Origin of the sequence: Acinetobacter calcoaceticus DSM 30006 = CIP 81.8 (assembly GCF_000368965.1) — a bacterium.
GTDB lineage: Bacteria > Pseudomonadota > Gammaproteobacteria > Pseudomonadales > Moraxellaceae > Acinetobacter > Acinetobacter calcoaceticus.
In genome coordinates, this window is sequence record NZ_KB849780.1 from 2,253,788 (window position 1) to 2,302,783 (window position 48,996).

Here is a 48,996-nt window from a genome sequence, read left to right on the forward strand (position 1 = left end):
CAATGGGAATGGGACCTGACCAATTTGTGCCACTCTATGTTGTGATATTCATAGGAATTTTAAGCGGGACACTTTTTAGTGCGCTTACTTTTTCGCGCGAACGAATTATCTTCCACTTACTTTTTGCAGAGTTTTTGATTCTGGTCGCCTGTGGACTAGATTATCACCTAACCAGTGATGTCCGACCTGTGAACTTCTTTGCAAGTCAATTTTTAGTCGGCTTTGCAGGTGGTTTATTCATTGGTCCATTACTTCTCATTGGCTTCGCACAAACACTTGCTAAGGGTCCATCTTACGTAGTGACCTTTATCGTACTATTTTCTGCCACCCAAACTTTCGGTGGTCTTGTAGGGTCTTCTTTCTTCTCGACCTATCAACAACATCGTACGCAGAACTATCAGGCAGAGATCATTAAAGATTTAGAACAAGCAGACCCTCTAGTCGCTCAAAGACTCTCTACCTATCAACGCAGTGCATCAATCACCACTACTGACCCAGCATTACAAACAGCTCAATCCATGCGCTCACTTAATCAAGTGGTCACTCGTGAAGCCCAAGTGCGAGCCTACAATGACGTTATTGCTTTAAACGGTATTTTTGCCGTCGCCCTACTCTTATGGGGTGGATTTAATATTGCACGTAGTAAATATCTACAACGCAGAGGAATTAGCCGTCCTTAACGGCTTTCGTATTTGATAAAATAGAAATTGAGATTGATATATGTCAGATGATCAAAACAAACCAGAACAAACGCCTTCTCAGGCACCTACCAACGAGCCAACACCTGCACCTGCGAGTAAACTCATTCCGACAAAGCGCTCAACTTTATTATGGATGCTGGTTGTTCTTATTGTCGGTATTTTAGTGATTTTATGGGCATGGAGAATTGGACCTTTTGCAACGAGTGTTCAGCAAACTGACAATAGTTATGTCAAAGGTAACACCACAATTTTATCTTCACAAATTAATGGCTACGTTAAAGATGTATTAGTGAAAGACTTTGACCATGTTAAAAAGGGTCAAGTATTAATGCATATCGATGCAACCACTTACGATCAAAAAGTAACACAAGCAGCTTCTGGGGTTGAACAAGCTAAAAATACCTTAGCTAATCAAACTCAATCGATTGCCCAAAAACAAGCTGACATTGTGGCTGCACAAGCCAAAGTGGATCAAGCAAAAGCTCAATACGAACTCTCTTTAGCACAGCTCAGACGCTATCAACAGTTAGGAAATAGTGGCGCGGCCTCTAAATCTGAACAAGATAAAGCCGCAGCAGATGCCGAAAATAACCTTGCGGCACTCAAACAGGCAGAAGCCAATGTGTTAGTTGCAAATGAAGCACTTAAAACAGCACAAGTCGCAGAAGCTGGCTTAGAAGCACAAGTTTCAAGTGCTAAAGCGCAGTTAGACCAAGCACAAACCACTAAAGACTATAGCGTTATTGTTGCCCCGATGGATGGTCAACTTGGCGAAGTAAACCCTCGTGTTGGGCAATATGTCGCAGCAGGGTCGCAGTTACTCTATTTAATTCCACAACAAACTTGGGTGATTGCCAATTTCAAAGAAACTCAAATTGCCAATATGAGGATTGGTCAAAAGGCATGGTTCACAGTCGATGCCATGAAACACAAAAAATTTACAGGACATGTTGAGCAAATCTCACCTGCAGCGGGTTCCGAGTTCAGTGTATTAAAGCCAGACAATGCGACAGGAAACTTTACTAAAGTTGTTCAACGGATTGCTGTACGTATAACCATCGACCCAAATCAGGAAGGAATGGAACATTTACGCCCTGGTATGTCAGTGGTTACTTCTGTCGATACAAATTCGTAAACAGCTTTTTAAAGTTCTATTTAAAAAGTTACAATGTGATCAATCATTATTTTCTCAATTTCTAATGTTTGATCACATTACTCAATCGGTTCCTTATCAACATATTCAACTTCCCTATCCCCTGCATCTCGACATTAAGCGGTTAGACTTAATTCATCCTCAAATCTCAGGTAATAAGTTTTTCAAACTAAAATACAATCTACTTGCAGCGCAGCAACGAGAATTTTCACGCGTTTTGACTTTTGGTGGGGCTTATTCAAATCACATTGCTGCAACTGCGTATGCAGCTCATCTTTTTGGCTTAAAAAGTATAGGAATTATTCGTGGGGAAGAATTAGCTGAAAAGCCTCTTAACCCTACTTTAGCAAAAGCTCAAAGTTTAGGAATGCATTTACATTTTGTCTCGCGCACTGAATATCGTTTGAGAGGTGATGCAAACTATCTTCAACAATTACACAATCAATTTCCTGAAACTTTCATTATTCCTGAAGGCGGTTCTAATCAGCTAGCCGTGCAAGGTTGTCAGGAAATTCTCAGTCAAAGCGATTTGCAAAACTATGATGTGATTTGTTGTGCAGTCGGAACTGGTGGGACTATTTCAGGGCTCATTCAACGAAGTGCACCACATCAAAAGGTTCTAGGGTTTTCAGCATTAAAAGGTGACTTTCTAAAACAAGAGATTCAGCAGTGGACTAAAAAACAGAATTGGTCACTGACAGATGCCTACTGCTGTGGTGGTTACGCTAAAACTTCACCTGAGCTATTCACATTTATCCAAAACTTTGAAGAGCAATACACTGTCCCTCTTGAACCGATCTATACGGGAAAAATGATGTTCGGCCTGTTTGACCTTATAAAAAACAATTACTTCCCTGAAGGAACTCGTATTCTGGCAATTCATTCTGGCGGTTTACAGGCTGATATAAGAAACAAGCTAAGCTACTGATTCATTAATTTTTAGGAGATATTGCTCCTCATACCAATAAATGTCTTTAGCATGAGTAAGTGTCGGCATGATAGTATATGCCCCTTTTTAATTTTCAAGATTAATCGAGAATCTCTTATGTCTAACAGTCATGTCGATGTCATTGTCTTAGGTGCAGGTGCTTCTGGACTCATGTTGGCTGCACATGCTGCTAAACGCGGGCGCTCGGTTTTAATTTTAGAAAAAGCCAATAAAATTGGTAAAAAGATTTTAATGTCGGGTGGTGGTAAGTGTAACTTTACTAACCTATATGTAGAGCCTGATAACTATATTTCTCATAATCCGCACTTTGTTATTTCTGCCCTGTCACGTTATAGCAACTGGGACTTTATCGGTTTGGTATGTGATTATAAAATTGCCTATGAAGAACGTAAACACGGGCAATTATTTACGCTAAACGGCGCTAAAGAAATTTTAGAAATGCTGGTGAGTGAGTGTAATAAAACTAAAAATGTAGATATTCAAACTCATTGCGAAGTTGGACAAATTACACCCTTGGAAAAAAGTGGGTTTTCACTAAACACCAATCAAGGACATTACACTTGTGATTCTTTAGTGATTGCGACTGGGGGCTTATCGATTCCCACATTAGGTGGTTCCGGTTTTGGCTATGAACTGGCACAAAAATTTGGACATCAGGTTTTTCCAACTCGTGCAGGTTTAGTTCCATTTACTTTTTCAGATCATATTAAAGAAGTCACTACACGCTTAAGTGGCAATGCTTTGGATGTAACGTTAAGCAACTCAAAAAATAGCTTTACTGAAGCATTATTATTTACCCACCGTGGTTTGAGTGGACCAAGTTCTTTACAGCTTTCGAACTATTGGAATTCAGGAGAAAGTTTTAAAATTGACTTTTTCCCAAGCCAAGATTTAGCGACTTATTTAAAAGATAAAAAGAAAACACAGCCTAAAGTTTTATTACGTACTCTTCTTAATGAGTTTACTGCCAAAAGTATTATCCAAGAGTTACAACAACTCATATGGTCAGAGCAGAGCGAAACAGCGATTGGTAATATCAGTGATGCACAGCTAGATCATATTGCCGAGCAGTTACATGGCTTCGCAGTTAAACCGTCTGGAACAGAAGGATATCGTACCGCTGAAGTTACTTTAGGCGGAATAGATACAACAGAAGTATCTTCCAAGACTATGGAAAGTAAAAAGCAGAAAGGACTGTTTTTTGTTGGCGAAGTACTTGATGTGACCGGACATTTAGGTGGCTACAACTTCCAGTGGGCGTGGTCTTCTGCCTATGCTGCTGCCCAATACGTATAAACTAATTTGAGTTTTTCGAACTATTTGATGCGGTCTGTGAATCTTGTGGCTGAGAAGTAGTCTGTTTCAAGTTTTCTGACTTACTAAATACAAATTTATAAGCACTTGCTAAAAAACCTACCGTAATTCCGGCAATGACAATTGGTGCTAAAAAACGACCTGGTTTCTTCATCGTATTTTCCTCACTTATTTGTTTTTATAACGGCCAAAAAAGAACGACCACTCAATATAGAGTGGTCGAACTTATCACAAAAATCAAAGATTTTTTGTACTGTTTATCTGAAATTCAGTTTAATTCCCTTAAATTTCATCATTTTCACCTGTAGAACCAAACGGTTTATTCACTGGGGGTTGTGTTGGGTTCACCTGTACAGAATCTGCTGGTTTTGCATCAGATGAAACTGTAGATGGTGGAGTCGTTGGCGCAGATGTAGTTGTGGCTGGAGCTGCACTACTCGTGCTAGAAGGTGGCTGATAAAGAGGATTTGGTTGATTCGCTTCTTTTTTAGCTTTATCTAACAAATCAGTTAAAAGTCGTTCTGCTGGTTGGCGACCACCTAAGCCAAATGCAAGAGCGAAAGCAACTGCAACTGCGCCTAGAGTCAAACCGAATGCAAGATTAACAATTGAATCTGCAATACCCATGGCTCTTAAACCAAGCGCAAGTACTAGACCAATAATTAAGACACGAACTAAGTTAGCTAACCAACGCGAGCTATTATATTCACCACGTTGCACCACATTCGCCACAACATTTGCGAGCCAGAAGCCAATAACCAAAATAACAGCACCTAACAGAATGTTTGCACCGAAATGGATAAACATTGCGATTAGACCACTGATTTGATCGAAACCAAGACGATCTGCCGCTTCAGATACTGCAAAAAGCATGGTGAAGAATACGATTAGGCAACCGACAGCGCTAGAAACTTTAGTTTGACCTAAAAAGCGTTGTATATCTAATTTGGCAGGAATTTCATCAACACCAGTTCCAGCAATTAACTCTGCAACCAAACGCCCAACAAAACGAGAAACGATATAAGCGACAAGTAAAATCAGACCCGCAGCAATAATATTTGGAATTGCGCGTAAGATTTCATTCAGCATTGCTGTTGCAGGTTGAGAAATTGTTTCAATTCCTAAAGCTTCAAATGCAACGATTAATGTCGTAATAATAATGATGGCAAAAACAAATGAACCTAAGAATTTGCCTACATTAGAGCTTTTGAAAAGACCAATTTTTTCCGCTTGAGCCTGAACACCTAAGCTATTTATTAAACCTTCAACAATACCGCGTACAATTTTTGCCAAGATATACCCAACAAAAACGATAACGCCCGCAATAAAGATATTTGGTAAGAACGCTACGGCTTCATTTACCATATTTTGAACTGGAATCAGTAAGCCTGTTAGTCCTAATATTGAAAGAACAATCGGAAGGAAAAGTAACAATACAAGCCAGTGAAGAATTTCACCGATATTTTGGCTAATTCCACCTACACCCACTTCAGTACTTAATTTATCGTCAAGTTGGGTTCTGGATAAAACATTGGTAACCCCTGCTCGCACCAGTCGAGCAACGATCCAACCAATAAAACCCACCACCACAGCAGCAATGATATTTGGAATATAGACAAGTACCTGATTAATCATATTGCTGAACGGGCCGCTTACTCCACTAATGTTTAGTACATTTAGAGCTGCGACAACAGCTAAAATTAGAATAAACCAAAATACGACCTTGGAAATCAGGCCTTCGATATTTGGGGCTCGGCCAGTTGCTGATGATAATTTTGCATTTGTATTTACTTTTTGCAGTAGCTTTTTCACACCTGCTGCTACTAATAAAGCAATTATCCAACCCACTAATAAGATCACTATTGCAGCCAGAATTGGATGAAACTGATCCCAGTAATACATTGCATCAAATTGAGCGCCGCGAGGCCCATCAAAAAATTCATTCATATTGTTATGTCCTCAATTGTTCTGTTCTTTTCAGTGTTATCTCTAGGAAACACCATTCGTTGTAAAAAAATGACGATGAATGCGGTCTATCTCACCTTATGTTTTGAATATTTTGTAATCAACACACTTCTGCATAAATACAACAAATTGATGCAAAAGGTTGCAAAAAAGCCTTCAGGTCTTCACCTAAAGGCTTGATATCAAGATATACTGGTTAAATTATTACCTCGTTTTAACCTATATAGGTCTTTAAATTAGAGGCATTTGAAATGACATGTGGCACGGGCTCATGTTGCATAGCTCCTTCTTCTTTAGGCACGTTGCTATGATCAGCTATCATATAAACTACAAGGGCAAGAAGAAAAAGCCCAACAATAATTAAAATATAAACTGGTAATCTTCTTTTTTTCGCAGTTTCTTCAGGACTCGTCACATGAGGTGGTTTTGAAAAATCATGCATCTTCTTTCCCCTCTTCTATTATCATTAACTTTATATTCATCTTAGCAATTTGCTTTGTTGCATTGTGTGAAAAAGCATTATGCGAAGGTGTCTGTGATTGCAAAACTCTACTTTTAAAATAATAAAAATAGTATAAAATTTGCACACATTAATTTAAGCTATTAAAAATAATTTCTAATTATTTACGAACTTCGTCCATGTCCCATTTGTAATACAATATGTTTTAGCGCTTACTTTTTAGAAAATAGGCTATAATAAGCCCCCATGTTTTAAAGCTACTCTATTTTATGATGTATCGTCAGCAAAATGTAACTCTTGATCTCGACACTGACGTCACACATCAATGTTATATCCACCAGACAAGAGACGAACATCTCATTGGTATTATTGAATTTAATAAACCAAGTTATGAACTCAAATGGGGTGATCTGGAATATTTTCGTCGTCGTACTGAAGAGTTTTCAGTTATGCCATTTCCTGACTGCATTAACGCCATGATTGTTGATATTCGTAATATCAATATTTTTCTGGACAATGAAGTTCCGATTTTACCTTGGCGTTTACTTGAAGAAGACTGTCCTGTTCGCTTAGTTGTTCCCCAAGACCGTTTAGAACATTATGCAGGCCTTTTTGAACCTACTTGGCTTTCAAGCGATGTAGACAGTGCGATTTCCGAAATTCGTGAATTTATGGATATGTTTGTCCATTAATAAACATATCCATAAAAATAATTTTAAAGTTCTTTTAATTGTCGTTTGTTACCAGTAATTTTCTACTGCAATATTTCCCTCACCTCGACGATTCATCGTCAAACCACGGCACTTTAAAGCTTCTTTCGTGTCATCCACCATTTGTGGGTTTCCACAAAGCATGACATGGCTTGTTGCAGGGCTCAATTCTATACCAGCAACTTTTTCTAATTCACCATTTTCGATCAAAACTGGTAAACGATCGTGTAACTGTGCTGATGGATCACGAGTAATAATTGAAATAAATTTAAAACCGACGTGCCCTTCCCCAAAAGTTTCAGCAATCTCTTGAATACGATCGGCATAAGCTAATTCAGCAGCTGTACGTACACTGTAAACCAAATTGATCTTTTGATATTTCGACCATGTATCGAAGTCTTGTAGCATCGATAAAAATGGAGCTAAGCCAGTACCTGTTGCTAATAACCATAAATCATGCGGTAAAGGCTGTTGATAACGAGCTAAAGTAAGATAACCATAAGGTATTTTTTCTAAATAAAGCTCATCTCCTACCTTCAAATGTTGAAGATTTGAAGTAAATGCGCCATCAGGTACCACAATCGAGAAAAATTCTAGCGTTTCATCAAATGGAGAAGACACTACCGAATAGGCACGAACAACAAGTTCTTCTCCAACTTTCAGTCCAATACGTGCAAATTGCCCAGCAGTAAATTTAAAATGTGCAGGGCGAGTCATGGTGAAACTAAAAAGAGTTGGAGTCCAGCGGTGTACAGATAAAACTTTTTCTACGCTAAATTTTTCAATTGACATGATTTCAACGTGGCATGAAATAGTGCGCTCATGTTAGCATGACAGTCGAAATAATGAATACTTTTAAACGTTAAGGCTTTTTAAACATGCGCATGACATTACGCCAGTTGGCTGTTTTTGTAGCAGTCGCTCAAGAAGGAACTGTCACCAAAGCCAGTGATGCGGTCAGACTGACGCAAAGTGCAGCAAGTATGGCTTTAGCCGATTTAGAGGATGGTCTTGGTGCCCCTCTATTTGATCGTTTAGGTAAACGACTACAACTTAATGATCTTGGCCGCTTTTTATTGCCACAAGCGCTAGAAATATTAGGTCGCTGTGAGGCTTTTGAGCAAGCTGCAAAAGGTGAGTTGCAAAGCATTGACTTACGTATTGGGGCAACTCTAACGATCAGTGATTACCTCATGCCAGATTTAATGGCGAACTTTTTACAGTCTCATCCTAAGGCACACTTGCAATTACAGGTGGGCAATACACGCCAAATGATTGAAGCGGTCAATCAGTTTCAGCTTGATTTGGCATTAATTGAAGGCTCGTGTCACCTGCCTCAACTTCAATGTATTCACTGGCGAGATGATGAGCTAGCAGTATGCTGCTCCCCTGATCACCCTCTAGCACGTTTAAATCGACCTTTAACAGCACATGATTTTTATCAGGTTGAATGGATTTTACGTGAAGAAGGTTCGGGAACTCGTGAAGTGTTTGATAATGCTATTTTGCAAGATCTACCAGACGCTAATATTCGCCTAACCCTAGGTCACAATGAAGCAATCTTGAAAATCGTTGCTGGTGGTTTAGGAATGTCTTGTATCTCTAAACTCGCTATTGAACCTTTAATTGAAAAAGAACAATTAGTTATTTTAGAAACGCCATTCTGGCAACTTACTCGCCCACTTTACATGTTGGTACACCGTCAAAAATACCAAGGTCCTGGCCTCAAAGCATTTTTACAATTCTGTGAAGAGCAGGTTTAAGACCTTATCTTCTAGTGCCATCTTGAGTCATTTTCACATGGCTCACCACTTTATTATTTAAGAAAATTAAGGGAAGCTTACACCTCCCTTAATTTATATTACTTACTCATTCCACACACCATCAAAAATCTTCTTTGCTGGTCTTAGCTAAACTCTGCCCTAAGATAGCCTTGAAGATTAAGAACACTGTTAGCGTCGAAAATGTGATAACAACTCTGTTGTAATCGCTTTATTATGATCAGTGATTTGAGTTTTTTTGGTTTTAGATGGATTAGGATCGATACGCTCAATCTTTATAGCCTTAAATTTCCCTTGATTATCTACAGCGAGAAATTTCACTTTTTCATTTCTTTTCGGCTCCCCTTCTGATGCAGGAAAATCCGAAATATGGAAGAAAATATCTCCTTCAGCCGTTCCAATAAAACCAAATCCTTTTTCAGGATCATATTGTTTAACTTTTCCGGTATAAAACTCTTGCTTCATGATCTTTACCCTACTTTTTCAATACTGTTATTACAGCAGAAAATTAAAAAGAGACTTTCAATCCGCCCTCAAAACTTTACGGTTTGATTAAGTCTCTTTTTATCGTTATTTCAAAAATTAGTCTTTTTGGACACTACCAAAAATTTTATCGCCCGCATCACCTAAACCAGGAACAATATAGCCCTGTTCATTTAAGCCATTATCAATAGATGCTGTATAAATCTGTACATCTGGATGAGCTGCTTCAACTTTAGCAACACCTTCTGGGGCAGCAACTAATACCATAACACGTATATCTTTACAGCCACTCGCCTTTAACACATCAATGGCAGCAACTAATGAGTTACCTGTTGCCAACATTGGATCGATAATCATTGCAAGACGATTAGCAACATCTGGAACTAGTTTTTTATAATAAGTACGAACTTCTAATGTTTCTTCATTACGTTCAAGACCTAAAACACTAACTTTTGCACTTGGAATCAGATTAAGTACGCCATCCAGCATACCAATTCCTGCACGTAAAATCGGTACAATCGTTATTTTTTTACCAGCAATACGCTGAGTAGTAACAGTTCCGGCCCATCCATTAATTTCACAATCCACAACTGGTAAATCTTTTGTTGCTTCATACGTCAATAACATAGTCACTTCCAGAGCAAGCTCACGGAAATTCTTAGTACTGATGTCAGAACGACGTAACAAACCTAATTTATGACGAATAAGTGGGTGACGAATTTCTTGAATGGCCACAGATGTTACCTAAAAATATAAAAACGTATTTATTATAATCTTTTTTTAATGCCCAATAAAAAAAAGCCTCCAGATTTGGAGGCTTTTTTGTACACTAAGATTATTGTTGTTGTGAAAGCATGAAATGTAATGGAGATAAAATTTCTGCTTTTAATGCCAAATTAATCATTGGATCTGGGTAAACACCCAAAATAATAACTAATGCAGCAGCAGCCAATACCATTAAACCACCTACTTTTTGACCCCAATGAGCATCTGCATCAATACGAGGGGTTTCTGGTGGTGTCATATACATTACAACCATCACACGTAAGTAATAGTACAAACCAATACCACTACCCACAATAATCATTGCAGCCAAGAACCAGTGTTGAGTTGTTACAGCAGCCATTACCACTAAGAACTTACCAATGAAGCCCGCTGTTAATGGAATACCAGCCAAAGATAACATCATGACTGTTAACGTTGCTGTAAGTACTGGACGACGCCAGAACAAACCACGGTAGTCTGCAAGGCTTTGTGCTTCATCTACGTTGTTATATGGGCTAGACATTAACGCTACCGCACCAAAAGCACCGATAGTTGTTAATACATAAGACACCACATATACAGTTACGCTACCCAAGCTCGCATAAGTCATGCTAATTAAAGCAATTAACAAATAACCAAAATGAGCAATAGATGAATAACCAAGAATACGTTTTAAGTTAACTTGACGAACAGCGAGTAAGTTACCCACTAAAATCGACAATACTGCAATGATTGTCAAAATAGTAACTAACGAGTCCACCATAATTGCGCCTGAAGCAAGCATATAGCGCACGAACAAACCAATGGTTGCAACTTTAGCAGCGGTCGCCAAGAAAGTTGCCATTGGCGCTGGTGCACCTGCATATACATCTGGTGTCCATTTATGGAACGGCGCAAGCGATAATTTAAATGCAACAGCAAAGATAATAAGTGCTAAACCTAATAACACCATTGGCTGTTTGATTGCACCAAATAACGCCTGTACAGAATCATAGAATGAAAGCGAACCAGTATATGCATAGATATATGCCATACCCATCAACAACATTGCAGAAGCTGTCGCTGAAAGTACAAGATATTTAATACCAGCTTCAAGTGAACTACTACGTTGATAGGTATAAGCAAGTAAGCCATATACAGGAATCGACATTAACTCAAGGCTAATGAAGAACGATGCATAGTGAGAACTTGCAACCATCAACATTGCACCTGCTACTGAAGCAAGTAACAAAAGATATAGTTCTTCACGGTTATCTTTATAAGTTTCGATGTAAGCATGAGACAAAGTACAACAAGCCAATGCCGCAATCAAAATCATAAATTGATAGAACATGGTAAATGGATCAACCATAAACATGCCCATCACATTTGCCGGTACAAACTTACCGCCAAATACTGCAAATAAAATATAAAGTGCAGCGAGGTTTAAACCAACTACAGAGGTTGTTGCGATCAAATTATGATTACGCTTAATAGAAATTAACAGCATGACGACGATTGTTGTCAAAGCAACAATCATCACCGGAGCTAAAGGCATAAGCGTAGAGAGTGATACTGTGAAGTTCATGATTATTGGATCTCCACATGGTCAAGTTGAGTAGCTGTTTGCTGAACAGTTTCAACGACTTCTTGAACTGGCATATAACTATTGACCAACCACTGCATGCTTGAATGAGACATATCCAAGAATGTTTGTGGGTAGATACCAAGCCAAACGAGACCAATCGCACAAATCATCAAAATACCAACTTCACGAGCAGATAAGTCTTTTAGTGGACTAGTGTAGTGTTGCTTTTGTTCAGGGTTTGGTTCACCAAATAAAGCACGGTGAATCAAGATCAAGCCATATAAGCCTGCAAATACAAGGCTGATAGAAGCAAGAATCGTGAAGACAGGATATTTATTAAATGAACCCATCAAAATCAGGAATTCACCAATAAAGTTACCCAAACCTGGCACGCCTACAAGAGCAGCTACGAAGAACATCAAGAAAAATGGCAAGTACTGAAGCTGACCACGAAGACCACCCATTAAACGTAAATCACGTGTATGTAAACGTTCGTAGATCTGACCAGACATAATGAACAATGCAGCTGATGATAAACCATGTGCCAACATCATGATCATTAGACCTTGGAAGGTCAAAATATTACCTGCGTAGATTGCAAGCAAAATAAAGCCCATGTGTGAAATCGACGTATACGCAAGTAAACGTTTCATGTCAGTTTGCTGGTAAGCACACCATGCGCCGTAGAAAATACCAATCAAACCGAAAATAATCGCAATATCTGCAAACTGAGCAGAAGCTGTCGGGAAGAATGGAATAACAAAACGAAGCAAGCCATACGCAGCTGTCTTAATCAAGATACCTGCTAAGTCCACAGAACCTGCTGTAGGAGCTTGAGCATGCGCATCCGGCAACCAACCATGTAATGGAAACACTGGTAACTTCACGGCAAAACCGATGAAGAAACAGATCATGAAACCATAAGCTAGGTTCGCAGGTAAGTGGTTGGCTACAGCTAATAAATAGTTGTAATCGAAACCGATCATGCCTGTCATCATGTAGCCATAAACTACAAGACCAAGGATACCGATTAACATCACTAAACCAGCGATCTGCGTGTAAAGGAAGAACTTGGTAGCTGCGTAAACACGTGAACGACCGTTTGAACCTTTATGACCCCATAACGCAATCAAGAAGTAGATTGGTACAAGCATCATCTCCCAGAAGAAGAAGAACAAGAATAGGTCAATCGCTAAGAATACACCGATAACGCCACCTAAACTCCATAAAAGGTTTAAGTGGAAGAAACCAACGTTCTTTTGAATTTCGCCCCATGAACAACCAACAGCAAGTACACCAAGTAACGCTGTTAATAACACCATGAGTAAAGATAAGCCATCCACAGCTAAGTGAATGCCAATACCGAGTGATTGAATCCACGGTAAATAGAACTCAGCAGTCCAAGTTGGGATTTTTGAACCCAACTCATAGCTATAAGTTCCACTTTGCCAAAGTGCAAGACCTAAGCCCAAAGTAATGAGCATACCAATTAAGGCAATCCAGCGTGGCAAAGTTTTGTCGAGCTTATCGACTAACCAACAAATAAAACCAGCAATGAACGGAACAAGAATCAGCGCGGGTAAAATTAAATTGTTTTCCATTTTATTTCCCCACTACCTGAATAACGATCAAGATCATCAATAACACCACTACACCGAGTGACATACTTGATGCGTATTCACGCAATGAACCGGTTTGACGTGAGCTTGTAAAACTATTTCCGCCTTTCACTAGTGCAGGAAGAACTAACCACAAACTGTCAATCGGATCACGGCCAAAGATTTTGGCGAAGAATAAATAAGGTTTAACAAAAACGATGTCATACAATGCATCAAAACCAAAAGCAGTACGGCAAATATGCGCCAGACCTGCACCCAAACTTGTTTGAGCAAATGATTTCACGGCACCATAAGCAAATGTAAATAATGCTATACCAACAACTAGACCAACTAGCGCAATGCCTACTGCTAAATGCTCTGCCCCATGCATGCCTTCTACAAATTGTTCAGCCACATGGAATTCAGGAATTTTTGCAGTATTAAGAATACCAGCTACAGGTGCTTTTAATACGGCACCAACAAAAGTAGACAGTACAGCTAAAATGCCCAATGGAGCCCAGTACGTTGCACCTTTAATTTCATGGTAAGGCGTGTTTTCTTGACCAAAGAATACAACCCAGATTAAACGGAATGTATAAATCGAAGTAAGGAATGCACCTGCTACACCCACCCAATATAAGGTGTGGTATAAAGCAACTGATTGGCCTTGTACCCAAACTTCACCAAGAATCGCATCTTTAGAGAAGAAGCCAATCGTCAAGAATGGAATCGCTGCTAATGCACCGCCACCGATCGCGAAACAAGCAAACAGGAATTTGTTACGTTTGAACAAGCCACCCATTTTGAAAATGTTTTGCTCGTGGTGGTAAGCCAGAATCACCGCACCAGAAGACAAGAATAATAATGCCTTAAAGAATGCGTGAGCCAACATGTGGAACAAGCCAGCTTGATAAGCTTCAGCACCTACAGCCATAAACATATAGCCAAGCTGACTCATTGTTGAGTAAGCCAAGATACGTTTGATGTCTGTTTGAACGAGTGCGGCAAAACCTGCAACTAGCAAAGTCACGGCACCTGTTACCGAAATGAATTGCATCACTTCAGGCGCAAGTTCAAATACGCTGAATAGACGGCAGCATAAATACACACCAGCCGTTACCATTGTTGCAGCGTGGATTAATGCAGAAACAGGTGTTGGACCTGCCATTGCATCTGCCAACCATGTTTGCAATGGAATTTGCGCAGATTTACCAGCAGCACCCAAGAACAACATTAATGCAGTCCAGATCGTAAGTGACGAACTCTTCGTCATTACTTCTGCTGCGTGTTCAACGATGTACTGAGTATTCAACGTACCAAATTGTTGGTAAAGCAAGAATAAAGCAATAAGTAAGAATACGTCACCTACGCGGGTAACTGTAAATGCTTTGATCGCAGCCCAACCATTTGCAGGGTTTGCATAATAGAAACCGATAAGCAAATAAGAGCAAAGACCTACGCCTTCCCACCCTAAGAATAACAACGCTAAGTTGTCGCCCAATACAAGCACAAGCATGCTGGCAACAAACAGGTTGAAATAAGAGAAGAAGCGCGCATAACCTTCTTCACCGCGCATGTACCATGATGCAAAGATGTGGATTAAGAAACCAACACCTGTAACCATGCCCATCATGAGTAAAGATAAGCCATCTAAATGTAAGCTAATGCCCGGCGCAAAACCGCCAACATTGAACCATGTCCACAGATTTTGAACAAAAACTTGCTGACCACTTGTGGTAAATGCCATTCCAGCAATCAATGCAAATAATGCAGATAAACCTACAGAACCCACACCAATAATTGCTGCAACATTTTCAGAGAGTTTGTCTCGTCCTGCCGCCAATAAAATAAAACCGATTAGCGGAAATAATACTGTTAGATATAAATAACTCATCCGCGCATCTCACTAGCAGCATCCACATCCAAATGATGGAAGCGATGATAGAACTGAAGGACAATCGCAAGACCGATACATGCCTCTGCTGCTGCAAGGGTCAAAATCAGAATGAACATAACTTGTCCATCTGGTTGTGCCCATACGCTACCCGCAAGAACAAATGCCAATGCAGCAGCATTCATCATGACCTCAAGGCTCATTAACATAAATAATAGGTTGCGTCGCACCATTACACCGTAAAAACCGAGTGCAAAAAGGATGGTTGCAACAATCAAACCATGTTCTAAAGGAATCTGGCCCATTATTCTTTTTCCTCTTCTGCACCTGGTTCACGTTTACCTAAGTGGTATGCTGCAACAAGGGCTGCTAGCAATAACATCGCGGCAACTTCAACCAATAGTAAATAGTGAGTAAAGAGTGCTTGACCAACTACTTTTGGTCCAATCACTTGTGCCCCAAGTGGTGCTGAAATTGTGGTGTATTCACCACCAAGCATCCAAACCAAAAGCAAGCCGAGTAAGAAACTCATGAGTGCTGGATATGCCCAAGCATCTGAAGAAAGCCATTTACGTTCTTGTTCTACAGTGTGTTGACCTAAATTCAACATCATCACCACGAAGACAAACAGAACCATAATTGCTCCGGCATAAACAATGATTTCAAGAGCACCTGCAAAAGGCGCCCCCACGATCATGAAAATACCAGCAACAGCAAGCAATGAAACAATTAGACTAAGTAAAGCGTGTACAGGGTTCGTGTTAGTCACTACACGAACCGTAGAAACGATGGCCACGAGTGCCATCAAATAAAACGGCCACATCATGGTAATAGACTCCGTACATCGATTGGTGCACTTTCTTTCTGCGCCTGACCTTTCTCTTTACCGTTAATTGCCATACCAGCTACACGGTAGAAGTTGTAGTCTGGGTATTTACCCGGACCTGAAATGAGTAAGTTTTCTTTCTCATAAACCAAGTCTTGACGTACATATTCACCAAGTTCGAAATCTGGTGTCATCTGAATCGCAGTTGTTGGACAAGCTTCTTCACACATACCGCAGAAAATACAGCGTGAAAAATTGATACGGAAAAATTCCGGATACCAACGTCCATCTTCTGTTTCTGCTTTTTGTAATGAGATACAGCCAACTGGACACGCAACCGCACATAGGTTACATGCCACACAACGCTCTTCCCCATCTGGGTCACGCGTCAACACAATACGACCACGAAAGCGTGGCGGCACAATCTGTTCAGCCGGTACTTCTGGATATAAAATCGTGTCACGTTTACGCGTTACATGGCTAAATACCATAAATAACGAACGTACAATCGATCCGAATCCAGCTAGAAATTTATACATTTTGTACTCCCTGCTGTCCTAGGCCTGATTCATCAGAATCACAGCACCAGTCACTAACAAGTTGACCAACGCCAATGGCAAACAAATTTTCCAACCAAAGTTCATGACTTGGTCATAACGTGGACGCATTAAAGAACCACGAGCCAAAACAAACATCATTACAAAGAATGCTGTTTTAATCACAAACCAGAATACTGGCGGAACAAATGGAATTTCTAAATTGAATGGTGCTAACCAGCCACCGAAGAATAAAGTTACGATCAATGCAGAAATAAGTACCACGTTGACATATTCAGCAACGAAGAACATACCCCATTTCATACCACCATATTCAACATGGTAACCTTCAGCCAATTCTTGTTCTGCTTCTGGTTGGTCAAATGGATGACGGTGAGTTACCGCAACACCAGCAACCACAAAAATCAAGAAACCTAAGAATTGTGGAATGACGAACCAAACATCGCGTTGTGCTTCAACAATTTCACGAAGGTTAAATGAGCCTGCAATTGCAACCACACCCATCAATGAGATACCCAAGAACACTTCATAAGAAATGGTTTGAGCAGCTGAACGTAAACCACCAAGCAATGAGTATTTGTTATTTGAAGCCCAGCCACCAAACAATACTGCATAGACTGCAATACCAGCCATTGCCATGAAGAACAACAAACCGATACTCATGTCGGCAACACCCAGTGAAGGACTCACCGGGATAACCATGAATGAAAGAACCGCTGTTGCCATTGCAACAGCTGGTGCTAAACGGAATGTAAGCTTGTCAGCAAATTTTGGTGTCCAGTCTTCTTTGAACATGATCTTGAGCATGTCGGCAACGATCTGGAACATACCACCAGGACCAACACGGTTTGGACCATAACGGTCTTGCCACAAAGCAAGCAAACGACGTTCAATAAAAGACATCAACGCTGCAACTAAAACAACCACAAGCAAAATCACAACTGCTTGAACTACAGCATAAGCAATTGGCCAGTTCTCAGCCCAAAGTGGCGTTTGACGTATAATTTCTTGATTCATGAATTACACTCCTAAAGCCACTGAAACAGGCTCAGCTAGTGACACCATTGGTGCTAAACCAACTGGGTAACCAATATAACCTGTAGGTAAATATTCAATTACTTGTACAGGCAAGCTCACACTGGTTTCGCCTGCTTTTACTGTAATGCGTTGACCTTCTTGAAGGTTCAAACGACTTGCATCTTGTTCGCCTACTGCAAACATAGCTTCTGGAATACGAGTTTCCATTGCAGGTGTTTTAGTAGTGAATTCACCAGAACCAAAAATATGATGCATTGGTACTAAGCGGAAACTTTCAGGGTTTGCAACTACCGCTACTGGAGCAACATAGCTACGTGCAGGGCGTTTTGCTAAGCGATCGAATAAACGCACACCTGAATCACCACCTTTTAAGTGACCACCCACCTCATCTTGGTATTTGTTCCAAGATTGTGGAGAGTTCCAGCCCGGAGCCCATGCAAATGGTACTAATGATGATGCTTTTTGCGGACCAACATAACCTTCCATTGAGAATGTTAATGCTGAATCTAGATCTGTAGGCTGTTTAGGTTCATGAACCGATAACGGCGCACGCATTGCTGTACGACCTGAATAACGACGTGGTTCACGTGCAATTTTCAAACCATGTACACGGTAACCTGCATCAGGTGCCACATCTTGAATAGCTTCAAGTACTGGTACATTTTTTACGATGCTTTCAATCACATCATCAAGCAATGTCCAGTCTACAGCTTTACCTTTAATGCCAGTTTCAATGGCATGTAACCAACGCCATGATTCTTTAATTGCATATTCAGGTTTGTAGTAACTTGGATCGTAAACTTGATAGAAACGCTGTGCACGACCTTCTTGGCTTACAACAGTACCGTCACCTTCGGCAAAGCTTGCTGCTGAAAGTACAATATCAGCCTGTTTCACAGTTTCAGTTTCACTGTGATCAAGCACAATTACTGTTTCAGCTTTATCAAGTGCAGCCTGCACTTGTACAGCAGGTAAGCGACGGAACAAGTCATTTTCAACAATAACAAGTGTGTCGTAGTCTTGAGCAAATGCTTGTTCGAGGCTTAAGCCACCAAACAATGCCAAGCCCATCGAGTTCACTTCAGGAACCACAAGACTTAAACCAGCTTTAGAACCTAAGTTCTGAGTCAACTCAGCCGCAGCTTCCATAATAGAAGCATCTTGCAAGCTAGTACCCGCAATGATTAATGGCTTGTTTGCTGCTTTTAACGTATCAGCAATGGTTTGAGCAAATGCTTTTGCATCGTCATCTAAACCATTCACTGTTTCGCCTTTCACTGCCGCAGCTACTGCAAAACCTAAACGAGCAATGTCATTTGGAGAAGCAACAACTTCACCAGTTGCAACATCGGCAAGACGAGTTTGAGTTGCAGCCAAGATATAGATCGGAGATTTTGCTTCTTGACCAATACGTTGTACAGGCTCAGCTAACCAGTCTGGCGTACGTGTTTTTGCAGCCATTTCACGAGCTTTGTTTTTCGCAGCTTGACGAACTGACAAGGCCATACGTGGTGCAGTTTGAGTCAGGTCTTCACCTAAAATCAAGACAGCATCATAGCTTTCGATTTCACGCATGTTCGGGTTGTAAATGCCCTCGGTTTGCATGATAGATGCAGCAAGTTCAACAAGTTTTTGCTCTTTTTGTGCAACACCAGTTGAGTAATTTGCCTGACCTACAAGCTCACGTAATGCATAGTTCGATTCCAAGCTTGCGCGCGGAGAACCAATACCCAAGACTTTTTTGCCTTGAAGCTTCGCAATCGTTTGATCTAAAGCTTGATCGACAGAGACAGTTGCAACAGTTTCACTGTTACGGAACTGAGGCTGACGTGGACGGTCTGCACGGTTTACATAACCTGTGCCAAAACGACCTTTGTCACAAAGGAAGTATTGGTTAACCGAACCATTGAAACGGTTTTCTACGCGACGGATTTCACCATAACGTTCACCCGGAGAAATGTTACAACCAGAAGAACAGCCTTGACACACGCTTGGTGCATACTGCATGTCCCATTTACGGTTATAACGCTCTGAATGTGTCTTATCAGTGAATACACCTGTTGGACATACTTCAGTCAAGTTACCCGAGAATTCAGACTCTAAAGTACCTGATTCAGGACGACCGAAATACACACGAGATGCATTGGCATACACACCAAAGTCCGTACCGCCCGCATAGTCGTTGTAGTAACGAACACAACGGTAACAAGCAATACAGCGGTTCATTTCATGTGCAATGAATGAGCCAAGTTCTTGGTTGTAATGCGTACGTTTTGTAAAACGGTAGCGACGACGGTCATGACCAGTCATCACAGTCATATCTTGTAAATGACAGTGACCACCCTCTTCACAGACTGGACAGTCGTGCGGGTGATTCGTCATCAAAAATTCAACAATAGATGCACGGAAATCTGTTGCTTCTTTGTCTTCAATCGAGATATAGGTATTGTCAGATGCTGGTGTCATGCATGACATGACCAAACGACCACGCGTATCTTCTGGATTCGCATATTGCGTAACAGCACATTGACGGCAAGAACCAACCGAACCTAAGGATGGATGCCAACAAAAATATGGGATGTCGATGCCCAGACTCAAACATGCTTGTAGCAAGTTTTCCGAGCCGTTGACTTCATACGATTTTCCATCGACATGAATTGTAGCCATAAGTCGAATTCCTTAAGCTTGTTCTACGTTGCTGGTTTGCACGACAGGACGAGTCGTCACTTTCGCTTCAAACTCACCACGGAAATGTTTGAGTGCGCCCATAAGCGGCTCCATCGCACCTGGTGCGTGGGCACAGAAAGTTTTACCAATCCATAATTTACGAGTCAATTCTTGTAAATGATCGATATCTTCTTTCTTACCTTCGCCTACTTCAAGTGCTTTAAGCGCTTTAACAGCCCATGGCAAACCATCACGACATGGCGTACAGAAACCACATGATTCGCGCGCAAAGAACTCTTCTAAGTTACGAGTGAGCGATACCATACATTGAGTTTCGTCAACCACCATCAATAAACATGTTCCCAAACGAGAACCTGCTTTCATAATCGTGTCTGCATCCATTGGTAAATCAATGGTATCAGCCGGTAAAAAGTCAGTTGAAGCACCACCTGGTAACCATGCTTTAAGCTTTAAGCCCTCACGCATACCACCAGCATGATCTTCAATCACTTCACGTGCAGTTGTACCAAATGGCAACTCCCAAAGACCTGGGAATTTTACTTTACCTGATGCACCATAAATTTTAGTACCTGGGTCTTTTGATTTACCTGCTGATAAACCGATATACCACTCTGGACCACGAAGCATAATTGCTGGCAAGTTGTTATAAGTTTCAACGTTGTTCACAATTGTTGGACGGCCCCATGCACCTGCAACTTGCGGGAACGGCGGCTTAGTACGTGGGTTTGCACGACGGCCTTCGAGCGAGTTAATCAATGCAGTTTCTTCACCGCAGATATAACGCCCTGCACCCGTATGTACATGCAAATCAAAATTCCAGCTAGAACCTAAAATGTTTTCGCCTAAATAACCTTTAGCACGAATCTGTTCTAATGCTTCATTTAAGTATTGAGCTGCCTCAATATATTCACCACGGATAAAGATATAACCTTGAGTTGCCTCTAAGGTATAACCCGCGATCAACATACCTTCGATCAATTGATGTGGAAGTTTTTCCATCAACAAACGGTCTTTAAAAGTACCCGGCTCCATTTCGTCGGCATTACAGATCAAATAACGTGGACCACCATCATTTGGTGCCATTAATGACCATTTAATACCCGCTGGGAAACCCGCACCACCACGACCTTTTACAGTTGCAGCTTTAATGACATCTAACACTTCAGCAGGTTTCATGCCTAATGCTTTTTTAAAGCCAGCATAACCTTCAAGTGCTTCGTAATCATCAGCACCACGAACTTCTTCACGTTTACTTAAACGCCAAGTGAGCGGATGAGTTTCTGGATTACCGTCGCCATAAATTGGTTTTGGTTCAGTATTCATACATACTTCTCCAATAACTGTTTAATTGATGTCACTTCGACTAAACCGTGAGTATCTTCATCAATCATTAAAGTTGGGCCTTTGTCGCAGTTGCCTAAGCAGCAAATTGGAAGCAGTGTAAAACGACCATCTGGTGTCGTTTGACCATACTGAATTCCTAATTCGCGCTGGAATGCTTCAGCAAGTGTTTCTGCACCCATTAAGAAGCAAGCAATTGAGTCACAAAGCAAAATCACGTGACGACCTACTGGGTGGCGATAGATACGGTTGTAAAATGTTGCAACACCTTCCAAATCAGCAACACTCATCGACAATAACTGTGCGATGGCATTCATTTGAGCGTCATCTACCCAACCATTACGGCGTTGTACACACTTCAATGCATCCAAAGAGGCTGCACGAGGGTATGGATAGTGACCAATGTGATGTTCGATGTCGTGAATTTCTTCCGCAGTCAAAATCCCTTCAACATTCACACGTGGCTTTTTATCAGTCAAAATCATCATTATGTGTTACCTCTTAGCGATCCACGTCAGCCATAACCACGTCAATGGTCGCCAGATAAATGATTAAGTCAGATACCAAACTGCCGTTAATCACTGCAGGCATTTGCTGTAAGTGAGTAAACGTCGGTGTACGAATACGAGTACGATAACTCATCGTCGATTTATCTGAAGTCAAGTAATACGTACTTGCACCTTTAACCACTTCAGTCATAAATGATGACTCGCCCGCTGGCATGACAGGACCCCATGAAACACTCAAGAAGTGCGTAATCAAGGTTTCAATATCTTGTAATGTCTTATCTTTCGGTGGTGGAACAGCCAATGGATGATCCGCTTTATATGGACCAGAAGGCATGTTATCCAAACACTGTTGAATAATTTTTAACGACTCAGTAATTTCACGGAAGTGAACGAGTACACGTGCATATGCATCACCTTCATACTCAACTGGCACATCAAAATCGAAGTTTTCATAGCCACTGTATGGACGATATTTACGAACGTCAAAATCGATACCTGTCGCACGTAAACCAGTACCAGTTACACCCCATGCGAGTGCAGACTTGGCATCGTATTGTGCAACGTTACGCGTACGACCAATAAACACAGAGTTTTTCAATGCTGCTGTGTAGTATTCGTTTAAGCGCTTAGGCATCCACTCTAGCAAGTCTTTAACAAGTTTTTGCCAGTTATTTGGAAGATCGTGTGCTGTACCACCAATACGGAACCATGCTGGATGCATACGGTAACCCGTGATTGCTTCAACAATGTCGTAAACTTTTTGACGGTCTGCGAACATATAGAATACTGGTGTCATACCACCGGCATCCTGAATTGCCGTACCACAGAACAACAAGTGGTTATTAATACGGAACAATTCGTTCAACATGACACGAATGACTTGAGCACGTTCAGGAACTTTGATTCCTGCCATTTGCTCTACAGCCATCACATAAGGCATGTTCTGAGCACAACCACCCAAGTAGTCAACACGGTCAGTATAAGGAATGAAAGAATGCCATGTTTGACGTTCAGCCATCTTTTCCACACCACGGTGGTGATAACCGATATCAGGAACACAGTCCTTCACTTCTTCACCATCTAACTGCAATACAACACGGAACGCACCATGTGCAGATGGATGGTTAGGACCCAAGTTCAGGAACATGAAGTCTTCGTCAGCGTTACCACGCTTAAGACCCCAATCTTCTGGCACAAAGCGTAAGTGCTCTTGCTCAAAGTCTTGTTTCGCTTTGTCTTGCATGTACGGCGTATATTCTGTCGCACGTGCTGAATATTCTTTACGTAACGGATGACCTTCCCAGTACGTTGGCAACAAGATACGACGGAGCATTGGATGCCCTTCGAAATTGATACCGAACATATCGTAAGCTTCACGTTCATACCAGTTGGCATTTGGCCAGATATTGGTCGCTGTCGGAAGGTTAAGATCATTTTCGTTCAAGGCAACCTTGATACGAATGTCACTATTACGCTCAAGCGATAATAAATGATAGAACACAGTGAAGTCAGATGCTGGTAAACCATCACGATGAACACGTAAACGCTCATCCATCGCAGATAAGTCAAACAGCATTACATATGGACGTTCCACTTTACGTAGGAACATAAGGACTTCTTGCACGCGTGCGCGCTCAACCCAGACTGTTGGAAACTCTTCAAAAGTCGCCTGCACGTAAAAGTTCTCACCAAATTTGGTTTTGAGTTCTTCTACGATTGCAAATGCTGGGCGTGAATCAACTGGTGTTGACTCTGGCATAGCAATGTCAGTTTCAGCCATTGGCTTGGCTTCCTATTTAATACAAATTCTGTCAATTTTCTCGATGAACATATCGGTTAGATATGTCAAAGCACCGTCAAAAAATTATTTAATCTCATCCATAGACCGTAAGTTTTTAACGGCAATACGCTGCGCATTCTTACGGTCACGTTCTGGCATCATCTTTGGCTTATACACTGGCTGAAGATCATCACCGATCACGGCAGAAAGCGGGCGTCGCTCTAATTGAATCTGGTCTTGTAAAAGCATTAAAGCTTGAATTAACGCTTCAGGACGAGGTGGACAACCTGGGACGTACACGTCAACAGGAATAATTTTGTCTACACCTTGTACTACTGAATAGATGTCGTACATACCTCCAGAGTTTGCACAAGCACCCATCGAGATGACCCATTTAGGCTCTAACATCTGTTCATATAGACGCTGAATAACTGGTGCCATTTTTACGAAACAGGTCCCTGCAACAATCATCAAGTCAGCTTGACGAGGTGAAGCACGGATAACCTCTGCGCCGAAACGTGACAAGTCATGCACACCTGTTAAGGTTGTTGCATATTCAACGTAACAACATGAGGTACCAAAGTTAAATGGCCACAAGGAGTTTTTACGCCCCCAGTTTACTGCTGTATGCAAGACATCCTCTAAACGAGTCATGAATACGTTTTTATTCACTTCCTCTTCGAGTGGATCTGTCACGATTTGACGTTCTTGCAATGGGTATTGATCAGCATCCGGATTCGCGCGGGTCAGAGTATATTTCATCCCGACTTACTCCTTTTCAGATGACAATGCAGGTGTAGTTTTTGACTTAACACGACCTGATGATTGAGCTGGAATCTGGCCTGTAGGGTCAGTTACGAGCTCTTCAATAGAGTTAAAGCGTGTAATTTCAGCAATGTTCATTGTTGGTGAACCGATTTTAATCGCCTCACCTGCTGATTTACGGCGATCTGCTGGTGACCAACTTAAAGCACCTACAGAGAAGGCATAAACAAGCGCAATCAATAAATCAACGACAAAGATCACGACAGTGGTATATCCCAACCATCCTACTTCACGCACAGAAGTAGACCATGCATAGAGGTAAAGTGCCTCTAAGTCGAAGACAACAAAGAAAATTGCAACTAAATAGAACTTTGCAGACAGGCGAATGCGAGCGCCACCAGCACTCACGACACCCGATTCAAACTGCTCTTGCTTAGCACGCCCCCACGATTTCCCCCCGAGGAGTAAGGGAACTGTGAGCATAAAGACGCAAAGAAATGTAACGCCGATCACGAAGGCGATAATCGCCCAGTCGTATGGAGTAATGGCACTCATGCGGGGATAACTCCTGGCAGGCCTATTATTTAACAAAGAATGTATGTATTGGCCTTCAAATACACCAAACACAAAATTAATCCCGCCAATTGTACCTGATTTCTAATTTCGCATGCTAGTTGAAGCGTCTTAGTCTTTCGGATGATTTTCTAAACAAAACTATTCTTCTATGGGTTGTAAGGGGGGTTTCACCACGCATAATCGGTTTATTTAATAGTTTTTTTGTTTATGATGATTTTTTTCATTTTTTAATTTTAGAATAATTACACAGTTCATCGACCATTAAGTTTTTATAACTTACTTTTTTATAATATTAGTTTGTTTTTTATTGTATTCAACTTCCCCTCTGAATTATGATGAATGTTTAGTCATGCATAATATTTTATTACTCTTGGATAAGAGTGTTTATCATTAAGGGCAGCTGATGCCAGACTCACTTCGTGAATTTTCATTTCCCTCTTCTTTAAAATTTTTTCTCCTGTTTGGCTTCATTATTACGGTATGTTGTTTTATTGGCATCGCATCTCGTCCTTTAAGTTTTCTGGCATTCTTTTGGCCAGCCAATTCTGTTTTGCTCGGTTTACTCATTCGCTTTCCGAGCAATCGTCGGCCAAGCACGTTTTTAGGGGCCTACATAGGTTATGTTATTGCTGACCTATTTCAGGGTACTCCATTTGCTCTCACACTCGTTTTAACAACGTCAAATTTTATTTATGTTGTTACTACCCTCGCATTCTATACATTTTTTAATCAGCATATTAAAGCAGCCTATCGAGGCTATTCTTACCTCTTTTTATTTGGTTTATGCGGTATAGGCAGCGTAGCAGGCGCGTTATTTGCAGCAACTTTCGTGCCTATGTTTAATACTAAATTTATGCTTGGTAATTTGTGGGATGAATTCGGTTACTGGTTCACTTCAGAACTACAAAATGCCCTACTTCTTTTACCTATCATCTTGAACCTACCTCAATATAATCAGATAAAAAACTACTTTTCTAGAAATCGTGGTTTAGAAGCAATTGACCTTTTACCTTTTTTGGCTGTCATTATTTCTATTGGCGCTAGCTATTATGACTCTGGTCCTGGTTCGCTCCTCTACCCGATTGCCGCACTCATCTGGTGCGCTATTCGCTACAAACCTATTATCGTTGCACTCATTACAACCTTTACCAGTGCCTATATTATCTATCATGTCTCTGGACATTACCTTCTGCTTTATCCAAACGAATATTTAAGCAATACCATCTCAATTCGTATTGGCTTAATCATGATGACGATTGCACCTCTTACCGTCTCTAGCATTAGTGTTTTACATTCAGAGTTAATTCAAAAGCTTCAACATGCCATTGCACATGATGAGCTGACCTCTAGTCTTACCCGACGCCAGTTTTTGCAGTCGGTCAGATTACTTCAAGAAAAGGTATACAAGGAAAATAAAACCTCAGCATTTTTCATGCTTGATGTAGACCATTTCAAACACGTTAATGACAACTACGGCCATCAAATAGGAGACCGCGCCCTACAGACTTGTGTCACCACTATTCAAAATATTTTGCATCCTCATGACTTATTGGGCCGCTTTGGCGGTGAAGAATTTGCAATTTTTATTGCAGATACCACCAAAGAGAGCGCCTTTGACCTTGCAGAGCAAATACGAATTAAAATTAGCCAGCAACCGATTTATATTTATGGGAAATTACCAATTTTTATTCAGGTCAGTATTGGCATAAGTTTATATTCCCCATCTTCTCATAGGGCGATTGAAAATTTATTTAAAGAAGCAGATGACGCTTTATATCAAGCAAAACGCCAAGGGCGTAATCGGGTCTTTATATCTTTATAGGTTTTCATTTAATCATCTAGTGTAATGAATTTTATACAATATCCTATATTTTGCCATGTATGCTAATAACAGATAATAAGGAGAAAAATGCATGACTCTAGAATATACGCATAAACCAAACTACTACTTGTTTGCGCAGTTACTTGTGCGACATATAGAAAGCTATATTCACAAACATCCAGATGCTAACAATGCAATTTTTGACTTGCGAGATGTCTATGAAATATTTAGGCAGGATTTTGCGTCAACAACAACAAACCTAGAAGGTATTTTGCATATTGCGGATGAATATAAAATAGAAACGCTTAATGGAGATCAACCTCTTATTCAAAAATACCAGATTGATGCAAAAAATAATTCATTACTGATCGACTTTAATTCCGATGCGTTGAGCAGCTTAAGAAGCGGAAAACCTATTTTGGAACCGGATGCAACTCGATTATAAGTAATTCAATAAAAAAGCACCTTTATGAAGGTGCTTTTTTATTGGCTTTCAAAGGAGGTTGTTTAAAGCGTTTTGCAGGCCATGTCATGATAAAGCGAGCTCCACCTAAGGTAGGACTTTCATCTACTTTAATTTCACCACCGAACCAATAAGCAATACGGCTTACAATAGACAACCCTAGACCATAGCCACCCGACGCACGAGTACGGCTATCATCTAAACGAGCAAAGGCTTCAAATACTCTTTGACGATCTTGTTCCGGAATTCCGGCGCCATCATCTTCAACACAAACAAAGGCCATGCCATCGCTGTGAATACCACCTGTAATACGAACTTTGTTATCACAATAACGAACAGCGTTACCTACCAAGTTTTGAACAACCCGATGTAAATAACGACGCTCTGCATCTACTTTCAAATAAACAGGGGGAGCAACAAGTTCAATTTCTTTCTGCGTTTTTAAAGCTTCGGTTTCTACCACAACCTGATCTAATACATCGAATAGAGCAATTTCAGCAAAATCTAATGAAGGTGTACCCTGCTCTAGTTTCGCATAAGTCATAATTTCATCAATTAAGGTATTGAGCGCCTCAATATCTTTATCAATCATATCGACCTGATGCATACGATGGTTGTAATCATCTTCTTCTGCCAACATTTCTGTACCAAAGCGTATACGGGCAACCGGTGTTCTTAGTTCATGAGATACTGCTCTCATCAACTCTCGCTGAGCCTCGATTAAACGCTGAATATGATCAGACATGTTGTTATAACTTGATGCCAAGTTTGCCATTTCGTCACTTCCTTCAATAGGAACACGCAATGACAGATCGCCTGACTTCATACGGTTTAACGCATAACGTACTTGGCGAATTTTACGCTCAAGCGGCAAGATAAGACCATAAACACCTAAACTCAACAGGAATAGGCTAAATAAGGTAATTCCGGCAGAAAGCTGTAAAGGCATCCAGTTAAACATGGGAACCGGCCCAAGAACTAAAACTTGTGCAGGATGATTGGGTATTGGAGATACGATCGAAATGGTCGTGCCACGCATTGTTGCACTATCTTTGTACAACATGACACTTTGGTCTTGGCGTAAACGGCCAATTTGCTCGGAATCCAGATTAACATCTTGAATATTGTAGATATTAATTGGATATGAGAAATGTTTTTGAATCTTGGCAAGGTATTCTTGTTCTTGCCCCGGATAAAACATTAGATAATCAAGTACAAAAATAGGGAGAGCCTTCATTTGGCGCTCACTAATTTTGTCCACTTTTATAGATAAAAAGTGCTGAGGATCATCACGTAAGCCAATAATAATATACGCAATACTATTACTGGCATCGTAACGGACAACAGATTTTTGAGCTTCGATCCGTTTTTTCTCGGTACGAGATAACTCAACCTTGCTCGCATCAGTGTAATAAATTGGAAGTTCCAATAAATCAGATGCATCTGAAACCCAGTCTATTTTCTGTTGCTTCCCCGGTTGTCGAGCGACTCCCTCACTAATGACATAAGAAATACCATCAGTTAAAGACTCTCGGTATTCTTGTGCCCGTTGATAATTGATGATTTGTACAAGCAAATAACCAAAAACGGCAACCAAAACAACAAGAATTACCAGTCCCGCATATATTCGCAGGAATATGCTGTGTTTAAACACTCGACCAACCTTATAGGAAGTTTATGCAGATCTTATAACCCATTGGTTTCTTTAACGAACAAGTAACCTTTACTACGTACTGTTTTAATACGCTTTGGATTTTCAGGATCATCGCCAATTTTTGGACGAATACGTGAGATACGGACATCGATTGAACGGTCCTGACCATCGTATTCAATACCGCGTAAACGTTCGAAGATATCTTCACGCGATAAGATACGGCCGGCATTTGATGCAAGCAACCATAATAGGTCATATTCTGCGCTAGTGAAATCAACAAGCTCACCATGCAACGTTACTGAACGGCCGCCATTATCAATCACAAGGTCATCAAACTCGATACGTTGTGCAACTTCGTCTTCTACAGTTTTATCTGTACGACGTAATAACGCACGGATACGCGCTAAAAGTACGCGTGGCTGAACTGGTTTAGCGACATAGTCATCCGCTCCCATTTCAAGGCCAAGTACCTGATCCATATCTTCTGTACGTGCAGTCAACATAAGAATCGGTTGATGATAATGTGGACGAACTTCACGACAAACGGTTAAGCCATCGGCACCCGGCAACATGACATCCAGAACCACTAGATCTGGTTGTTCACTAATAATACGACGAATTGCACGGTTACCATCAGTTTCTACACCAACTTCCAAGCCGTTGCGGATTAAATACTCTTGAGTTAATCGTGCTAAACGCTCGTCGTCTTCAACGATCAGAATCTTTGGTAACTTTTCTTCTTGGCTCATATCATTGCCCCTATAAATCTCATTACATGCATCTTAAAAATCTTGCAGATACATTCGTTTATCATTTGCAATATACACACGTTTACATTGTAAACAAGTAGGCGTTCACCAAACTGATACATGACAACCATGTTTTGTTGCATTTTATTAACCTTTGAATTTTCTCGTGTTTTTAACATTTAGTTATTGTTATTAAATTTCATATTCTATTCATATTTCCAATGTATGAATATTAAACAAATTATTTCTTTAACTACTTTAATTGTATTTAAGTGCTTGTTTTTTGAGTTATCCACAAAGTTATCTATAAGTGTTTTTTGATTGCTTTGCTATGCTATCTCCCATCAAATCATACAGATAAAAAATTACTAAAAAGTCAAGATTGATCTGCTATGAAAAATCCCGTATCTTGTGTTCAAAATAAACTTTAACTACTAAGTCTTGTGTTTATCCCTCAAATATCGTGGCATACTTTTTGCTCGGTTCAAACGGTCTATAAACATAACAAAAGTGACAATGGAGCTATGCTGGCATGAGCGTAATTACTTCGACTCCCGGTCAAATTCAGGTGATCAAACGCACTGGAGATGTTGCTGCATTTGATGCAGAGAAAATTTCTGTTGCGATTGGTAAAGCTTTTCTTGCTGTGGAAGGTCAACAGAGTTCGGATTCAAGCCGTATTCACGACCGTATTACCCAACTAACGGAAATGGTATTAAATACTTTCACTCGCCGTTTACCATCGGGCGGTACGATCCATATTGAAGAAATTCAAGATCAGGTTGAACTTGCTTTAATGCGTACCGGAGAACAGAAAGTTGCCCGCGCTTACGTGATTTACCGCGAACAACGTACGACTGCTCGTCAGCAAACGAACTCAAACCACCATCCGACGTTACAAGTGACCGATGCAAACGGTCAGCTTCAGCCACTTGATTTAAGTGCATTGCAAGCAACTATTGCTAAAGCAGCTGAAGGTTTGGAAGGTATTGATGTTCAGGCTATTGTCGATGAAACCGTTAAAAACTTATATAACGGCGTAAAAGAGACTGATATTGCCACTACGATGATGATGGCAACACGTACTCGTATTGAACAAGAACCAAACTATACTTACGTGACTGCACGTTTGCTTTCTAGTGAATTAGTGAGCACAGGTTTAGCGTTCTTAGGCTTACCTACAGATACTCCTGAAAACACTGCACTCGAAGCCTTTTTGAAAAAAGGTGTAGAGCTTGATTTGCTTTCACCAGACTTGCTTGATTTCGATTTAGAGAAACTTGCAGCAGCAATTCAACCAGAACGCTCTAATCAGTTTACCTACTTAGGTTTACAGACTTTATTTGACCGTTACTTCATTCACTCAAACGGCGTTCGCTTCGAATTACCGCAATTATTCTTTATGCGTGTGTCGATGGGTCTTACGTTAAATGAGCAAAATAAAGAAGAACGTGCAATCGAGTTCTATAACTTATTGTCTAGCTTCGACTACATGGCGTCTACGCCTACCCTGTTTAACTCAGGTACGTTACGTCCACAGCTTTCTAGTTGTTACTTAACAACGATTGGCGATGACCTTTATGACATTTATGGCGCAATGCGAGACAACGCAATGCTTTCTAAATGGGCTGGCGGTTTAGGTAATGACTGGACACCTGTACGCGCATTGAACTCTTATATTAAGGGTACAAACGGTAAGTCTCAGGGTGTTGTTCCGTTCTTGAAAGTTGCGAACGATACAGCCGTTGCGGTAAACCAAGGTGGTAAGCGTAAAGGTGCAGTATGTGCATACTTAGAAACTTGGCACTTAGACATCGAAGAATTTTTAGAACTTCGTAAAAACACTGGTGATGACCGTCGCCGTACACATGATATGAACACTGCGAACTGGGTTCCAGACTTGTTTATGCAACGTGTATTTGAAGATGGTGAATGGACATTATTTACGCCTTCTGAAACTCCAGACTTGCACGATCTAACTGGTGCTGAATTTGCTGAGCGTTATGCTTACTATGAGTCTGTAGCAAAAGAAACAAACATGCTACACAAGAAAGTACGTGCTAAAGACTTATGGCGCAAAATGCTTTCTATGTTGTTCGAAACTGGTCACCCGTGGATTACATTCAAAGACGTATGTAACTTACGTTCACCACAACAACATGTTGGTGTAGTTCACTCATCTAACTTATGTACTGAAATTACCTTGAACACAAATCAAGACGAAATTGCAGTATGTAACTTGGGCTCGATCAACCTTGTACAACACGTTCAAGGTGGTGTGTTAGACCGTGAGAAGTTAGCTCGCACAATTAAAACAGCAGTACGCATGCTTGATAACGTTATCGACATTAACTACTACGCTGTACCACAAGCGAAAAACTCGAACTTGAAACACCGCCCTGTGGGTATGGGTATTATGGGCTTCCAAGATGCTCTATATGAAATGAACATCGCTTACGGTTCAGATGCTGCTATTGATTTTGCTGATGAATCAATGGAAGTGATTAGCTACTACGCGATTGAAACTTCAAGCAACTTGGCTGTTGAACGTGGTGCTTACTCAACATTCAAAGGCTCATTGTGGGATCAAGGTATCCTTCCAATCGACTCTTTAGAAATTGTTGCGAAATCTCGTCCAGAGCGTATGTTCGAAGTTGACCGTACTCAACGTTTAGACTGGGACACTTTACGTGCCAAAGTTCAAAAAGACGGTATGCGTAACTCAAATGTGATGGCGATTGCTCCTACTGCAACCATCTCTAACATTTGTGGTGTTTCTCAGTCAATCGAGCCAACATTCCAGAACTTATATGTGAAATCTAACTTGTCTGGTGAATTCACTGTCATTAACCCATACCTCGTTCGCGCATTAAAAGAACGTGGTCTTTGGGACACAGTGATGGTTAATGACTTGAAACACTTCGAAGGTTCAGTACAAAAAATTGCTCGTATTCCTGAAGAATTAAAAGCAATCTTTGCAACTGCGTTTGAAGTAGACACACGCTGGATCGTTGATGCTGCATCACGCCGTCAAAAATGGATCGATCAAGCTCAGTCGCTTAACCTTTACATTGCTGGCGCAAACGGTAAGAAACTTGACATCACGTATAAGATGGCATGGTTACGTGGTCTTAAGACGACTTACTACCTCCGAGCTTTAGGTGCAACTTCTGCTGAAAAATCTACAATCAACACAGGTGCTTTAAACGCAGTTAAACCTGCGACTGTTGAAGCGGCTCCAGTTGCTGCCCCTGTTGTAGAAGCGAAAAAGCCTGAAGCAGTTGAAGAAGATGGTTTTACCCAAGCAGCTCCAGTTCCAATGGCTTGTTCAATTGACAATCCTGATTGTGAAGCTTGCCAATAATATTCAATAAAATTGCTCTTTTTCACTAAAGAGCAATTTTACAAGAGGTAAAGATTATGCTTTCTCATCTCAGCCATAACTATATGCTTGGTGTTGGAGTTTTAATCTTTGCCTTTCTTTTCTTTTATATGCCACTGGTTTACGCATTTTTTACAATACGTAAGCAACAGCGTAAGCAAAATAAGTAGTAGAGACCAAAGGCCCAAAATTTGGTCATACCTCAATAAAACTTAATTTTGTTTACACATTAAAAGCGTATAGTAGGGACATCTTCGTTTAAGAGATGTCAAATATAGATATACACAACGAAGAGAGAACAAAAATGTCTATCCTTAGTTGGGACGATTTTGAAGATGATTCGCAAAAACCGGCTGCTCCTGAACTCAAGTCTGCGCCCGTCAATTCGGAAAAAACGACTAATTCGCAGAATGTATCTTCTGCGGAGTCATCATCGCAGAGCTTGGCAACTTCACAATCCGCTGGAACCCATTCCGTGCGACCAACAGTTGCCTCCGATACGGTGGCTAGAGCCTCTGCAGCCTTAGAACATTTAGATGTTGCTCCTGGCCTTGAAGAACTAGAAATGGGCGCACAACGTGTTCAAGTTGACGACAAAGCCATGATTAACTGTCGTGCAGACTTGAACCAGCTTGTTCCATTTAAATATGAGTGGGCTTGGCAAAAATATCTTGACGGGTGTGCAAACCACTGGATGCCGCAAGAAGTAAACATGAACCTAGACATCGCGCTTTGGAAGTCTGAAAACGGCTTAACTGAAGATGAGCGTACGATTGTTATGCGTTCTTTAGGTTTCTTCTCGACTGCGGACTCTTTAGTTGCAAACAACTTAGTATTGGCAATTTACCGCCACATTACTAACCCTGAATGCCGTCAGTACATCTTGCGTCAAGCATTTGAAGAAGCGATTCACACTCACGCTTACCAATACTGTATCGAATCTTTAGGTATGGATGAAGGCGAAGTCTTCAACATGTACCGTGAAGTTCCATCTGTTGCGCGTAAAGCAGCGTGGGGATTGAAATATACTCAATCTTTAACAGATCCTAATTTCCACACAGGAACACCTGAAAACGACCAACGTTTACTTCGTAACTTGATCGCGTTCTACTGTGTTCTTGAAGGGATCTTCTTCTACTGTGGCTTTACTCAAATTTTGAGTATGGGTCGTCGTAACAAGATGAACGGTGTTGCTGAGCAATTCCAATACATCTTACGTGATGAATCTATGCACTTGAACTTTGGTATCGACATGATTAACCAGATCAAGATTGAGAACCCTCACCTTTGGAGCGCAGAGTTCCAACAAGAAGTGGTTCAAATGATTGTTGAAGGCACAATGCTTGAAATCGAATATGCTCGTGACACGATGCCACGTGGTGTATTGGGTATGAATGCAAGCATGATGGAAGAATATTTGAAATTCATCTGTAACCGCCGTTTATCTCAGTTAGGTTTACCAGAGCAATTTGCTGGTGTAACGAATCCATTTGCGTGGATGTCTGAGATGATGGACTTACGTAAAGAGAAGAACTTCTTTGAAACGCGCGTAACTGACTACCAAACTGGTGGTGCATTAAGCTGGTAAGTTTAAGCATCTGCCAAACAATAAAAACCGCTATTGATAGCGGTTTTTTATTTAAAGTATAATTCACTAGCTCAAACAGAACCCATATACAAAAAATTTAAAATAAATTTTAAAAATCAACAACATAAATTACAACAATAAAAACCCAGAGTAGTTTTAACTAAACAAAAAATAAGCATCTTTTTAATATTCAAAAACTAACAACCACAAATCCAAAACATATTATAGACAATAAGAGCTGGAGCACTTACAGGATACGTATCACTATCGAGAGATTTATATAGCCTATTCTTGTACTTAATAATTAGTAACTTTTCTTTTCGATCAACGACCAAACCAACTCTATAAATAAAGTAGAAGGAATCATTATTATTTATTCGTCTAAATACAAATTGTACTGCATCTTCTTCTTGAATTTTTGAATGATCAACTGCTATAAAACCATTACATACAGAACATTTCCATTTATCTGAATCAATACTCATATCCATACTTCAAATTACCCCATCATATAAATTAATTGCATAGTTAAGTAATAAAACTTTCAATAAATTAAAATTGGGTTAAAAAAATCCACATAACAATATCAATAAAAAAAAGAAAACATCAATATGAATTTAATTTTAAAATTAAGATATTATTTAATAAGTATTAAATTAAAAAATAAAACACAATTTAATGCATAAAAATTCACTAAAATAGTCAATAAAAATATTTCAATCAATTATTAATCCCATATTAATCTTTATAGCTATTCACTGGATTTTCCAAGTATTCTTTGTATTACAGTCCTTGATACAGCAAGATCTTTAGCTAAAGAATATACACTAAATCCTTTTTTAAATTTATTAATAACTTCCTGTTTTTGTTCATTTGTTAATTTTTCAGGTCTCCCTACTTTTTTAGATAATCTATGATTCTTTTGTGTAGATTGGTCGAGCAAGAAAAGTTTTTCAAAACTAATGCAAATTTCTATAAAATTAATAAAATTATTTCTAATACTTTCTTTCAACTCACAATTAAAATATTCCAATATAATCAATTTAATTTGTTTTTTTTCAATCAATATAATTGTAGATAATATTTCTTTAAAACTATTCCCTAAACAGTCAATTCCTTTAACAATTAAAAAATCATCCTCTTCTAAAGAATAGTTAATCAAATTAAAAAAAATAGTCCGTAAAGTAATAGACTTATCAACTGAAGCCAATTCCAGTACTACTCTACTATATGAAACTTTATGATTAAAAGTATTTAACAATGAAATAAAAGATTCTTTTTCTTTGACTAATTCATCAATATTAGAATTGACCCTCATATAAGCATAAATACGCATGCTCCCCCCATCCCTTAGAGTCATGTGAAGTGCATTTCCAAAGTATGTTCAAATCAAAGCATTTCTTTTAGATACTTTTAGAGCTTCACTTATTGTTTGTTATATAATTAATGTCTTAAATTTATACTTTTATACTAATATAATTTTTCTTATATTTCTACCACCAAAAAAATTCAAAAATATAATATAAAAAAATATTATATCAATAAAAAAACAATTAACCGGTAAATCAATTATCCGTTTCAGCCTTAAATATCAGCATTATAATAATCAACAAGACCTCAAATATCACAAGACATTAAATCAAACATCCATTTTAAATAAAAAGTATTTAAAAATCACAAACACATTGATTATAATAAACCAATTATTTTGTATAATATATCATCTAAAATTGTTTTAAACCTATGTATTAAATTTCCAATAAATTTAAACACACAATCAAAAACAAAATAAAATCAACATACAAATTATTAAGAATCAAACACCTATCAAAAACATCAATAATCTTACAACTAACAACTTATTACTTTGCTATATTTTATGTACTCAAATTAATTCAAATAAAAAATAAAACTAGATTTTAATATCGAATTTATATTAAATTCAGAAGTAGTTTAAGTAGTGAGTTAATTTAATATACAATACACTAAACCCAACAAACCAATAAAATTATTAGGTAACATGATTATGGAAGTTAATAAAAATTTAAAAAAAGTAATGATTTAACTATGTACTTAATTATTATGTTTTAAACACTGTATAGTACACTTTTGTGATTTAGTTCATGTTTTTTTTAAAAAAATAAGATGCTAATATTTGTTTTGTTTTTGTTTAATTTTGGTGTTTTAATATGCGTACATATGCCTATGTTAGAATAGAGCCTAATTTGCAATTTGAATTTTCTAGGTATATCTCTTTTTTTAGTGAGTATGGCTATAAAATCCAAAAGAATAGATTAGTAGTAGAAGAAGTATCTGTTGATAAATCTATTGCTTATAGAGATAAATTTCTTAATTTAATAAGTTATTCTTTAGAAGAAGGTGATGTTTTAGTGATAAAAAGCATGGATTGCTTAGGAAATAGCTTTGAAGAAATTTTAGGAATAGTTGATAAAATTGATCAAAAAAAAATCAGACTAATATGCCTGGATTACTCTAAAAATGAAATTAATGGTGACTTAAAAATTTTCTTTCTTCATTTTTTAAAGTTATCAGCTGAATTTGAGAAATTATTTAAATCTGATAGTAAAAAATACAAGGATCACAAACCAACAAGAAAAGTTGGCCGACCAGAAATATTAAATAATGAACAAAAAAATAGAGTAATTGAATTGTTTAAGAAAGGCTACAGCGTATATTCACTCGCTAAAGAATTTGCAGTTACAAGAACAGTAATTCAAAGAATTTTAAACAATGCATCGAAAAGTAATGCATTGTAATTATTAAATATTTTGGATTAAATGATCTATGACATACATATGGAACAATATAAAAAGGAAGAGTTATGAATCATATAGTATTAGTCTCCTAAATAAGCTTAATTAAATTTCAAGCAAAAAATTAGATAAATTACTGAAATATAACTATATATTATTTATTTTTATGCTTAAAATTTAGATACTATTATCGAGAAAGGATATAATTAATTCTATATTAAGTTAGTTTTTCTTAGAATTCTTTAAAATTAGTTTTATGTCTTTCATCATTATTACTCTGCCTATAAAAACATAATTAGTTAACTCTCAAATAATTCAATAAAAATAATATTTATTTTCAACAATTTAAAACAAAACATTTTATGTAAAAATATAATTTATATAGATTTACTATTGATTATATTTACATCGTAGAGTTGCTTTCCATGAAATAATTTCTTAATAAACCAACCATTTAAAATTTATAAATTTCAGCTTTTAACAAAAGCAACTCTATGGTTTTAAAGCATTTATTATGAAAAGTTATTTATTTTAAAATATGATAAATGTTTAATATGAATGATATTTTCTGGAAATCCTCAACAGGCTCAGAAACAGGTGATATTTATATTCTGAAAGGAATTGGCCCCTTCCCAACTATTATTATTTTTGATACAGAGTTAATAAAAAGTACCAGAACTTATGCTACCTTCTATGCAGAGAAAATGAAAGAAATAGGTTTTTACTTTTCTAGTGACATTAAACTTAAATAAAATAAACAAGTATGAAAAAATTAAATTGGCTCAGCTATAGAATATATATCAAAACGAAAAGAAGTAAATTTCAATAAGATCTACTTAATAAAAATTGAAAAAATAGATTCCAATATAAAATTATACAAAAATTATTTTCAGGCTATCGCTTAAATTAATTATTTTATTTTAAATAGCTAAACCTTTAAATAAAAATTATTTGAATGAATTATAATGAGACCAAGCTAGTAAGGCTTAGTCTCCTTTTATCTGTTTAATTATCAAAAACCATGACTAACAGATGATTTAGAAACATAAATTGAATTTTTTGGATTTGCATCTTCTACCCAGCATGACTTAGAAATATTAATCTCTTCACCACTTACTAAAATAATTTTTGTCTGTTTCAGATCACTAGTAACATTACTGGCAGCATAATAATGATGTTTATCACAAATTACTGTCTTCTTATGATTACTTGCATATTGAGAGGCTTTATCTTCTGCAACCTCTCCTGTACCAAAGCTAGGGTGGTTTGATTTTTCTGATATTAAATACAATTTATGACTAGCAATGGTATTAATAGAAGGTGGTGAATAAACTGATTGATGACCATATGGCTGATTCACACAACCCGTCAAGATTAGTGTTAATGAAAATACGATTTTAAATAGAAGTAAATTCTTCATTAATTTTAATCCTCATGTTAAATATATAATCATCCATTTTTATAAAATCCATCTTAAATTAAAATTTATAGAATTAGGATTATTAATAATAGATATATTACTATAATAGTTTTATGTCAAATTCAACTATACACTCTTAAATTATAATAAAAGAAACAAACATAATTCTAAATTCTTTATTAATTAAGAAGAGTCCACATCCTGTAAGGTGTGGACTTAGTGAATATCACTTAAACCTGAAATATGAAGAAAGTTGTATAACAACATCCTCAAGATTATATTCACATGAAAACTAGGCTTTATCAATTACAAATTAATTAAGTTCATAATAATTTTTTATAGAAAAAAATTATCCTTATTTTACATATACTAAGCTCACTCACAACTTAAATAATGTTTTAAAATTATGTTTTAAATACACTCTTTTTAAGTCAATTTTTAATTAATAAAGTACTAAATTTTTAAGATTTTAAATAACCACACTTTTATAAAGACATTAAAAATTATAATAATAAAAACCTATTTTATAATATTTATATCTAAAATTAGTTAAATATAGGTGATTTATTATTTAAAGGTTTAATAAAATAAATTATAGGCACCAATAATTACAAACCTAAAAAATCCTTCTCATCAGAATTTAGTTTTATTCCAGATTCTATGATTGTTTTTTTAAGACATTTTATGATTATTGCAGAGTTATAAAAATTATTATATCTATTTAATGGAAGTAATACATTTCGGTCACTTGCTACTAATGATAAATTTGATAAAAAATTTCTCATAAATATATAGCCCGAGAAAGACTTATCTTTAAAAACTAAGCTACCATCAACATACGTACGCTTTATTATGCTATCTGGTAAATTTAATTGACTGTCATTCTTTTTAGTCAAAAAAGCTAATCTATACCACAACTTATTGTAAGGTACTTGGTAAATATTATTTTGTAAACTGCTACTACTTGTTGGTAAAAGAACTCTTCCCTTTGTATCAATGTCATCTTTTCTTAATAATCTTTCTGACCAGTTTGCCATACCTTCAAGATACCAACTTGGTTTTAATGGACTATAACCATATTGATAGAGATGAAATATCTCATGGGCAACAACTGTCCAATAATTACCCGGAAAGTTTTTTAATCTACTATTTAATTTAATCAACAAAGCCTTATTTCTTTTAGCCCCATCAAAACTGTATACATAGGGTTTATCATAGGCAATACCATTATAACTTATGTTAACCACATGAATATCAATATAATTGACTTCAGAACTATATCTTGGACTATTGAGAGGATTAACAAAACCTAGATAGTCAAGTGCATCTATAGTTGCATTAGCTTGAATTGCAATGTTTTCTATATAATCTGGAATATTATTTTTATTAGCATCTGTCTGCTCTATCTCATTCAGAGTATAGACCACCCTAATTTTTCCAGATTTATAATATTTTTTCTCGTCTTTTATAGTCATATTTTCTTTGACTCCAGCTAGACATACCAAGCTAAATGATGAGATCAAAAATATGAAAATAATTTTTAAAATATTATTTAAAAATAAGATTTTTCCATAGTTTAAAATTATTTTCATCATTAAATCTCCATACAGATTTAGCGCAGTTTTTATGGAATAAACTTATTTTTTCTCTATTATTCAACAATTCTACAGCAGTATTAATAAATTTTTCCGTATCGTTATCTTCAATCAAATAACCATTATAGTCATTAATAATCATTTCACTCGGACCATAATCAATATCAAAAGAAATTACTGGGCAATTATTCTTCAAAGAATCTAATATAGCCATACAAAATCCTTCGGATCCACTAGTAAACAACATGAGATCTGCTCTTTTGAGTACAGAACTTACATCTGAAACGAATTCACATAGTCGTACAACACCTTCCAAATTATTATTTTTTATAACTTTGTTTAAATTTTCTTTCTCGGGACCGAAGCCATAAATATCTAATTTTGCTTGAGGAATTTTCTTATAAATCTCGCTAAATAATTCAATAAGTAGATCTAACCGTTTTACTTTATCAAATCTTGCCAAACATACACATTGATATTCCTGTGGTAAAGTTAAACTATTTTCAAATGTTGTATTTTTATAAAAATGGGGGATAACTGTATAGTTAGAATAAGAACCAAATCTCTCGCTAAAATCTATTTTTTGTTTCTCTGTTAGAAAAATGAGATGATCTATTTTATCTAAGTTCTCAATATAACTATTGTAGTGCGCATTAGATTTTGAATTTTTTTCTCTAGCTTTTGAATAATGTGCAGCATGAATAACCCCAATCACAGTAGAATTTTCTTTTTTATTCAATAGTATATTTTTTGCAAAAACTATTGCTCTATCAATAATATAAACTTTGTGCTCGTTCACATTATTTTTAGATAATGTATATTCAAACAACTCAATTTCTGAACTAAACTTTCGTGAAATTATACCCTCCTCTTCATACAGATATAGACTAACTATCTTTCCTTCCTTATTATAATTTCTTGATAAGACTAGATGGTTGTTAATATCATAGAAGTCTTCTGTGATAACTAATCTATTACTATCTAAGACTTGTGATGAACTCAAAATCCCCTTTTCATTAAATTTCAATCTTTTAACTATTTGCCCAGATTCAAAAATATTTATATGACTTAAAATCCCTTGCTTATTTTTAACATAATATTTACATAGTTTATTTTTATCATCAAAGACCTTAATATTTCCTAAACTATCACTTTCAATATTTTTTTCTTCGATGCTAAATTTATAATTCTCTTCAGGTTCAAAATTAATTGAAAATTCATTTTTTTGATAAAAAGAGTATAAATTTAAAAAATTAATATCTTCATTTACTTTAAAATCCAACAATTTACTTAAATATAAATCTTTATAAAGTAGATTAACCATAGGGTTATAAGAAAGAGTACATATATTTACTTCAACTCCATTTCTACTAAATAAATCTGCTCTTTTAATTAGTGCAATTAATAGACCATTCTTTTCCTGCTTAATTGCAGGATAAAGCATATATATACCCTTTTCCTTTAACATTATAATCCTCTTATCTTAAATTAATAGGTAAAAAGTTATTCTTGAAAGGTGGTTTTGCATTTTCTTGTAACCACTCATAATAATCAACCTGAGCTTTTGCTACAGGGTAAGCCATAAATCCAATTCCTGGACCTGCATTGACCTCAAATATAGCAATGTTCCCTTCCTGATCAATACCTAAGTCTAAACCTAATGAATCTAAGCGCCATGCATATTGCTTTTGGAAAGCCAGAGGAAATTTTTCGAAAATTTTCTTTATACTTTTATTAATTTTCTCAAATGAATTTGGATAATATTGCTCTAAAAACATTTTTTCACGCGTAGTGATTAATGCTCCTTGCATACCATTCGTAATGTCAATATTTTTATTAATATTTACATAGGGAAAGAATTTTATTAATTTCCACTTACCACCGGCTCCTCTACTAATTTGCATGCGAAAAACTGTATTAAGTGAATTATTTGTAGAACTATTAAAATACTTACTTAGGGAATAACCTTTATTCTTAATATCTTTATCAAAAAAATGTCTAAGTTCATTTTTATTGAATTCATTTTTTTTATCCAACTGCTTTACAATATATTTTTTATCTAAGAACTCTACAGAAAAAATTCCTTTCCCCTGATTACTCGATAAGGGCTTTAATATCACTTTCTTATATTTTTGAATTGCATTCAAAAGATCATCAAACTCTTTACAGTCCTCAACACTTATCAAGAATTCATTGATATCTTCAATTTTTTTTAATTTTAGGTCAACATTCTTTTTTGTTCCAATTCTATTTGATGTAAAAGGAATTTTTTCAGCTAATTTTAAATAAACTTCCTTATCCTCAGCCTTAACAGCCAGCCTATTTTGAATTACATTAGGGAAGTTAAATTCTTTTTCTAAAACTTTTCCATTTAGTATAGTCTTGCCTACTACCTTTTCAGTTTCAAAACATACATCTTTTGCTGTAAAAACATAAGCTTCATGCCCTCGACTTTGGGCAACAATAATGAAGATTTCTTCTACATCAGTTAAGTTCTTTGCTGGTTTTAAAATTCCAAATATAGACATTATATTACTCCAATTAAATCATTAATCATTTCTTGATCAATCAATCTACTGTGATCATCTTTTGAATACCCTAGACAAGCAATAAGATATTTATTGCGTATTTTTACTATTTGTACACTATTAAATACATTTGGAAAAAGTGTTCCTGTTTTAATAAATGTTTTCTCATTTGAATCAAAATCAATATTGATATAATTACTATTCCGCTGAACAACGATACTTTGATGAGGATAGAATAAGAAAGATTCTATTTTCTTATTCTTTAATATATTAAGAACTAATTTCAATAAATCATTAACAGTTGTATATTGTTTACTTTCATATAAGCCATGTGAATTTACAATATTTGTAAGCTTCATCCCAATTCTATTTATTACTTTGCTTGCATGTTCTTCATAAGGAACATTCGTTTTTTCTTCAATTACTTCCTTTAATACTTCAGCACTCGTATTACTTGACTTAAACATCATATTTTTAAGTAAGTCATTAATTGTTATAAGATCATTTTCCAACAAGTTATAACCACTTCCAACTATTAAATTATTTTTTTTAATTTTAACAATTTCTCTTAAAGAAATATTTAAATCAAACACCAAAAACAGTGTTAATAACTTTACAACAGACCCTGGTACAATTTTTATATTTTTACTCTTAGAATAAACTTCAATGCTGTGCTCTTCATCAACAATAAAGATTGACAATGACTTAGCCGAGATTTTCTCAATTTTTTTCATAATTGAATTAAATTCGATTAATCCTATTACTTTAGTTTCTACATTTATAATAGTGTTCATACTTTACTCCACTATTAACTTTTTCAATTTCATTTTTTCTAAATTATTTTTTTTCGAATCAAATTCAATCAAAAACTGTTGAATATTATCTATTTCTAGATTTTGAATATCTGAAAATCCATATTCCCACCATTTTGATTTTAGTAACCGGTTAATAGTATCTTCATCAAATCTGTATTTTATAATTTTTGCAGGATTGCCACCGACAATTGCATAAGGAGGTACATCTTTTGTAACGACTGAATTTGCTGCAATTACAGCTCCATTTCCAATAGTTATCGTTGGTTTTAACAACGCTCTTGCCCCTATCCAAACATCATGCCCAATATCCAGTCCTTTTAATTCAGGATTATTTGGTAACCTTCGAGCATTTTGATTCACCTTATTTATTTCTAAATATTTTTGATAAATTATAAAATTTCGATCATATGTTGTTGCTGAGGTTGTAAGCCATTCATGAGGATGCCTTAAACCAAGTACTCTCACTCCTTCTGCTATGGAGCAATACCGACCCACTTTAGTCGTAATTGGCAATAGAGACCAACTATAAGAAAATGCGCCCATACTCCAAATGTTGTTACCGACTAAAAATGCACAAAAAGGTTCAATTTCTACTTTTTCTAAAAAATTAATAAAATCTTCATCAAGAAATCTTGAGTTACCATTACGAGTAAAAAATATATTATTTTCACCCATGGTTTCTTTTAGCTCTATATATTGTCTTTTCATATATCACTCAAAATAGTTATAAAAAGCTACTAAACCAGATAAATTATGCTCTTGATCATCTATTCGTGCTCTAAAACGATCATGTCTAACAAAGAATGCATTCTTAACTTTATCTGGCCTAGCCATATACATTGCTAATTCTGGATAAAAGAAACCGGTAGAACACTGAAACTCAACTCTATATTTAATTAATTCTTTTAACTCATCAAATTTAGCTTCATTAAACAACTCTAGATAATTATTATCTCGCATATATAAAACCATTTTATATGCTGACATCATCATTTCTAAAAATGTTGCATAAGCAGTTTTTCTATTTTTAATAAACTCCATGTGATTTAGATAATTATTCATTCCAAATCTGAAATATTTTTCTTCAGGGCATATTTTTGTTAATTCATTTGTACAATAACTTAACCAATGGTCATGATATTTATCATATTTTTTAACAATAAAATTATCAAACATTAGTTTAACAGTATCTAGTAAATCTTTATTTTTATTAATCTGATATAAACGTAAAAGCCCTAAAGCAGCTTCACCATCATAATATACAATTCTAAATTTCTCTTTTACACTTAATGAAGGATAATTTAAAATATGACTAGTTTGTCCATGTTCATCAATCATATATTGTATCCCTTTTGCTAGCATTTCAGCATTTTCAAGATACTTATCATTACCAGTTAGTTCTTGATATTTAGCAAGCATAAAAATTGCAGTTGCATTTGAACCTAATTTTATTTCTAAATCTTGCTCTCCATCAATCATAAATCCTTTTTCTTCTATAATTTTATAAAATTTCTGAAATGCATACTCCATAGATCTTTCAATTTTATCTAAATATTTTTTATTAAAATCTAGTTCTAATGTTTCTAACAATGCATATAAAGATGTACAATGTCTAACAGTATTATAGCTTTTAATTTCCCTATCATAAGCGGGGAAATAACCATAAATAAAGCGACCATCATCCATAATTTGATTATACAAAAACTCGGCATTATTAATAATAATCTCTTTGATCTCAGCCTTATTAATTTTAGAATGACATCTTATTCCATTTGCTACACCTACAGTCTGCAAATCAATAAACATCCCCTTTTCATAAAAAGCAGCTATAGTGTCAAAAACCCACACTTTTTTTATATCATCTAATTTAAAATACTTAGTAATATTTTTATATTTTGCTTTTATCGCATCATTAAGATTCTTTTCATCAAAAAAATTAGGTTTATCAAATGAAATACCTTTTATAATAGCTTTACCATATATTTCTTGTTCTAAAAAACATAGATTAAACTTTCCATCAAAGCTGATACCTTTTCTATAATGATTATTATGCTCTTGATTTAAAATAGAAAACTCAACATCATCCCAGCTCTCTTCACTGATATTATATGCAAGATCTATTTTAAAAAACTCAGGTAGTCCTCTATTTTTAGAATAAAAATTATCTAAAAAAGAATATATTCTTTTTAATACAGTATTAATATTTTCATCAAAAGTATTCCATACTTCACAGCGTTTTTTCTCATTTCCAACAGATAAGAAAACACATATACCTCCCTCACTTTCAGAATGGTTTTTTAATTGAATTAACAACCAATCTTTTAATTTTTTTTTGAATTCCTCAAATTTACTATAGGTATTAATTTCCATATTATCACTTTAAAAAATCTTTTAAGTTATTATAACATATCATATTTAATTTCAAAATTATTTAACAAAATAAAAAAAGAGGATCCGTAGATCCTCTTTTTTCAAATAATCAAATTAAAATAATATTTGACTATTTTGCAGTAGTTCATCAATCGTAGTAGTAGTATTTTTAAGAGTTAAGATTTCTGTAGAATTATAAGATATTCCACTTCCATCTCTATCTATACTAATTACTGTATCCGCACCTACTTGAGTAGCAGTTACATATTGACCAATATTTGTATTATTAACAGACTGACCTGATAATAAAGTACTTATATCGATTTTATCTCCTTCTGCTTTATTAAAATCACTCCAGGTATCTGAACCATTTCCACCTGTAGAATCTGTAGTATTTAGAAGGTTGAATATAACTGTATCTGCACCAGTACCAGTTGTATAAACATCATTTCCTGATGTACCAGAAATTAAATCATTTCCAGTACCCGTTTCATAATGTCTGCCCAAGTTAATTGTTAATGTAGCTACATTACTTTCATCGCCATTCGCAGCTATAAGTTTATAATTGAAACTTGTAGCTTGACTTCCATCTGCGGTGGCATTTGGAGTAAAGGTATATGTACCATTAGCAGCAATATTTAATGTTCCATTACTGTAAACCAAAGTTTGACCAGTAGCTTCAACAAATACGCCAGCTGCATTTTCTACAAACAACTTGGTACCCACACCACCTGTCACATCAGTACCATTACCACTATCATCTGTAATTATGTTACCTGTTGCTGGAGTAAATTCTCCAGAAGCAGTAAATACATCGTAATGTGTCAATGTTGGTTGAACTGAGGTTTGTACCGTAGTCGTATTAGTACCATTAACAAGGAATGACTCATTGCTTTCTGTACTTGTATAAACTACACGCCATTGTGTCGCCACACTATCCGCTGGTATTGAATAACTATTATCAATGATCGTAGCATTCGACCCACCTAGGAATGGATGGTTATAAGTTGTAGTTGGTGAAACATATACAGTTTGCCAGCTACCCCCTACCAATTTTTGTACGCTATAACCGAAGGTATCATTATTAGCGCCAGATGAATCAGTTGTAGTAACTTTGATAGATAAAACAGCAGAGGCATTTTCATCTACGGTAACAACATCTGAAGTATCTGTACCAGGATTACGCGTATAAGTATAACCACCAAATAAGCTACCAGTTCGAGTAACAGAAGCAGTCATTGAACCAAGATCTGCCGATTTTGTTTCAACAAAGTTTGTGTAATCTACTTGAGCGCCATTGATATCATTAGTAGCAACTAAATCAACTGTACCATCCAAAGTAGGGTCAGTTGGCCAGTTAATGTCTACTTGAGAACTATCAATTCGGATATTGAGATTAGCTGTCGCTGTATTTCCATCAACATCTTGAATTGTATAAGTAAACGTATCAACTTTACCTACTGAGTTAGGAATTTCCGGATTTCGAATGTATTCATAATTCCCATCCTTATCAATATAGAGGTCACCATAAGCACCTTCTATTTTTTGGAAGCCATTAACAGATTGATCCACTGTTAATGTATTACCAGTCTCAGAACTTACTTGTGTAACAACTAGTGGCTGACCTTCAGGATCGACATCCGCTACATCCCCTGGACCTTCAGGAACAATAACGTTGCCACTTACAACAACCTCACCATAATCAGTTGCTACGCCACCTGATGGAATGGTTAAAGTTGGGAAGCCTAAACCTGTAAAGTTAAGCCCTTGGTCATTTGTCATGACAATGGCATATTGACCTTCAGGTAAATCATTAATCGTGGTGCCACCTGTATAGAATCCTACAAGTGCTGCAAAAGCAGTTCCGGCATTTGGAATATGCTCATAAAGCTCATATTCTCCTGTGTTTTCATTTAGACGAAGAACATCGAGGCCTAAACTAACAACACCCACACCAGCATATAAGCCACTGATATTTACATTAAAGTCCTGCAATGTTCCTTGAGGAACTTCTACTTGCAACGCATTGTTCGAAGCCCATGTCCAGTCCAGAATCAAACCATCATAAGAAGGTAGAACTACAGACGTCTTAGATTGTGTAGGTACAGGGCTTGTTGTTGGATCAATATTGGCATCGAGCGTTGCCAAGTCGTCATTCGCAACCAAGTCTGAGTCGCTGTCAGAATCCGAATCGCTGTCAGAGTCAGAGTCGCTGTCCGAATCCGAGTCGCTGTCAGAGTCCGAGTCACTGTCCGAATCCGAGTCACTGTCAGAGTCCGAATCGCTGTCGCTATCAGAGTCTGAGTCGCTGTCAGAGTCAGAGTCGCTGTCAGAGTCAGAGTCGCTGTCCGAATCCGAGTCGCTGTCAGAGTCAGAATCCGAGTCAGAATCGCTGTCCGAATCCGAATCGCTGTCA

45 protein-coding genes (1 of these 45 running past the window's edge) are annotated in these 48,996 nt (G+C 37.1%); 13 read left to right on the plus strand and 32 right to left on the minus strand.

The genetic code is table 11. From position 1 onward, the window contains the following. From F936_RS15515 to F936_RS15530, 4 genes are all read left to right on the plus strand, one after another. Positions 1-680, plus strand: the end of a protein-coding gene (locus F936_RS15515) for an MFS transporter (protein ID WP_005048729.1). 964 nt of this gene lie to the left of the window's left edge; only the last 680 of its 1,644 coding nucleotides appear in the window; its start codon lies off the left edge, out of view; its stop codon occupies positions 678-680. Positions 681-720: 40 nt separating this feature from the next. After that, positions 721-1,836 carry an HlyD family secretion protein gene (locus F936_RS15520; RefSeq protein ID WP_005048731.1) on the plus strand — a complete coding sequence of 372 codons (1,116 nt, stop codon included), beginning with the start codon at positions 721-723 and terminating at the stop codon, positions 1,834-1,836. Between the two features lie 64 nt (positions 1,837-1,900). After that, positions 1,901-2,782 carry a 1-aminocyclopropane-1-carboxylate deaminase/D-cysteine desulfhydrase gene (locus tag F936_RS15525; protein ID WP_005048733.1) on the plus strand — a complete coding sequence of 294 codons (882 nt, stop codon included), beginning with the start codon at positions 1,901-1,903 and terminating at the stop codon, positions 2,780-2,782. Between the two features lie 117 nt (positions 2,783-2,899). Beyond that, positions 2,900-4,099, plus strand: coding sequence for a BaiN/RdsA family NAD(P)/FAD-dependent oxidoreductase (locus tag F936_RS15530; protein ID WP_005048736.1), 1,200 nt, complete (start codon positions 2,900-2,902; stop codon positions 4,097-4,099). Position 4,100: 1 nt separating this feature from the next. Here F936_RS15530 and F936_RS19365 read toward each other — a convergent pair whose 3' ends face one another. From F936_RS19365 to F936_RS15540, 3 genes are all read right to left on the minus strand, one after another. Next, positions 4,101-4,271: a hypothetical protein gene (locus F936_RS19365; protein WP_004641485.1), complete on the minus strand. Its 171-nt coding sequence runs from the start codon at positions 4,269-4,271 to the stop codon at positions 4,101-4,103. Positions 4,272-4,399: 128 nt separating this feature from the next. Next, complete coding sequence (locus F936_RS15535; RefSeq protein WP_005048738.1) at positions 4,400-6,064, minus strand: mechanosensitive ion channel; 1,665 nt, start codon at positions 6,062-6,064, stop codon at positions 4,400-4,402. 232 nt (positions 6,065-6,296) lie between these two features. After that, the gene (locus tag F936_RS15540; RefSeq protein ID WP_003653450.1) at positions 6,297-6,524 is read right to left on the minus strand and encodes a hypothetical protein; all 228 of its coding nucleotides are present in this window, start codon (positions 6,522-6,524) and stop codon (positions 6,297-6,299) included. A gap of 290 nt (positions 6,525-6,814) precedes the next feature. Between F936_RS15540 and F936_RS15545 the strand changes: the two genes are divergently transcribed. Beyond that, a complete protein-coding gene (locus F936_RS15545) occupies positions 6,815-7,234 on the plus strand; it encodes a hypothetical protein (RefSeq protein WP_171056780.1) in 420 nt (139 codons plus the stop codon). Positions 7,235-7,282: 48 nt separating this feature from the next. On the opposite strand, the gene F936_RS15550 is transcribed toward F936_RS15545, so the two are convergent. Continuing rightward, positions 7,283-8,044, minus strand: coding sequence for a ferredoxin--NADP reductase (locus tag F936_RS15550; protein ID WP_005048741.1), 762 nt, complete (start codon positions 8,042-8,044; stop codon positions 7,283-7,285). An 86-nt stretch (positions 8,045-8,130) separates the two neighbouring features. Between F936_RS15550 and gigC the strand changes: the two genes are divergently transcribed. Continuing rightward, positions 8,131-9,015, plus strand: coding sequence for a LysR family transcriptional regulator GigC (gene gigC, locus F936_RS15555; RefSeq protein ID WP_003653455.1), 885 nt, complete (start codon positions 8,131-8,133; stop codon positions 9,013-9,015). A 189-nt stretch (positions 9,016-9,204) separates the two neighbouring features. Here the strand turns inward: gigC and F936_RS15560 are convergent, their stop codons facing one another. From F936_RS15560 to ndhC, 15 genes are all read right to left on the minus strand, one after another. Continuing rightward, complete coding sequence (locus F936_RS15560; protein WP_003653457.1) at positions 9,205-9,498, minus strand: cold shock domain-containing protein; 294 nt, start codon at positions 9,496-9,498, stop codon at positions 9,205-9,207. Between the two features lie 117 nt (positions 9,499-9,615). Continuing rightward, positions 9,616-10,251: a uracil phosphoribosyltransferase gene (gene upp / locus F936_RS15565; RefSeq protein WP_005048744.1), complete on the minus strand. Its 636-nt coding sequence runs from the start codon at positions 10,249-10,251 to the stop codon at positions 9,616-9,618. Between the two features lie 100 nt (positions 10,252-10,351). Then, positions 10,352-11,848 carry an NADH-quinone oxidoreductase subunit NuoN gene (gene nuoN, locus F936_RS15570; protein WP_003653461.1) on the minus strand — a complete coding sequence of 499 codons (1,497 nt, stop codon included), beginning with the start codon at positions 11,846-11,848 and terminating at the stop codon, positions 10,352-10,354. A 2-nt stretch (positions 11,849-11,850) separates the two neighbouring features. Beyond that, positions 11,851-13,449, minus strand: a complete 1,599-nt coding sequence (gene nuoM / locus F936_RS15575; RefSeq protein WP_003653463.1) for an NADH-quinone oxidoreductase subunit M — start codon at positions 13,447-13,449, stop codon at positions 11,851-11,853. A 1-nt stretch (position 13,450) separates the two neighbouring features. Next, positions 13,451-15,340 carry an NADH-quinone oxidoreductase subunit L gene (gene nuoL / locus F936_RS15580; protein ID WP_003653465.1) on the minus strand — a complete coding sequence of 630 codons (1,890 nt, stop codon included), beginning with the start codon at positions 15,338-15,340 and terminating at the stop codon, positions 13,451-13,453. Beyond that, complete coding sequence (nuoK, locus tag F936_RS15585) at positions 15,337-15,645, minus strand: NADH-quinone oxidoreductase subunit NuoK (protein WP_003653467.1); 309 nt, start codon at positions 15,643-15,645, stop codon at positions 15,337-15,339. Before nuoK ends, nuoL begins: the two co-directional genes overlap by 4 nt. Further along, positions 15,645-16,163, minus strand: coding sequence for an NADH-quinone oxidoreductase subunit J (gene nuoJ / locus F936_RS15590; RefSeq protein ID WP_014205902.1), 519 nt, complete (start codon positions 16,161-16,163; stop codon positions 15,645-15,647). The genes nuoK and nuoJ overlap by 1 nt, the downstream gene beginning before the upstream one ends. Next, positions 16,163-16,705, minus strand: a complete 543-nt coding sequence (nuoI, locus tag F936_RS15595; protein ID WP_003653469.1) for an NADH-quinone oxidoreductase subunit NuoI — start codon at positions 16,703-16,705, stop codon at positions 16,163-16,165. Before nuoI ends, nuoJ begins: the two co-directional genes overlap by 1 nt. Positions 16,706-16,723: 18 nt before the next feature. Beyond that, positions 16,724-17,740: an NADH-quinone oxidoreductase subunit NuoH gene (gene nuoH, locus F936_RS15600; protein ID WP_003653472.1), complete on the minus strand. Its 1,017-nt coding sequence runs from the start codon at positions 17,738-17,740 to the stop codon at positions 16,724-16,726. A 3-nt stretch (positions 17,741-17,743) separates the two neighbouring features. Beyond that, positions 17,744-20,428, minus strand: a complete 2,685-nt coding sequence (gene nuoG / locus F936_RS15605; RefSeq protein ID WP_005048749.1) for an NADH-quinone oxidoreductase subunit NuoG — start codon at positions 20,426-20,428, stop codon at positions 17,744-17,746. A gap of 12 nt (positions 20,429-20,440) precedes the next feature. Next, the gene (gene nuoF, locus F936_RS15610; RefSeq protein WP_005048752.1) at positions 20,441-21,772 is read right to left on the minus strand and encodes an NADH-quinone oxidoreductase subunit NuoF; all 1,332 of its coding nucleotides are present in this window, start codon (positions 21,770-21,772) and stop codon (positions 20,441-20,443) included. Continuing rightward, complete coding sequence (nuoE, locus tag F936_RS15615; protein WP_003653477.1) at positions 21,769-22,278, minus strand: NADH-quinone oxidoreductase subunit NuoE; 510 nt, start codon at positions 22,276-22,278, stop codon at positions 21,769-21,771. The genes nuoF and nuoE overlap by 4 nt, the downstream gene beginning before the upstream one ends. A gap of 13 nt (positions 22,279-22,291) precedes the next feature. Further along, positions 22,292-24,079, minus strand: a complete 1,788-nt coding sequence (gene nuoC / locus F936_RS15620) for an NADH-quinone oxidoreductase subunit C/D (protein WP_003653478.1) — start codon at positions 24,077-24,079, stop codon at positions 22,292-22,294. Between the two features lie 84 nt (positions 24,080-24,163). Beyond that, positions 24,164-24,841 carry a NuoB/complex I 20 kDa subunit family protein gene (locus F936_RS15625; protein WP_002050353.1) on the minus strand — a complete coding sequence of 226 codons (678 nt, stop codon included), beginning with the start codon at positions 24,839-24,841 and terminating at the stop codon, positions 24,164-24,166. Between the two features lie 6 nt (positions 24,842-24,847). After that, the gene (gene ndhC, locus F936_RS15630; protein WP_003653481.1) at positions 24,848-25,399 is read right to left on the minus strand and encodes an NADH-quinone oxidoreductase subunit A; all 552 of its coding nucleotides are present in this window, start codon (positions 25,397-25,399) and stop codon (positions 24,848-24,850) included. 424 nt (positions 25,400-25,823) lie between these two features. Between ndhC and F936_RS15635 the strand changes: the two genes are divergently transcribed. Then, complete coding sequence (locus F936_RS15635; RefSeq protein ID WP_005048755.1) at positions 25,824-27,242, plus strand: GGDEF domain-containing protein; 1,419 nt, start codon at positions 25,824-25,826, stop codon at positions 27,240-27,242. A gap of 91 nt (positions 27,243-27,333) precedes the next feature. Beyond that, positions 27,334-27,687, plus strand: a complete 354-nt coding sequence (locus tag F936_RS15640; RefSeq protein WP_003653485.1) for a hypothetical protein — start codon at positions 27,334-27,336, stop codon at positions 27,685-27,687. 22 nt (positions 27,688-27,709) lie between these two features. On the opposite strand, the gene bfmS is transcribed toward F936_RS15640, so the two are convergent. The 3 genes from bfmS to F936_RS15655 are packed head-to-tail and all read right to left on the minus strand — an operon-like array spanning position 27,710 to position 30,287. Beyond that, positions 27,710-29,359, minus strand: a complete 1,650-nt coding sequence (bfmS, locus tag F936_RS15645) for a sensor histidine kinase BfmS (RefSeq protein WP_005048758.1) — start codon at positions 29,357-29,359, stop codon at positions 27,710-27,712. Positions 29,360-29,391: 32 nt separating this feature from the next. Further along, entirely contained in the window at positions 29,392-30,108 is a 717-nt protein-coding gene (gene bfmR / locus F936_RS15650; protein ID WP_003653488.1) for a response regulator transcription factor BfmR, read from the minus strand. Beyond that, positions 30,105-30,287 carry a hypothetical protein gene (locus F936_RS15655; protein WP_016801725.1) on the minus strand — a complete coding sequence of 61 codons (183 nt, stop codon included), beginning with the start codon at positions 30,285-30,287 and terminating at the stop codon, positions 30,105-30,107. Before F936_RS15655 ends, bfmR begins: the two co-directional genes overlap by 4 nt. A gap of 353 nt (positions 30,288-30,640) precedes the next feature. On the opposite strand from F936_RS15655, the gene F936_RS15660 reads away from it, so the two are divergent. The 3 genes from F936_RS15660 to F936_RS15665 all read left to right on the plus strand — a co-directional run bounded on the left by F936_RS15660 (position 30,641) and on the right by F936_RS15665 (position 35,078). After that, on the plus strand, positions 30,641-33,472 hold the full coding sequence (locus tag F936_RS15660) for a ribonucleoside-diphosphate reductase subunit alpha (protein ID WP_003653489.1): 2,832 nt from the start codon (positions 30,641-30,643) through the stop codon (positions 33,470-33,472). Between the two features lie 56 nt (positions 33,473-33,528). Next, positions 33,529-33,660, plus strand: coding sequence for a hypothetical protein (locus F936_RS19055; RefSeq protein ID WP_003653490.1), 132 nt, complete (start codon positions 33,529-33,531; stop codon positions 33,658-33,660). A 134-nt stretch (positions 33,661-33,794) separates the two neighbouring features. Continuing rightward, the gene (locus tag F936_RS15665) at positions 33,795-35,078 is read left to right on the plus strand and encodes a ribonucleotide-diphosphate reductase subunit beta (protein ID WP_003653492.1); all 1,284 of its coding nucleotides are present in this window, start codon (positions 33,795-33,797) and stop codon (positions 35,076-35,078) included. A gap of 197 nt (positions 35,079-35,275) precedes the next feature. Here the strand turns inward: F936_RS15665 and F936_RS15670 are convergent, their stop codons facing one another. Both F936_RS15670 and F936_RS15675 read right to left on the minus strand, forming a co-directional pair. Next, complete coding sequence (locus F936_RS15670; RefSeq protein WP_005048761.1) at positions 35,276-35,569, minus strand: hypothetical protein; 294 nt, start codon at positions 35,567-35,569, stop codon at positions 35,276-35,278. A gap of 260 nt (positions 35,570-35,829) precedes the next feature. Next, entirely contained in the window at positions 35,830-36,414 is a 585-nt protein-coding gene (locus F936_RS15675) for a hypothetical protein (RefSeq protein ID WP_005048763.1), read from the minus strand. A gap of 853 nt (positions 36,415-37,267) precedes the next feature. Here F936_RS15675 and F936_RS15680 point away from each other — a divergent pair. After that, positions 37,268-37,855 carry a recombinase family protein gene (locus F936_RS15680; RefSeq protein WP_004641449.1) on the plus strand — a complete coding sequence of 196 codons (588 nt, stop codon included), beginning with the start codon at positions 37,268-37,270 and terminating at the stop codon, positions 37,853-37,855. Between the two features lie 551 nt (positions 37,856-38,406). Continuing rightward, positions 38,407-38,604: a hypothetical protein gene (locus F936_RS15685; RefSeq protein WP_227505617.1), complete on the plus strand. Its 198-nt coding sequence runs from the start codon at positions 38,407-38,409 to the stop codon at positions 38,602-38,604. A 260-nt stretch (positions 38,605-38,864) separates the two neighbouring features. Here F936_RS15685 and F936_RS15690 read toward each other — a convergent pair whose 3' ends face one another. The 8 genes from F936_RS15690 to F936_RS15725 all read right to left on the minus strand — a co-directional run. Further along, a complete protein-coding gene (locus F936_RS15690; RefSeq protein WP_005048769.1) occupies positions 38,865-39,272 on the minus strand; it encodes a hypothetical protein in 408 nt (135 codons plus the stop codon). A 608-nt stretch (positions 39,273-39,880) separates the two neighbouring features. Beyond that, entirely contained in the window at positions 39,881-40,867 is a 987-nt protein-coding gene (locus tag F936_RS15695) for a hypothetical protein (RefSeq protein WP_005048772.1), read from the minus strand. Then, positions 40,821-42,335, minus strand: a complete 1,515-nt coding sequence (locus F936_RS15700) for a glycosyltransferase (protein WP_005048774.1) — start codon at positions 42,333-42,335, stop codon at positions 40,821-40,823. The genes F936_RS15695 and F936_RS15700 overlap by 47 nt, the downstream gene beginning before the upstream one ends. Positions 42,336-42,345: 10 nt before the next feature. Further along, the gene (locus F936_RS15705) at positions 42,346-43,395 is read right to left on the minus strand and encodes a YheC/YheD family protein (protein ID WP_005048776.1); all 1,050 of its coding nucleotides are present in this window, start codon (positions 43,393-43,395) and stop codon (positions 42,346-42,348) included. Beyond that, positions 43,395-44,189, minus strand: a complete 795-nt coding sequence (locus F936_RS15710) for a serine hydrolase (RefSeq protein ID WP_005048778.1) — start codon at positions 44,187-44,189, stop codon at positions 43,395-43,397. The genes F936_RS15705 and F936_RS15710 overlap by 1 nt, the downstream gene beginning before the upstream one ends. Before the next feature lie 3 nt (positions 44,190-44,192). After that, the gene (locus tag F936_RS15715) at positions 44,193-44,918 is read right to left on the minus strand and encodes a CatB-related O-acetyltransferase (protein ID WP_005048781.1); all 726 of its coding nucleotides are present in this window, start codon (positions 44,916-44,918) and stop codon (positions 44,193-44,195) included. Positions 44,919-44,921: 3 nt separating this feature from the next. Then, positions 44,922-46,580: a hypothetical protein gene (locus F936_RS15720; protein ID WP_005048784.1), complete on the minus strand. Its 1,659-nt coding sequence runs from the start codon at positions 46,578-46,580 to the stop codon at positions 44,922-44,924. A 114-nt stretch (positions 46,581-46,694) separates the two neighbouring features. Next, on the minus strand, positions 46,695-48,996 hold a 2,302-nt coding region (locus tag F936_RS15725), incomplete at its 5' end, for a type I secretion C-terminal target domain-containing protein (protein WP_005048786.1).

Coding starts and splice junctions, on each gene's coding strand:
- F936_RS15520 (WP_005048731.1), top strand. CDS start 721: ATGTCAGATGATCAAAACAAACCAGAACAAACGCCTTCTCAGGCACCT.
- F936_RS15525 (WP_005048733.1), top strand. CDS start 1,901: ATGTTTGATCACATTACTCAATCGGTTCCTTATCAACATATTCAACTT.
- F936_RS15530 (WP_005048736.1), top strand. CDS start 2,900: ATGTCTAACAGTCATGTCGATGTCATTGTCTTAGGTGCAGGTGCTTCT.
- F936_RS19365 (WP_004641485.1), bottom strand. CDS start 4,271: ATGAAGAAACCAGGTCGTTTTTTAGCACCAATTGTCATTGCCGGAATT.
- F936_RS15535 (WP_005048738.1), bottom strand. CDS start 6,064: ATGAATGAATTTTTTGATGGGCCTCGCGGCGCTCAATTTGATGCAATG.
- F936_RS15540 (WP_003653450.1), bottom strand. CDS start 6,524: ATGCATGATTTTTCAAAACCACCTCATGTGACGAGTCCTGAAGAAACT.
- F936_RS15545 (WP_171056780.1), top strand. CDS start 6,815: ATGTATCGTCAGCAAAATGTAACTCTTGATCTCGACACTGACGTCACA.
- F936_RS15550 (WP_005048741.1), bottom strand. CDS start 8,044: ATGTCAATTGAAAAATTTAGCGTAGAAAAAGTTTTATCTGTACACCGC.
- gigC (WP_003653455.1), top strand. CDS start 8,131: ATGCGCATGACATTACGCCAGTTGGCTGTTTTTGTAGCAGTCGCTCAA.
- F936_RS15560 (WP_003653457.1), bottom strand. CDS start 9,498: ATGAAGCAAGAGTTTTATACCGGAAAAGTTAAACAATATGATCCTGAA.
- nuoN (WP_003653461.1), bottom strand. CDS start 11,848: ATGAACTTCACAGTATCACTCTCTACGCTTATGCCTTTAGCTCCGGTG.
- nuoM (WP_003653463.1), bottom strand. CDS start 13,449: ATGGAAAACAATTTAATTTTACCCGCGCTGATTCTTGTTCCGTTCATT.
- nuoL (WP_003653465.1), bottom strand. CDS start 15,340: ATGAGTTATTTATATCTAACAGTATTATTTCCGCTAATCGGTTTTATT.
- nuoK (WP_003653467.1), bottom strand. CDS start 15,645: ATGGGCCAGATTCCTTTAGAACATGGTTTGATTGTTGCAACCATCCTT.
- nuoJ (WP_014205902.1), bottom strand. CDS start 16,163: ATGTGGCCGTTTTATTTGATGGCACTCGTGGCCATCGTTTCTACGGTT.
- nuoI (WP_003653469.1), bottom strand. CDS start 16,705: ATGTATAAATTTCTAGCTGGATTCGGATCGATTGTACGTTCGTTATTT.
- nuoH (WP_003653472.1), bottom strand. CDS start 17,740: ATGAATCAAGAAATTATACGTCAAACGCCACTTTGGGCTGAGAACTGG.
- nuoG (WP_005048749.1), bottom strand. CDS start 20,428: ATGGCTACAATTCATGTCGATGGAAAATCGTATGAAGTCAACGGCTCG.
- nuoF (WP_005048752.1), bottom strand. CDS start 21,772: ATGAATACTGAACCAAAACCAATTTATGGCGACGGTAATCCAGAAACT.
- nuoE (WP_003653477.1), bottom strand. CDS start 22,278: ATGATGATTTTGACTGATAAAAAGCCACGTGTGAATGTTGAAGGGATT.
- nuoC (WP_003653478.1), bottom strand. CDS start 24,079: ATGGCTGAAACTGACATTGCTATGCCAGAGTCAACACCAGTTGATTCA.
- F936_RS15625 (WP_002050353.1), bottom strand. CDS start 24,841: ATGAAATATACTCTGACCCGCGCGAATCCGGATGCTGATCAATACCCA.
- ndhC (WP_003653481.1), bottom strand. CDS start 25,399: ATGAGTGCCATTACTCCATACGACTGGGCGATTATCGCCTTCGTGATC.
- F936_RS15635 (WP_005048755.1), top strand. CDS start 25,824: ATGCCAGACTCACTTCGTGAATTTTCATTTCCCTCTTCTTTAAAATTT.
- F936_RS15640 (WP_003653485.1), top strand. CDS start 27,334: ATGACTCTAGAATATACGCATAAACCAAACTACTACTTGTTTGCGCAG.
- bfmR (WP_003653488.1), bottom strand. CDS start 30,108: ATGAGCCAAGAAGAAAAGTTACCAAAGATTCTGATCGTTGAAGACGAC.
- F936_RS15655 (WP_016801725.1), bottom strand. CDS start 30,287: ATGTTAAAAACACGAGAAAATTCAAAGGTTAATAAAATGCAACAAAAC.
- F936_RS15660 (WP_003653489.1), top strand. CDS start 30,641: ATGAGCGTAATTACTTCGACTCCCGGTCAAATTCAGGTGATCAAACGC.
- F936_RS19055 (WP_003653490.1), top strand. CDS start 33,529: ATGCTTTCTCATCTCAGCCATAACTATATGCTTGGTGTTGGAGTTTTA.
- F936_RS15665 (WP_003653492.1), top strand. CDS start 33,795: ATGTCTATCCTTAGTTGGGACGATTTTGAAGATGATTCGCAAAAACCG.
- F936_RS15670 (WP_005048761.1), bottom strand. CDS start 35,569: ATGGATATGAGTATTGATTCAGATAAATGGAAATGTTCTGTATGTAAT.
- F936_RS15675 (WP_005048763.1), bottom strand. CDS start 36,414: ATGCGTATTTATGCTTATATGAGGGTCAATTCTAATATTGATGAATTA.
- F936_RS15680 (WP_004641449.1), top strand. CDS start 37,268: ATGCGTACATATGCCTATGTTAGAATAGAGCCTAATTTGCAATTTGAA.
- F936_RS15685 (WP_227505617.1), top strand. CDS start 38,407: ATGAATGATATTTTCTGGAAATCCTCAACAGGCTCAGAAACAGGTGAT.
- F936_RS15690 (WP_005048769.1), bottom strand. CDS start 39,272: ATGAAGAATTTACTTCTATTTAAAATCGTATTTTCATTAACACTAATC.
- F936_RS15695 (WP_005048772.1), bottom strand. CDS start 40,867: ATGATGAAAATAATTTTAAACTATGGAAAAATCTTATTTTTAAATAAT.
- F936_RS15700 (WP_005048774.1), bottom strand. CDS start 42,335: ATGTTAAAGGAAAAGGGTATATATATGCTTTATCCTGCAATTAAGCAG.
- F936_RS15705 (WP_005048776.1), bottom strand. CDS start 43,395: ATGTCTATATTTGGAATTTTAAAACCAGCAAAGAACTTAACTGATGTA.
- F936_RS15710 (WP_005048778.1), bottom strand. CDS start 44,189: ATGAACACTATTATAAATGTAGAAACTAAAGTAATAGGATTAATCGAA.
- F936_RS15715 (WP_005048781.1), bottom strand. CDS start 44,918: ATGAAAAGACAATATATAGAGCTAAAAGAAACCATGGGTGAAAATAAT.
- F936_RS15720 (WP_005048784.1), bottom strand. CDS start 46,580: ATGGAAATTAATACCTATAGTAAATTTGAGGAATTCAAAAAAAAATTA.